Source organism: Streptomyces solicamelliae (genome assembly GCF_045348655.1).
In the GTDB taxonomy this organism is placed as follows: domain Bacteria; phylum Actinomycetota; class Actinomycetes; order Streptomycetales; family Streptomycetaceae; genus Streptomyces; species Streptomyces solicamelliae.
Genome location: NZ_CP160404.1, coordinates 2,161,496 through 2,217,223, shown reverse-complemented (window position 1 = coordinate 2,217,223; position 55,728 = coordinate 2,161,496). Strand labels below are relative to the sequence as shown.

Below are 55,728 nucleotides of genomic sequence, written 5' to 3'. Positions count from 1 at the left end.
CCACGATGGTGAAGGGGATATGGGGGTTTCGAAGGGGTCCTGTGGTGTCGTACCGTCCGTCTGTGACCGCTGTGATGACCGTGCTTCTCCTGGCCCTTGTCGTTTCCGTGGCCTTCTGTGGCTTCGGCCTGATGCTGATGAATGGAGAAGGGTCCGAGCTCAAGAAGATGACGGAGCTGTACGAAACCGGCGTCGAGGTGCGGGCGGAACTCGTGAGCCTGGTGCCCTTCGGCAAGGACGGCTACGCGAGCGCCACCTACGTGTGGCAGTCCCCGGACGGCTCCGGCCGGCTCAACAAGGGCGCGAACGTGGGCCCCGCCCACAAGGTGGGCGAGCGGTACCCGCTGGTCTTCGACCCGCAGAACACGAAGCGCGTGCACCTCGGGACGAAGGTGGCGGTCCGCCGCGAGCGCAAGCGCCGCCAGGGGTACGTGCGCGACGCGCAGCGGATGGCGCTCCTCGCCTTCGCGGCGGGCACGCTGGCGACGGTGGGGATGATCGTCAGCCCCTGACCCCGCACGCTCCCCGCACGTCAGCTCCCGAAGGCGGGGAGCGCGAGTTCGAACACCCCGTAGCCGAGGAGCGCGGCGACGGCGGCGATGACCAGGAACATGGTCAGATCGCTTCTCAGCATCTTCCACGGCACGCAGAGCACCGCCTTCTGCGGCTTCCCCGCGGGGTAGGAGACCCGGACGGGCGTCTGCGTGCTGCTGCCGCGGATGTGATGCGTCACCCCGTCGGTGTCCGTGTACGCGAGCTTGGTCGAGCCGTTCCGGTAGACGTTTCTCGCGTCCACGGTGACGCCGTACCGGGGCAGGTACCAGGACACCCAGGTCGCCGCGATGCCCGCCAGGGCGGGGTGCGCGACCACCGCGGTGGCCTGCCCGAGCAGCAGCGTCGCGATCCCGCGGCTCCAGCTCTGGTCGGCCACCCCGACGACGACGGCGAGGACCGCCGCCACGGCGCAGAGGATGTGGCGCACCCACGTCTGCGTGCCGAAGAGGGTGCGGTCCTCGTCGTCCTCGTCCTCCTCCTCGTCGATGTCGGCGGCGGACCGCAGGATGCGGGTGACGACGAGCGTGGAGCCGTCGATCGCCTCCTCGCCTTCGGCCCGCTCGGGCAGCGCGGCGTTGACCACCTCGGCGAAGAGGGTCGCCGCCGCCGCGCTCACGTCCTTGATCCGGTACGTGACCGGCTCGACGCCCGCCGGGGCCGTCAACTCGATCGTGACGTCCCGCCGTTCGGCGCGCACGCGCGCGATCGCGGCGAACGGGACACGCAGCTCGTCCTCCCGGCGGTGCAGCAACAGGTCGGCACCGTCGGCGCGGAGCTCGGTGCCCCGTTCGCCCTGAAGGACGGGTACGGGCGGAGTGATCGACATGGGCGAGATCGTAGGCGCGAAGTCCACGCAGGTGAAGGGGATATGGGGGTTTCGGGTGGGACCTGAGATGCCGTACGGTCCGCCTGTGATCCTGGTGACTCTGGTGCTCGTATGTTTCCTCTTCGCGTCCGTGGCCGGCGTGTTCTTCGGCCCGCTGATGATCAAGGGCGAGGGGGCCCTACTGGCGAAGGTGAAGGACCTGGCCGAATCCGGCATCGAGGTCGAGGCGCGCATGCTCAACCGGATGCGGGTCGGCAATCGGGGCTACGTGGAAGCCCTGTTCGAGTTCGACACCCCGAACGGCGCGGTCCGGCACCAGACGGGGGAGTCGGTCAGCCCCGCGATGGTGGTCGGCGACCTGTACCCCGTGGTCTACCACCCCGACGACGTGCGGTTCGTGAAGGTGGGGACGATGGCGACGGTCCGCAGGGAGGTCCGGTACCGCCGGCGCGGCGTGCGGGGCGCGAAGCGGCTGATACTCGTGTCGCTCTTGACGGGCGCGCTGGCGACGGCGGGCCTGATCCTCAGCCCCGCCTGACCCCCGCGACGAATGCCGCCCAGGCGGCGGGGGCGATGAGGAGGACGTCGCCGTGGGGGGTCTTGGAGTCCCGGACGGGGACGACGTGGTCGAGGCCGGCGGCGACTTCGATGCAGTTGCCGCCCTCGCCGTTGCTGTAGGAGCTCTTGAACCAGCGGGCGTTCGTCAGGTCGTACTCGCGCATCGTCTGTAGTCCTCAGCAGCCGATTCGATCAGGGCCAGGGAAGCCTCCGGCGTCAACGCGGCGACCCTGAGCAGATCGTAGGCGCGCTGGGCCCGCTTCACCATCGCCGGATCGTCGAGCAGGGTTCCCGAAAACGCCGTCTCTGTATAGGCGGTTGGCGGCGCGTCCTCGAACTCCATGAGCCTCAGCGAGCCCTCCATGGCGGCGTGGGCCCCCGCGGAGCGCGGGATCACCGTCACCAGCACCGCGCGCCGTCGCGCCAGCGCGGCCACGTGCTCCAGCTGCTCGGCCATGACGGCCTCGCCGCCCACTGCGACCCGCAGCACGTTCTCGTGCAGGGTCACCCAATACTCGGGCCTTGTAGCGTCCGCGAGGACCGCGGCTCGTTCCAGTCGCGACGAGACTTTCTCGTCCACGTACTCCTCGCTCACGAATGGGTTCGCGGCGATCGTCACCGCCTCTGCGTACGCCGCCGTCTGCAGCAGGCCCGGCACGACCGTCGGCGCGAACTCGCAGAGCTTCGTCGCCAGCCGCTCCAGCTCTGCCACAGGCGCGAAATACTCCGCGTACGGCGACTTCACGATCAGCTTTCGACACAACCGCTCGAAAAAACCGTCGGTTTGCAGCACCTCGTCGATCCGCTGCGCCACATCCAACTGCGGCTTTCTAATCGCCTGTTCGAACTGGCCGATGTAACCCCCCGAGACGAACACCCGTCTCCCCAGTTCCCCCTGCGTCAGTCCCGCGGCCTCTCGTCGCCGCTTCAGCTCCGCGCCGAAGAACTCCCAGGCGTCCTGACGTGTGCCTTTGGCCATGGATTAACTCCCCTGCCCTACGCATTACTTGTAGCGACCGTGAGTCTCCCGATTCTACGGAACCGGCCCCACGCTGAATGCGGAAAGCAGGAAATGGATTCGGAAAGGGACCCCCGGTGCAGGAACAGAGCAAGAAGCGATCGTCGGAGTCCGTCCTCGAGGCGAAGGAGGTGATCGAGGAATTGCGCACGGCGCTGGAACGCAATGGAATCGTGCTGCCCTCCCTCGGACCGGACGCACTGTTCCTCGCCGCCGCGTACTCGGGGTCGCTCGTCGAACTGGGGCGCTGCACGGTGGAGACCGCCCGGAGGCTGGCCGCCGTGCTGCCGGAGGAAGGAGGTCGGTGAGGATGAGCCTGCCCATCGGGGCGTACGTCGTCGAGATCCGTACCGGACGGGTCGGGACGGTCATGGGGCACGTGGGGCCGTACCTCCAGCTGCGGCCGCTGGGAGGCGGCCGGGAGTGGGACGTGGAGCCGGAGGGCGTCCGTGTCGCGACGGCGGCCGAGCGGCTGCGCGCCGCGACCGCGCATGCGAACGCGCGGAGCCGGGGCGAGGTGCCGTGAGCCGGGTCAGCCGTACCAGGTGATGTTGCAGATGTAGACGCATGTGTGGCGTGGCACGGCCAGGAAGCTGATGAAGCCGCGTCCGCCGAGGATGTCGAACTCGCGAAGTCAGCCCTCGCGACCGATCGGACGGCCGATCCGGGTCGCCTCGTCGCCGAGCGCGGCCAGTTCGGTGGCGAGGCGTTCCACTTCCGCGACGACGCCGACCGGCAGGCCGTCGGTGATGTACTCCTGGCTCGGGTTGTAGTCCCAGGACCAGTCGGTCACAGTCCGGCCTCGGCTTCCGCGGTCTCTCGGATCCGGCGGATCTCGTCGATCGCGTCCGTGGGGTCCACGTCACCCGCGTCCACGATCCGCTCCAGCTCCCGCAGGCGCGCTGCTCGCTGCGGGATCCGCTCGATCGCCACGAACACGGCCCACGAGTGCACGAAGGCGCGCAGTGGAGCGAGACTCTGCGTCTGCTGCGCGTTCGTCGTGGCCTCGAACAGATGCTGCGTGAGAGCGGGGACGCGGCTGGGTGCGATCCGGGCCACCGCGGCGCGCAGGGCGTCGGGGGTGAGCTCGGGGAAGGGGATCAACGGTCCGTAAGGGCCGTCGGGCTGCGCACTCACAGAGGCCTCCGGTGCGGATGGGGCTGGTCCTCGTACCGTACCGGGCGCCGCTCTCCAGAGGGGTCGAACCAGTGGGGCGGGGACGGTCCGGGTGGGCCCGGCCGTACGGAACAATGGGGCCATGAGTCTGTTCCGCGACGACGGCATCGTGCTGCGCACCCAGAAGCTGGGTGAAGCGGACCGCATCATCACCCTGCTCACGCGCGGTCACGGGCGCGTACGCGCCGTCGCGCGCGGGGTGCGGCGGACGAAGTCGAAGTTCGGGGCCCGGCTGGAGCCGTTCTCGCACGTGGACGTGCAGTTCTTCGCACGCGGCAGCGACCTGGTCGGCAGGGGGCTGCCGCTGTGCACGCAGAGCGAGACCATCGCCGCCTACGGCAGCGGGATCGTGACCGACTACGCGCGGTACACCGCCGGCACGGCCATGCTGGAGACGGCCGAGCGGTTCACCGAGAACGAGGGCGAGCCGGCGGTGCAGCAGTACCTGCTGCTCGTCGGCGGGCTGCGGACGCTCGCCAACGGCGAGCACGCGCCGCATCTGGTCCTCGACGCGTTCCTTCTGCGCTCCCTCGCCGTGAACGGCTACGCGCCCAGCTTCGGCGACTGCGCGAAGTGCGGCATCCACGGACCGAACCGGTTCTTCTCGGTCGCCGCGGGCGGTGTGGTCTGCGGCGACTGCAAGGCGCCCGGCAGCGTCGTACCCTCTGCGGAGGCCATCGGCCTGCTCGGCGCGCTGCTCACCGGCGACTGGGCGACGGCGGACGCGTGCGAGCCGCGTCACGTCAGGGAGGGCAGCGGACTCGTGTCCGCCTATCTGCACTGGCACCTGGAGCGCGGCCTGCGTTCCCTGCGGTACGTAGAGAAAAGCTAGCTAGGAGATCCAACGTCATGGCCATCGCACGACGCGGCATCCTCGGACGGCAGCGCCGGGAGTACAAGATCCCCGAGCCGCACCCGTCGGGCGCGCGCCCGCCGAAGCTCCCCGGCGAGCTGGTCCCGAACCACGTGGCCTGCGTGATGGACGGCAACGGGCGCTGGGCGAAGGAGCGCGGGCTGCCGCGCACCGAGGGGCACAAGGTCGGCGAGGGCGTCGTGCTCGACGTGCTCAAGGGCTGCCTGGAGATGGGCGTGAAGAACCTCTCCCTCTACGCCTTCTCCACCGAGAACTGGAAGCGCTCGCCCGAGGAGGTGCGCTTCCTGATGAACTTCAACCGGGACGTGATCCGTCGCCGCCGCGACGAGATGGACGAGCTCGGGATCCGGATCCGCTGGGTGGGGCGGATGCCGAAGATGTGGAAGTCGGTCGTCCAGGAGCTCCAGGTCGCGCAGGAGCAGACCAAGGACAACGACGCCATGACGCTGTACTTCTGCGTCAACTACGGCGGGCGGGCCGAGGTCGCGGACGCGGCCAAGAAGATCGCCGAGGACGTCGCGGCCGGGCGGCTCGACCCGTCGAAGGTCAACGAGAAGACCTTCCAGAAGTACCTGTACTACCCGGACATGCCGGACGTCGACCTGTTCCTGCGGCCCAGCGGCGAGCAGCGCACCTCGAACTACCTGATCTGGCAGAGCAGCTACGCCGAGATGATCTTCCAGGACGTGCTGTGGCCGGACTTCGACCGGCGCGACCTGTGGCGGGCCTGCGTCGAGTACGCCTCGCGCGACCGCCGCTTCGGCGGGGTGGACCCGGCGGACATGGCGGTCCTGGAGAAGGCGCCGCGGGCGTGACGGGGGTGGGGGGAACCGAGATACGGGACCGCGTGGAGCTGGCGTACGAGCCGGTGCTCGCGGACTCGGTGGGCGCGATCCGCGCCCGGGGCAAGGCCACGCCGGCCGCGCGACTGCAGAACGGCGTGCTGCTCGCCAGTGCCGCGCTCTGCGCCTACGGGATGGTCACGAGCTTCGACGGGCCGGGCGGTCGGCCCGCCTACGGGTCGATCTTCGTGTGCCTGCTCGCGCTGCTGTTCATCCTGAGCCTCACGGTGCTGGTGCCCAAGCTGCAGGGCCAGCAGGTGCACCGGCTGTACGCCTCCCAGGGCGAGTTCCGGGTCGTCGTGGACGACGCGACCGGGGTGACCCTGATGGCACGGGACATCGAGATGACGTACCGGTGGCCGCTGATGGGCCGGTACACGGAGACCGACGAGCTCTTCGTCGCGATGTCGCCCGACAAGTACGGGGTCGGCCTCGTCGTCCTCCCCAAGCGCGGCCTCGCCACCGCGGCGGACGTGGACCGGATGCGCGCGCTCCTGGACCGGCGTTCGCAGCGCGTCGGGCGCTGACCGTACGCGAAGGGGCCCGCACCGTCCGGTGCGGGCCCCTTCGCCGTGTGCCTACTTCGCCGCGCAGTCCGCGCAGGTGCCGAAGATCTCCACGGTGTGCGCCACGTTCACGTACCCGTGCTGGGACGCGATGGTCTCCGCCCACTGCTCCACCGCCGGGCCCTCCACCTCGACGGCCTTGCCGCAGACGCGGCAGACCAGGTGGTGGTGGTGCTCGTCGGACGAGCAGCGGCGGTAGACGGACTCGCCGTCGCTGGTGCGCAGCACGTCCACCTCGCCGGCCTCGGCCAGCGACTGGAGCGTGCGGTAGACCGTGGTGAGCCCGACCGAATCGCCGCGGTGCTTGAGCATGTCGTGCAGCTCCTGCGCGCTGCGGAACTCGTCCACCTCGTTCAGCGCCGCCGACACGGCGGCCCGCTGCCGGGTCGACCGGCCGCGGACGGGGGGTCCTGCCGTCGCCACAGGTGCCTCCTCACAAGTCGAATGCCGCTGCCATTCTGCCAGGCGGCTAGACCGTGACGTCGTCCGCGGACCTCCGCGTGCCCGGTACGGCCACGTCGCAGGCGGCGGCCGCGGTGGCGGCGGCCCGCCGGGCCCTGCGCCTGGCCAGCGGGGCGGCGAGCGCCGTGGTGACGACGAAGGCCCCGATCGCGTACAGCACGATCGTCGCGCCGGGGGAGACGTCCTGGTAGTACGTGGTGACGGTGCCGGCGAGGGTGACGCCGGTGCCGATCAGGACGGCGAGCACGAAGGTCGCGCGGAAGGACCGGGAGAGCTGCTGGGCGGCGGCGACCGGGACCACCATCAGGGCGCTGACCAGGAGCAGGCCGACGACCCGCATGGCGACGGTGACGGTGATCGCGGCGGTGACGGCGATCAGCAGGTTCAGGAAGCGCACCGGAAGGCCGGTGACCCGGGCGAACTCCTCGTCCTGGCTGACCGCGAACAGCTGCCGGCGCAGGCCCACGGTGACCAGGACGACGAAGGCGGCGAGCAGCGCGATCGCGGTGACGTCCTCCTCCGAGACCGTCGACAGCGAGCCGAAGAGGTACGACAGCAGGCTGGCGTTGGAGCCGTCGGCGAGGTCGATCAGGACCACACCGCCGGCCATGCCGCCGTAGAAGAGCAGGGACAGGGCGATGTCGCCGCGGGTGCGGCCGTACGCCCGGATCAGCTCCATGACGACCGCGCCGGCGATGGCGACGAGCGTGGCCGTCCACACGGGGCTGGTCGACATCAGGAAGCCGAGGCCGACACCGGTCATGGCGACGTGGCCGATGCCGTCGCCCATGAGCGCCTGGCGGCGCTGGACGAGGAAGATGCCGACGGCCGGGGCGGTGATGCCGACGAGGACGGCCGCGAGGAGCGCCCGTTGCATGAAGGCGGGCTCGAGGAATTCCATGATCAGCTCAGCAGTCCGGTGCGGAGCGGCTCGTCGGCCGCGTGGGGGTGGACGTGGTCGTGGCCGGGGAGCGCGTGCTGGCCGACGGCCTGCGGCGGCGGGCCGTCGTGCACGACGCAGCCGTCGCGCAGGACGACGGCGCGGTCGATCAGGGGCTCCAGGGGGCCGAGTTCGTGCAGGACGAGGAGGACGGACGAGCCGCGGGCGACCTGCTCGCGCAGGGTGTCGGCGAGGACCTCCTGGCTGGCCAGGTCGACGCCGGCCATCGGCTCGTCCATGATCAGCAACTCGGGCTCGGAGGCGAGGGCGCGGGCGATCAGCACGCGCTGGTGCTGGCCGCCGGAGAGGGCGGAGACGGAGTCCCTGGCGCGGTCGGCGAGGCCGACGAGGGCGATGGCCCGCTCGACGGCGGCCTTGTCGGCCCTGCCGAGGAAGCCGAACCTGCGGCGGGAGAGCCGGCCGGAGGCGACGACCTCGCGGATGGTGGCGGGGACTCCGCTGGCGGCGGTGGTCCGCTGGGGCACGTAGCCGACGCGGGCCCAGTCGCGGAACTTCCGCAGATCGGTGCCGAACAGCTCGACGGTGCCGCCGGTCAGCGGGACCTGGCCGATGACGGAGCGGACGGCGGTGGACTTGCCGGAGCCGTTGGCGCCGAGCAGGGCGACGACCTCGCCGCGGCCGACGGTGAGGTCGACGCCGCGCAGGACGGGGCGGGCGCCGAGGGCGGCGGTGGCGCCGCGGACGGATATGACGGGTGTCGGCGTCGCGCTCACGGGTGCCTCCTGCTGTGCTGTGCGTGGATCACTTCGCGCCGAGGGCCTTCTTCAGCGCGGTGAGGTTGGCCTGCATGACCTCGAAGTAGTCATCGCCCTTGGACCTGTCGGTGATTCCCTCCAGCGGGTCCAGGACGTCGGTCTTCAGACCGGTGTCCTTCGCGAGGGTCTTGGCGGTCTTGTCGCTGGCGAGGGTCTCGAAGAAGACGGTGGTGACCTTCTCCTGCTCTGCGGTGTCCTGGAGCTCCTTGATCCGGGCGGGGCTGGGCTCTGACTCGGGGTCGAGGCCCTGGATGCCCTCCTGGTCCAGGCCGTAGCGCTCGGCGAGGTAGCCGAAGGCGGAGTGGGTGGTGATGAACGTCTTGGTGGAGGTGGTCTTCAGCCCCTGCTCGAAGGCGGAGTCCAGTCCGCCGAGCTGCTTCACCAGGGCGTCGGTGTTCTTCTGGTAGTCGGCGGCATGGTCCGGGTCGGCCTTCTTCAGGGCCGCGCCGAAGCCCTTGGCGACCTCGGCGTACTTCACCGGGTCGAGCCAGACGTGGGGGTCGCCGCCGGCCTCGGAGCCGTGCTCGTCCGCGTGCCCGCCCTTGCCTTCTTCCGCGTGCTCCGCGTGCTCCTCGGCGGACTCGCCGCCGTGGTCGTGCTCCTCGGCGGTGCCGTGGTCCTCCAGCTCGGTGAGGGTGGCGGCGTCGACGGTGTGCTTCACCCCGGCCTGCTCGATGGCCTCGTCGACGGCGGGCTGGACACCCTTCAGGAAGAAGACGACGTCGGCTTCGGAGAGCTCGCCTATCTGGCTGGGCTTGAGCTCCAGGTCGTGCGGCTCGACGCCGGGCTTGGTGAGAGTCTGGACGGAGACGTGGTCCCCGCCGATCCTCTCGGCCAGGAACTGCATCGGGTAGAACGACGCCACCACGTCGAGCTTGCCGTCGCCGCCCTTGTCGGCGGCGTCGGAGGTGCCGCCGCAGGCGGAGAGGGAGACGAGGCCGAGCGCGACGGCTCCGGCGAGGGCGGTGGAGGGTATGAGGCGGCGTACGTTCATGACAGTCATTTTCAACAAAACTGGAAACGATTGTCAACAAAGCAGCTGAGCACACTCCGCGCCCCTCGGAACCCCCCTCCCGATTTGATCCGGGGGGTGCGCCCGCCGCTACCCTGAGGCATTCGCCCGCCCACCTTGTAGTGAAGAGAGCACCGTGGCCGCCGACAAGATCGACACCATCGTCAGCCTGAGCAAGCGCCGTGGCTTCGTCTACCCCTGCAGCGAGATCTACGGCGGCCAGCGCGCCGCCTGGGACTACGGACCGCTGGGTGTCGAGCTCAAGGAGAACATCAAGCGTCAGTGGTGGCGTTACATGGTCACCGCGCGCGAGGACGTCGTCGGCATCGACTCGTCCGTGATCCTGGCCACCGAGGTCTGGGAGGCCTCCGGTCACGTCGCCACCTTCACGGACCCGCTGACCGAGTGCACCTCCTGTCACAAGCGCTACCGCGCCGACCACCTGGAGGAGGCGTACGAGGAGAAGCACGGCCGCCTCCCCGCGAACGGCCTCGTCGACCTCAACTGCCCCAACTGCGGCAACAAGGGCACCTTCACCGAGCCGAAGCAGTTCTCCGGCCTGCTCTCCACCCACCTCGGCCCGACCCAGGACAGCGGCTCCGTCGCCTACCTGCGTCCCGAGACCGCCCAGGGCATCTTCACCAACTTCGCCCAGGTGCACACCACCTCGCGCAAGAAGGTCCCGTTCGGCATCGCGCAGATGGGCAAGTCCTTCCGGAACGAGATCACCCCGGGCAACTTCATCTTCCGCACCCGCGAGTTCGAGCAGATGGAGATGGAGTTCTTCGTCAAGCCGGGCGAGGACGAGACGTGGCACGAGTACTGGATGGAGCAGCGCTGGAACTGGTACACCGGCCTGGGTCTCCGTGAGGAGAACATGCGCTGGTTCGAGCACCCGCAGGAGAAGCTCTCCCACTACTCGAAGCGCACCGCCGACATCGAGTACCGCTTCCAGTTCGGCGGCAGCGAGTGGGGCGAGCTCGAGGGCGTCGCCAACCGCACCGACTACGACCTGAACGCGCACGCCAAGGCCTCCGGCGCCAACCTGACCTACCTGGACGCGGAGGGCGAGCGCTACACGCCGTACGTCATCGAGCCCGCCGCCGGCGTCGGCCGCACCATGCTGGCCTTCCTGCTCGACGCGTACAACGAGGACGAGGCCCCGAACGCCAAGGGCGTCATGGAGAAGCGCACCGTGCTGCGCCTCGACCACCGCCTGGCCCCGGTCAAGGTCGCCGTGCTCCCGCTGTCCCGCAACGCCCAGCTCTCCCCGAAGGCCAAGGGCCTCGCGGCGGACCTGCGGCAGAACTGGAACATCGAGTTCGACGACGCCGGCGCCATCGGCCGCCGTTACCGCCGCCAGGACGAGATCGGCACCCCGTTCTGCGTCACCGTCGACTTCGACACCCTCGACGACAACGCCGTGACCGTGCGCGAGCGCGACACCATGAAGCAGGAGCGCGTCTCCCTGGACCAGATCCAGGGCTACCTCGCCAGCCGCCTCCTCGGCTGCTGATTCCCGCCTGCAGAAACGAACGCCCCCGGTTCCGCACCTCGGAACCGGGGGCTTTCGCGTTGCCACTGCCGGGACTGCCGGGACTGCCGGGACTGCCGGGACTGCCGGGACTGCAGGGACTGCAGGGACTGCCAGGGTCGCCGGGAGTACCGGGCCTCAGGCGCGGAGCCCGCGCAGGAGCAGACCGACCACCGCGTCGAACTCGGCGTCCACCGTGGGCTTGCGCCACTCCGGCGCGTACGCAGGGTCGTGGAAGTGGGCGGTCGCGCTGAACAGCGCCCGGGCCGTGGCGTCCGGCTCGGGGGCGGTGAACTCGCCCTCCCGCACGCCCTCCTCGACCACCGTGCGGACCTGTCCGACCAGCACCTCCAGGTGCCGGTCGACCACGCCGCTGTTCTCGTCGATCAGCACGCTGTATGTGGCGAAGAGCTCCGGGTCGTCGCCGGCCTTGTGCCGCTTCGCCTCGAAGAGCGCCGCGAACCAGTCCTTCAGCTTCTCCGGCGCCGGCCGCCCCGCGGCGCCGGTCAGCTCCGCGAGCATGACCTCCGTACGCGACAGCCACCGCTCGGTCACCGCCTCGCGCAGCGCCGCCTTCGTACGGAAGTGGCGGTAGACGCTGCCGTGACTCACACCCAGCGCCCGGGCCACGTCCACCACGGTCGCCTTCGCTGGGCCGTAGCGGCGCAGCACCTCCTCGGTGGCTTCGAGGATGCGCTCTGCGGTGAGGGTTTCGGTGGCAGCCATGGAATGACGGTACCTGTCAGTGCTCCCCCTCAGTGCTCGCTGTCCAGGTGCGCCATCTGGGCCTGCGGGTAGCGGTCCCCGGCCGCCGCTCCCGCCGGCACGGCCTCCTCGATCGCCGCCAGGTCCGCCGCGTCCAGCGTCACGTCCAGCGCGCCCAGCGCCTCCCCCAGCCGGTCCCGGCGACGCGCGCCGACCAGCGGGACGATGTCCTCGCCGCGGCTCAGCACCCAGGCGATCGCGGTCTGCGCCACCGTGGCGCCCTTGCGCCCGGCAACCTCGCGCAGCCGCTCGACCAGGTCGAGGTTGTGCCGCAGGTTCTCCCCCTGGAAGCGCGGGCTCATGCCGCGGAAGTCGCCCGGGGCGAGCGCGCGGTCGCCGCTGAAGTGGCCGCTGATCAGTCCGCGCGACAGCACGCCGTACGCCGTGATGCCGATGCCCAGCTCGCGCGCGGTCGGCAGGATCTTCTCCTCGATACCGCGGGATATCAGCGAGTACTCGATCTGCAGGTCGGCGATCGGGGCGACCGCGGCCGCCCGGCGCAGGGTGTCCGCGCCGACCTCGGAGAGGCCGATGTGCCGCACATGGCCGGCCTCGACCAGCTCGGCGATCGCCCCGACCGTCTCCTCGATCGGCACGTCCGGGTCGACGCGGGCGATCCGGTACACGTCGATGTGGTCGGCGCCGAGGCGCTGCAGCGAGTACGCCGCGAAGTTCTTCACCGCGGCCGGACGGCCGTCGTACCCGGTGAAGCCGCCCTCGACGGTGCGCAGCGCGCCGAACTTCACGCTGGTCAGCGCCCGCTCCCGCGCCCCGGCGGGCGCGGTGCGCAGGGCCTCGTCGATCAGGAGCTCGTTGTGCCCCATCCCGTAGAAGTCGCCGGTGTCGAGCAGCGTCACGCCGGCGTCGAGCGCCGCGTGGATCGTCGCGATCGACTCGGCGCGGTCGGCCTCGCCGTACAGCGCGGACATGCCCATGCAGCCGAGACCGAGGACGGAGACCTCGGGGCCGGTGGCGCCGAGCCTGCGGGTGGGGAGGGTGCGTGCGGTCGTGTGCGCGTTCGTGGTGTCCATGGAATCGACTATGGCATGACGGATGACAGATTTCAATGTTTGTCACTCGTTCGGGAAAACCAGGTGCCCGGGTCGTCCCGGCGGGGTAGCGTCCTCGGCATGTCTTCGTTCTTCCAGATCTACGAGTGAGAGCGCGGCGGGCCACGAGCCCGCCCGACGCCGGACACGACCCCGATCCACGTCCCACCGATGGGAGAACCCATGTCCAAGGGCCGGAACAACCTCCTCGGCGTCGGCGGACAGCGAAAGAAGCTGTCCCGCGCCGACCAGCACGGCGCCGGTCAGGGCCGCGGAGCCGACCGCAAGGCGGCCGCGGACCAGAAGGCGGAGCTGCTGAAGAAGATGCGCGAGCGTGCGCAGGGCGGCGACGCCTCCTAGTCCCGCCTCTTCCCCACGTCAGAGCCCCGGGTCACCGAGTGACCCGGGGCTCCCGTGTGTCCGGGGGCACGTGCGGCCCGGGGCCCACGTGCGTCCCGGCGCCCCCGTGTGTCCCGGCCCTCCCCTGCGGAGCCCCCGGAGCGTGCTGCGGATGGGTGACAATGGCTGGATGACCGCGTTCTCTCCCCTCGCCATCGGGCCGCACATCGTGCAGCCCCCGGTGGTGCTCGCCCCGATGGCGGGCATCACCAATGCCCCCTTCCGCACGCTCTGCCGCGAGTTCTCCGGCGGCAAGGGGCTCTTCGTGAGCGAGATGATCACGACGCGGGCGCTGGTCGAGCGCAACGAGAAGACCATGCAGCTGATCCACTTCGACGAGACGGAGAAGCCGCGGTCCATCCAGCTGTACGGCGTCGACCCGGTCACGGTCGGCAAGGCCGTGCGGATGATCGTCGACGAGGACCTCGCCGACCACATCGACCTGAACTTCGGCTGCCCCGTCCCCAAGGTGACCCGCAAGGGCGGCGGCTCCGCGCTGCCGTTCAAGCGGCCGCTGCTGCGCGCGATCCTCAACGAGGCCGTGGGCAACGCGGGCGACCTGCCGGTCACCATGAAGATGCGCAAGGGCATCGACGACGACCACCTCACGTACCTGGACGCGGGCCGGATCGCCGTCGAGGAGGGCGTCACCGCCATCGCGCTGCACGGCCGCACGGCGGCGCAGCACTACGGCGGCACCGCGGACTGGGACGCCATCGCCCGGCTCAAGGAGCACGTCCCGGAGATCCCGGTGCTCGGCAACGGCGACATCTGGTCCGCCGACGACGCCCTGCGCATGATGCGCGAGACCGGCTGCGACGGCGTCGTGGTGGGCCGCGGCTGCCTGGGCCGGCCGTGGCTCTTCGGCGACCTGGTGGCCGGCTTCGAGGGCGCGGGAGAGTATGCGACCCCGGGGCTGCGGCAGGTCGCCGACGTGATGGTGCGGCACGCGACGCTGCTCGGCGAGTGGATCGGCGACGAGACACGGGGTGTCATCGACTTCCGCAAGCACGTCGCCTGGTACCTCAAGGGCTTCGCGGTCGGATCCGAGATGCGCAAGCGGCTCGCGATCACCTCGTCCCTGGACGAACTGCGCGCTCAATTGAGCGAGCTCGACCTGGACCAGTCCTGGCCGGCCGGAGCCGACGGCCCGCGCGGCCGGACCTCGGGCAACAATCGCGTGGTTCTGCCGGACGGCTGGTTGAAGGACCCGTACGACTGCTCCGCGGTGGTGTCGGCGGACGCCGAGCTGGACACCTCCGGAGGCTGAGAATTCCGGTCCGGATGGCGAGAATCCGGTCGTTCCGGCGGCGTGATTCTCGCCACCCCTGATCGGGGTTACGCTCAGATGAGCGGTTTCGGATGACTGCACCTTTCAAAAGGGGTGGCACTCAGTGCCACCCCTTTGCGTTCAAGAGTTGAACACAACTGCTCCGAATGCCGCTCATGTGAGCGTCTATTCTCTCTATCGGGTCAAGCGGCCTTCGACGGTTGAAGCATTCGGCTACTCGCCGGAAACATTGGATCTGGTGGCGGACGGGTGGTTAAGGCCTCATGACGGGCAGGCGTACGTACCCAGACGCCTTCGATCTGGGTATGTTCCTCGCCGTCAGGGCAGCCACCGAGTCCTCGAGGAGTCGAGACCCGTGTCGGAAAACAAAGATCAGAAGTTCGTGTACGACTTCACCGAGGGCAACAGGGACCTGAAGGACCTGCTCGGCGGCAAGGGCGCGAACCTGGCCGAGATGACCAACCTCGGCCTGCCGGTTCCTCCCGGCTTCACGATCACCACCGAGGCCTGCAAGGTCTACCTCGAGTCCGGCGCCGAGCCGGCCGAGCTCCGCGACGAGGTCAGCGCGCACCTCGACGCCCTCGAGCAGCAGATGGGCAAGAAGCTCGGCCAGGCCGACAACCCGCTCCTCGTCTCGGTGCGTTCCGGCGCCAAGTTCTCCATGCCCGGCATGATGGACACGGTCCTCAACATCGGCCTGTCCGACGACTCCGTCGCAGGTCTGGCCGCCCAGGCCGACAACGAGCGGTTCGCCTGGGACTCGTACCGCCGGCTGATCCAGATGTTCGGCAAGACCGTCCTCGACGTCGACGGCGAGCTCTTCGAGGAGGCCCTCGACGAGGCCAAGGAGGCCAAGAAGGTCTCCAGCGACACCGACCTGGACGCCGCCGACCTGAAGAAGGTCGTCGAGCGGTTCAAGGCGATCGTGAAGGACGCGACCGGCCGCGACTTCCCGCAGGACCCGCGCGAGCAGATGGATCTCGCCATCGAGGCGGTCTTCAACTCCTGGAACACCGACCGCGCGAAGCTGTACCGCCGACAGGAGCGCATCCCGGGCGACCTGGGCACCGCGGTCAACGTCTGCTCCATGGTCTTCGGCAACCTCGGCCCGGACTCCGGCACCGGCGTCGCCTTCACCCGCGACCCCGCCTCCGGCCACCAGGGCGTCTACGGCGACTACCTGCAGAACGCGCAGGGCGAGGACGTCGTCGCCGGTATCCGCAACACCGTGCCGCTCGCGGAGCTCGAGTCGATCGACAAGAAGTCGTACGACCAGCTGATGCAGATCATGGAGACCCTCGAGACGCACTACAAGGACCTGTGCGACATCGAGTTCACCATCGAGCGCGGCCAGCTGTGGATGCTGCAGACCCGGGTCGGCAAGCGCACCGCCGGCGCCGCCTTCCGCATCGCCACCCAGCTCGTGGACCAGGGCCTGATCGACGACGCCGAGGCGCTGCAGCGCGTCACCGGCGCGCAGCTCGCCCAGCTGATGTTCCCGAAGTTCGACGAGGACGCGAAGGTCGAGCAGATCGGCCGCGGCATCGCCGCCTCCCCGGGCGCGGCGGTCGGCAAGGCCGTCTTCGACTCGTACACGGCCGTCAAGTGGTCGCGCTCCGGCGAGAAGGTCATCCTGATCCGCCGTGAGACCAACCCGGACGACCTGGACGGCATGATCGCCGCCGAGGGCATCCTGACCTCGCGCGGCGGCAAGACCTCGCACGCCGCCGTCGTCGCCCGCGGCATGGGCAAGACCTGTGTCTGCGGCGCCGAGGAGCTCGAGGTCGACACCAAGCGCCGCCGGATGACCACCGCCTCCGGCGTGGTGATCGAGGAGGGCGACGTCGTCTCCATCGACGGCTCCACCGGCAAGGTGTACGTCGGCGAGGTGCCCGTCGTGCCGTCGCCGGTCGTCGAGTACTTCGAGGGCCGCATGCACGCCGGCGCCGACGACGCCGACGAGCTGGTCCAGGCCGTGCACCGGATCATGTCGTACGCGGACCGAGTACGCCGCCTGCGCGTGCGCGCCAACGCCGACAACGCCGAGGACGCCGCCCGCGCCCGCCGCTTCGGCGCCCAGGGCATCGGCCTGTGCCGCACGGAGCACATGTTCCTCGGCGAGCGCCGCGAGATGGTCGAGAAGCTGATCCTCGCCGACACCGACGAGGAGCGCGCCGAGGCGCTGAAGGCCCTGCTCCCGCTGCAGAAGAAGGACTTCGTCGAGCTCTTCGAGGCCATGGACGGCCTGCCCGTCACGGTCCGCCTGCTAGACCCGCCGCTGCACGAGTTCCTGCCCGACATCACCGAGCTGTCGGTGCGCGTCGCGCTCGCCGAGGCCCGCAAGGAGCCGCACGAGAACGACCTGCGCCTGCTCCAGGCCGTGCACCGGCTGCACGAGCAGAACCCGATGCTGGGTCTGCGCGGCGTCCGTCTCGGCCTGGTCATCCCCGGTCTGTTCACCATGCAGGTCCGGGCGATCGCCGAGGCCGCCGCCCAGCGCATGGACGCCAAGGGCGACCCGCGCGCCGAGATCATGATCCCGCTGGTCGGCACGGTGCAGGAGCTGGAGATCGTCCGCGAGGACGCCGAGCAGGTCATCGCCGAGGTCTCGGCGCAGACCGGCGTCGAGCTGAAGCTCGCGCTCGGCACCATGATCGAGCTGCCGCGCGCCGCGGTGACCGCCGGTCAGATCGCCGAGGCCGCGGAGTTCTTCTCCTTCGGCACCAACGACCTGACCCAGACGGTGTGGGGCTTCTCCCGTGACGACGTGGAGGCCAGCTTCTTCACCGCGTACCTGGAGAAGGGCATCTTCGGCGTCAGCCCGTTCGAGACCATCGACAAGGACGGCGTGGGCGCCCTGGTCCGCTCCGCGGTCGAGGCCGGCCGGGCCACCCGCCCGGACATCAAGCTCGGAGTCTGCGGCGAGCACGGCGGTGACCCGGAGTCGGTGCACTTCTTCCACGAGGTCGGTCTCGACTACGTCTCCTGCTCGCCGTTCCGGATCCCGGTGGCGCGCCTGGAGGCGGGCCGTGCGGCGGCCGGCTCGGCCGGCTCCGACAGCCGCTGATCGGCCATTCAGTAACAGAAGACCCCGGAGCCGTCGCTCGTCCCCGACCCTCAAACCGATGGGCGGCGGCTCCGGACAGCAGGAGAGACGGGGCGGACACCTTGTGCGGAGGTGTCCGCCCCGTCGTTTTTATCCCGTTGCGAAATGTCGGCTCGTGTTCGTTCGCGGCCGGTTGAATTCTGGCCTGTTGAACTCCGGAGTAATTTCCGGTGCGGTCTCGCATCAGAAGCTTTTGATGGGTTTCCGCCATTCGTCCCGCAAACGGGAGGGCGGGGCGCGGCCCCTGGATCCCCACCCGGGGGCCGCGCCCATTACCCGTGCCGGGCAAGTGAGCCGCAACCTTCACCGACCGCCGCCGGACGCGCGAAGCCCCCCACGGTCCTCGCCGCGCCACCTCGGTCCTGAAGGTTTCCTGCCCGACACCGCACAGCCTTTCGTTTCCGGCCGCTCCGCCGCGATGCGTTTCAACTGTGGCTTAAAGGCCCTGGTAACGTCCTGTGATGGCATGCATACTCGTCGCGGGGGGCGATTGCGAGTGCACAGGGGTGGGTTCCATGCTGCGTATTCATTTCACCGGGGACGATCTCGCCGGGGTGCGGATGGCCGCCCGGCCGGACGTTCTGTGGGAAACGATTCTCAGCTTTCATCGATTGAGAGACCGACGCGGCTCCACGGTCTACCGGGAATGGCGGACGACCACCCGGAAGCGGTTGAACAGTGAAACACGACTGCTGGCGGCACTGGTCCCCGGACGCGGGTATTTCCCCGACTTCCTGACGCCCACGGAGGGCGTCCACGGCCTCGACGAGGGTCTCCAGGCGCTGCGCGCCACCCCCGCCGCGCGGATCCGCGGCGAACTGGGGCTGCTCGCCACCACGCGCGCCGGCCGCACCGACGGCTCCCTGCCCGGCGCCCTCGCCGGACTCGCCGAGGGCCGCCCCGAGTCGCTGGGCCGCCTCGTCGACGCGCTGCGCGGGTACCACCGCGCGGCCATCGCGCCCTACTGGCCCCGGGTGCAGGCCCGGGTCGACGCCGACCGCGCCGTCCGCGGCCGGGCCGTGCTCGACGGCGGCGCCGACGAACTCCTCGCCACCCTCCCGCCGATGCTGCGCTGGCACGCCCCCGTCCTGGAGGCCGACTACCCGGCCGACCGCGACATCCACCTGGACGGCCGCGGGCTGCTGCTCCAGCCCTCGTACTTCTGCCGCGGGACCGCGGTCGTGCTGCGCGACCCGCTGCTGCCGCCGGTCCTGGTCTACCCGGTCACCCACAGCGAGTCGCCGGCGGTGAGCCAGCCGGGCGGGCCGTCCCTGGCCAAGCTGGTCGGCCAGACCCGCTCCGAGGTGCTGCGCGCGGTCGGCGACGGCAGCACCACGAGCGAGCTGGCCCGCCGGGCGGGGGTGTCCCTCGCCTCGGCGAGCCAGCATGCCGGGGTGCTCCGCGAGGCCGGCCTGGTCTCCACCCTCCGGCACGGCAACGCGGTGCTGCACACCCTGACCCCGTTGGGCGCCGCCCTGCTGGGCGACGCCGTCCGGGGCGCGGTGTGTTACGCGCGGAACGGGCCGGTCACCTCGTAGGTGATGCCGCCGGAGGAGCTGCCGGTGGTGCCGCGCTGGCTGGAGAAGTACAGCCGGCTGCCGTTCGGCGAGAAGGCCGGTCCGCAGATCTCGGAGCTGGACTGGCCGTTGATCCGCAGGAACGGCGCGACCACGTCGTCCGGCGTGATGATGCAGATCTCCATGTTGCCGCCGTCCTCGGCGATGAACAGGTCGCCGGAGGACGAGCCGGTGACGTTGTCCACGCCGGTGAGCGGGGCGCCGCCGCCGACCACGAGCGAGTCGTCGTAGGCGAGTTCGTACGTGCTGTTGGCGAGGTTGATCTGCCACACGCGGTTGTCGCCCTTGGTGGTGAACCAGACGGTGTCGTTGGCGTAGTGACAGCCCTCACCGCCGTTGAAGAGCTTGGCACCGGAGACCTGGTCGCGGGTGGGGGTGGGGGAGCCGTCCGGGTCGGGGACGTTCGCCCAGGTGAAGGAGCCCGAGGTACCGGTGCCGCCCTTCAGTACCTGGAGCGTGCCGGCGGAGAGGTTGCCCCAGGAGGAGGGGATGAACCGGTAGAAGCAGCCGTCCGACTTGTCCTCGGTCAGGTAGATCACCTGCCGGACCGGGTCGGCAGCGGCGGCCTCGTGGTTGAAGCGCCCCATGGCGGCGCGGCGGACGGCGGCGTTCACACCCCACGGGTCGGTCTCGTAGACGTACCCGGTGTCCACCTCCTCGCAGGACAGCCAGGTGTTCCACGGGGTGGCGCCGCCCGCGCAGTTGCGGTTGGTGTTGGACAGGATGCGGTAGGCGGAGGTGACCGTCCCCGACGAGTTGAACTTGACGGCGCTCGCGCCACCGGTCGAGGAGATCTCCGAGTTGGACACGTAGATCCAGCCGGTGCCGTCCGCGAAACAGGCGCCGCCGTCGGGCGCGTTGTGCCAGGTGTAGGAGGTGCCGCTGACCGTCTGGCCGGACCGGGCGATGACCCGGCTGGTGAATCCGCTGGGCAGCTGGATGCCGTTGGCGTCCGCCGCGCCGAGGGCCCCGTAGGGGCCGGAGCCGGGCTGGGCCGGGGCCGCGTAGGCCGCGCCGCGCATCAGCGTGCCGCCGAAGGCCGCCGCCGAGGTGCCGATGACCGCTCCGCGCAGGAAACTGCGTCGCTCCACGTCTTCACTCCAGTTGGGGTGTGACCGCCCCCGCCGTCCGGTCGGGCGACAGGGGTCGCGCGACTGAGGAACCTAGAAGTGCGGAATTGACGGGGCAGCAACGAGCGGTGAAGGGGAAGCGTCGGTTCCCCGTCGAGGGGCGTCGCCGGTCGTCAGGGCCGCTGGTCGCCGGTCGCCGAGCCCGCTCGTCGCCGGCCGCTAGGGCCGCTCCGACTCGAGCAGAGCCTTGAGTTCGGTGAGGTGCTCGCGCCAGAAGTCCTTGTACGTGATGACCGCCTCCGCGTCCGGGAGACCCGTGTGGCCGAGGCCGATCCGGGTCTTCGCCTCGCCCATCGGGGTGAAGTGGACGGCGAGGCGGCCGGCGCCGCCGTCCCAGTCCGCGGTCAGGGACTTTCCCGGGCGGTGCGTCCGTACCGCCAGCTCGCCGACCGGGAGCCAGCGCAGCCGCAGCTCCTCGTCGGCGAAGGCGGCGGAGCAGCGCTCGGCCGGGGCGGCCACGGTCCTGCTGACGCTCGCCTGCCAGTCGCCGCCCGACGACTGGCCGACCTGGCGCAGCCCGCGCTCCTGCTCGTAGCCCACGGTGATCGACTGGGCGTACCAGCCGCCGACGCCGTGTCCGTCCACCAGATGGCGGGCGATCGCCGTGTGGCCCTGCCCGGCCGCGCCCCAGGCGTCGAGCAGGGCGAACCATTCGGCCCAGCCCTTCCCGGTGGCGGCGGTCAGGGCGTCGTCCGACAATTTCTCGGTGATCTTCCTGCCTGCGGGGCTCATGGATCCGAAGCTAGCCAACTTCCCGGAAGTTTTCTCCGGGAGACCGATGAGTTCGCCGCGGCCCCTCCGTCTACCCCTTCGACAGCGCGACACGAGCGAGACATCCCGGAAGAGAGAGACCACGCCATGCCTCAGATGATCTTCGTGAACCTGCCGGTCAAGGACCTCGACGCGTCGAAGGCCTTCTGGAACAAGGTCGGCTACACCTTCAACCCGCAGTTCACCGACGAGACCGCCGCCTGCATGGTCATCAGCGACACGATCTTCGCGATGCTGCTGACCGAGGAGAAGTTCAAGGAGTTCACCAAGCCCGGGAAGGAGATCGCCGACGCGTCGAGGTCGACCGAGGTCCTGGTCGGGCTGAGCGCGGAGAGCCGGGCGAAGGTCGACGAGCTGGTGGACGGGGCGCTGGCCGCCGGCGCCACGGACGCGAAGGAGCCCATGGACTACGGCACCATGTACGGCCGTTCCTTCACCGACCCCGACGGCCACCACTGGGAGTTCATGTGGATGGACCCGGCCGTCGTCGAGGGCTGAGCCCGCCGCGTCAGGCGGAGACGCCGCCGTCGATCACCAGGTCCGTGCCGACGACCGAGCCGGCGTCGTCCGAGGCCAGGTACAGCACGGCCGCCGCGACCTCCGCACCCGACGAGATCCGGCCCAGCGGGGACTCGGACGTCATCCGGACCTCCCGCTCGGCCTCGGTCTCGCCCGGCCTCAGCGACATGGCGGACTCCGCCGCGCCGGGGCTGACCGCGTTGATCCGGATGCCGTCGCCGATGTGGTCGAGCGCGGCGGCACGGGTCAGGGCGGACACGGCGGCCTTCGACACCTGGTAGCCGACCAGCCCGGGGAACCGGACATGGGCGCCCAGGTTCGAGGAGACGTTGACGATCGCCCCGCCGCCGTTGGCCCGCATGTGGGCGATCTCGGCCTGGAGCGAGTTCAGGACGCCGGTGACGTTGGTGTCGAGCAGGGCCTGCCAGTCACCGAGGGCGAAGTCCGCGGTCGAGGCGCCGCCGCGGAAGATCCCGGCGTTGTTGACGGCGACGTCCAGGCCGCCGAAGGTCTCCACGGTCCGGCGGACCAGCTCCTTCGTGTCCTCGGCGCGGGACACGTCGGCGGGGACGGCGGCGGCCGTGCCGCCGGCCTTCTCGATCAGCGCGACTGTCTCCTCCAGGGGTGCGGCGGTGCGCCCGGAGACCACGACGCGGGCGCCCTCGGCGGCGAGGGCGAGCGCGGTGGAGCGGCCGAGGCCGCTGCCGGCGCCGGTGACGAGGGCGGTGCGTCCGGTGAAGCGTGTGGACATGCGAATCTCCCGTTTTCTTGACCGTACGTTCCAGAATGAAGGCCGAAGAAAAGGCGCCGCGAAGCGCCTCGTCCTCTTGTCGTGCAGCAGGTGCGATCAGTCGAGCAGGGCCAGTGCCTGTTCCGCCGCGTCGCGGACCCGAGCGGGATCGCTCGACGCCTTGCCGACCAGCCGGATGCCCTGCAGCATCACGCCCAGCATCCGGGCCAGCGCCTGCGGGTCCCGGTCGGCGGGCAGTTCGCCCCGGGCGCGGGCCCGTACCAGGGCCGCGTGGAGCAGGGTCTCGAGCTGCTCCCAGCTCCGCTCCACCCGCCGGGCCAGCACCTCGTCGTGCGCGCCCAGTTCGGCCGCCGTGTTGGTGACGAAACAGCCGGCGAACCGGACCTCGTCCGACCCCGCCTCGGCGGCGAACCGCCGCACCACGTGCCGTACGGCCTCCAGACCGCTCTCCGGCTCGGCGAGCTCGGCGGTCAGGACGGGGCCGGTGGCCCGGGTGTACCGGTCGAGCGCCTTCAGGTACAGGTCCTGCTTGTTGCCGAAGGTCGCGTAGATGCTGGCGCGGCCGATCCCGAGGTGCTCGACGAGGTCCGACATCGTCGTCGCCTCGTAGCCGCGTCTCCAGAACAGTTCGAGCGCTGCCTGGAGCGCGGCGTCCGGATCGAATTCCTTGGTCCTGGCCACGCGTTCAAACCTACGGCCATCTGGAACGCACGGTCAAGTAAAAGCCGTCCGTGCGGACTCCGTTCAGACCGTGCGCACCGGGAAGACCGCCACCGACACCTCGTCGTCGTCCAGGCACTTCCCGGTCTCCAGGTCGAAGCGCTGCTTCAGCAGCGGGGAGGCCACGAACGGCCGCCCGCCCGCCGAGCCGAGCAGGCCCCGGGACAGCACCTGCGCCCCGGTGAACGGGTCACGGTTCTCGATCGCGTACGTCCGTCCGGCGCGGTCCGTGAACAGGGCCGCCTGCCGGCCGTCCGGCAGCAGTGCCGCCACGCCCCGTCCCGGCGTCAGCCGCGAGGTCTCGCAGACCGGCATCCAGGTGTCGGCGGTCGTGTCGTGGGAGAGTTCGATCCTCATCAGGCCGAGGCTCCTTCCAGGCGGGTGGATCCGAGGGTGAGAACGGTCAGGTCGGGCTTGATCTGGTCGCGCTCCGGCACGAACCGGACCGACGGGTCCGGCGCGTCCGGGGCGTTCACGAAGGACACGAACCGGCGCAGCCGCTCCGGGTCGTCCAGGGTCTGCGCCCACTCGTCCTGGTAGTCCGCGACGTGCGCGGCCATCAGGGCCTCCAGCTCGTCGCAGAGCCCCAGCGAGTCGTGCACCACCACGTCCCGGAGGTGGTCGAGCCCGCCCTCCAGGCGCTCCAGCCAGGTCGAGGTGCGCTCCAGGCGGTCCGCGGTACGGATGTAGAACATCAGGAACCGGTCGATCAGCCGCACCAGTTCGGCGTCCGACAGGTCCTGCGCGAGCAGGTCCGCGTGGCGCGGGATCGCGCCGCCGTTGCCGCCGACGTACAGGTTCCAGCCGTTGGCCGTGGCGATCACGCCGAAGTCCTTCGACTGCGCCTCCGCGCACTCGCGGGTACAGCCGGAGACCGCCGACTTGAGCTTGTGGGGCGAGCGCAGGCCGCGGTAGCGCAGCTCCAGCTGGATCGCCATCTTCACCGAGTCCTGCACGCCGTAGCGGCACCAGGTCTGCCCCACGCAGGACTTCACCGTGCGCAGCGACTTGCCGTACGCGTGCCCCGACTCGAAGCCCGCGTCGACGAGGCGGGTCCAGATCGCCGGCAGCTGGTCCACCCGGGCGCCGAACATGTCGATCCGCTGACCGCCGGTGATCTTCGTGTAGAGCCCGAAGTCGCGGGCCACCTCGCCGATCACGATCAGCTTCTCCGGGGTGATCTCACCGCCGGGGATGCGCGGCACGACCGAGTACGAGCCGTTGCGCTGGAGGTTGGCCAGGTGGTGGTCGTTGGTGTCCTGCAGGGACGCCTGCTCGCCGTCCAGGATGTAGCCGTTGTTGAGGCTCGAGAGGATCGAGGCGACGGTCGGCTTGCAGATCTCGCAGCCGTCGCCGCCGCGGGCCTCCTCCCGGCCGTGCGAGTCGAGCAGCGCGGCGAAGGAGGTCAGCCGCAGAGTGCGAGCGATCTCGTAGAGCTCGCTGCGGGTGTAGGAGAAGCAGCCGCAGAGCCCTTTGTCGGTCTTCTCCGGGAGCAGCTTCTCGATCACCTTCACGCAGCCGCCGCAGCCGGTGCCGGCCTTGGTGCACTTCTTCACCTCGGGCAGCGAGGTGCACTGGGTGATCGCGTGCTTGGTGACGTTGTGGCAGGAGCAGATCACCGCGTCGTCCGGCAGCGCCGACGGGCCCAGCGCGACCGGCGCGCCCGCGCCGGCCGGCAGCACCAGCTGCTCGGGGGAGACCGGCGGCACCGAGCCGGTCAGCGGGCGCAGCAGCCCGTACTGCTCGGCGTCGCCGACCAGCACGCCGCCGAGCAGCACGCCCTCGGTGTCGACCACGAGCTTCTTGTAGATGCCGGAGCGGGAGTCGGAGTACACGACGTCCAGGCAGCCCTCGGCCGTGCCGTGCGCGTCGCCGAAGGAGGCGACGTCCACGCCGAGCAGCTTGAGCTTGGTGGACAGGTCCGCGCCGGTGAATCCGTCCCCGTCCAGGGCCTCGTCCGCGATGACCGTCGCCGCGGTCTGCGCCATCTCGTAGCCGGGCGCGACCAGACCGTACACCCGGCCGTCGGTGGCCAGCGCGCACTCGCCGATCGCGAACACGGCGGGGTCGGAGGTACGGCAGTGCGCGTCGACGGCGATGCCGCCGCGCTCGCCCACGTCCAGGCCGCAGTCCCGGGCGAGCTGGTCGCGGGGGCGCACACCGGCCGAGAACACGACCATCTCGGTGGCGAGTTCGGAGCCGTCCGAGAGCTTCATCGCGGTGACGCGACCGTCCTCGGTCACGACCTCCTGGGTCCCGGTGCCGGTGTGGACGGTCAGGCCCATCTGCTCGATGGTGCGCAGCAGCGCCGCGCCGCCGCCCTCGTCGACCTGCACCGGCATCAGGCGCGGGGCGAACTCGACGATGTGGGTGTCCAGGCCGAGGCCCTTGAGCGCGCCCGCCGCCTCCAGGCCGAGCAGGCCGCCGCCGACGACCGCGCCGGTCGTGACGGTCTGCGCGTACTCCTCGATGGCGAGCAGGTCCTCGATCGTCCGGTAGACGAAGCAGCCGCGCGCGTCCTTTCCGGGCACCGGCGGCACGAAGGGGAAGGAGCCGGTGGCGAGGACCAGCGTGTCGTACGCGAACACCTGCCCGGAGCGGGCGGTGACCGTGCGGGCGGCGCGGTCGATCGTCTCCGCCGGGTCACCGACGTACAGCTCGATGCCGTACTTCTCCATGAAGCCGGCCTCGACCATGGACAGGTCCTCGGGCGTCTTCCCGGAGAAGTACGAGGTCAGCTGGACGCGGTCGTAGGCCGGCCGGGGCTCCTCGCAGAGCACCACGACCCGCGCCCGCTCGGTGACGCCCCGGTCCGCGAGCGCCTCCAGGAACCGCTGGCCGACCATTCCGTGGCCGACCAGGACGATGGTGGGGGTGTGCGTCATCAGGAGCCTCCGTCATGGGTGAGCAGGTGGAGCAGGGGGGCGTCGGGCAGGGCCTCGTCGCCCTCCCAGGCCCGGGCGAGCGTGCCGACCGAGGCGAGATCGCCGAGGAGCAGGCCGCCGACGAGACGGTCACCGCGGACGACGACCTTGCGGTAGACCCGCCGGGTGGCGTCGGTGAGCTGGACGACGTCGTCGCCGGGCAGGGCGGTGGTCTCGCCGAACGCGGCGAGGTCGAGCGAGTCGACGCCGGAGAGGGTGAGCCGGGTGAGGGCGCGGGTGCCGGTGTAGCGGGGCGCCGCAGGCGCCTCCGCGAGGAGGACGTCCGCCAGGACGTCCGCCTGGTCCAGGGCCGGGCCTGCCAGGCCGTAGACCCGGCCGTCGTGTTCCGCGCAGTCGCCGATGGCGTGGATGTGCGGGTCCGAGGTGCGCAGTTCGTCGTCGACGACGACGCCCGTGCGGACCTCCAGGCCCGCCTCGCGCGCCAGGGCCACCCGGGGGCGGACCCCGCAGGCCAGGACGACGACCTGGGCGTCCAGCACGAAGCCGTTCGCCAGCTCGACCGCGGTGACCGCGCCGTCCCGCTGCCGCAGGCCGCTGACCCGGCACTCGGTGTGCACCTCGACGCCGAGGGACTCCACGTGCTCCTGGAGCAGCGCCGACGCCTGCGCGTCGAGCTGGCGCTCCATGAGCCGCTCGCCCTGCTGCGCCAGCATCACCTCGGCACCCCGTGCCGCGAGCGCGCGGGCCGCGGAGACGCCGAGCAGCCCGCCGCCGATGACCACCGCCCGGATCCCGGGCCGTACCAGGTCCCGCAGCTCCAGGCAGTCGTCGAGGGTCCGGAAGGAGTGGACGCCGGACGGCAGCGCCGAGCCGCGCAGACCGCGCAGCGGCGGCAGCACCGGGTTGGAGCCGGTGGCCAGGACCAGCCGGTCGTACGGGACGGTGGAGCCGTCCGCGCACTCCACGAACCGTGCCGCCCGGTCGATCCGCACGGCCCGCACACCGCGCCGCACCGGCTCCCGGGCGTCCGGCAGCGCGATGACCTCGGGCGCGTACCGGCCGGCCAGGACGTCGGCGAGCAGCACCCTGTTGTACGGTGCGTGCGGCTCTTCGCCGAGCAGGGTGACGGGCAGGCGCTGGGCGAGCCGGGCGCCCGCCGTTCCGCCCCCGACCACCACGATCCGTGTACTCATACCCGGAAGAGTGCGGGCCCGGTGTTACCCGACGGCATCCCGACTGTTTCCCGTACGGAACGCTGACCTCAGTGTGCGGGCCACCCGGGTGTGAGGTTCTGGCACGGAGTGCCGCCGGGGCGGTGGGGTCAGCAGTTAAAGTCTTGATCGTGCCTGACATATCGCTGACCACGCTGCTTCTGCTCTGCGCCGCCGCTCTCGTGGCCGGCTGGATCGACGCGGTGGTCGGCGGGGGAGGGCTGGTGATGCTCCCCGCGCTGCTGCTCGGACTGCCCAACCTGCACCACACCTACGCCCTCGGCACCAACAAGGCGCTGGCGATCGTCGGCACGTCCGGGGCCGCGGTCACGTACGTGCGCAAGGCCCCGGTGAGCGTCGGGACGGCCGTGAAGGTCGGGCTCGCGGCGCTCGGCGGCTCCACCGCCGGGGCGTTCTTCGCGGCCGGGATCGACGAGGCCGTGCTGCGGCCGCTGATCATGGTGGTCCTGGTCGGCGTCGCCGCGTTCGTGATGTTCAAGCCGTCGTTCGGCACGCAGGCGGCGGACAAGCGGCGCGAGCTGACCCGGGCCCGGGTGGTCACGGCGATCCTGCTGGTCGGCGGCGGGATCGGTTTCTACGACGGCATGTTCGGGCCGGGCACCGGGACGTTCCTGGTGCTGGGCCTGACCGCGGTGCTCCACCTGGACCTGGTGACGGCGTCGGCCACCGCGAAGATCGTGAACGTCTGCACCAACGCGGGCGCGCTGGTGATGTTCGCCTACCAGGGCACGGTGCTGTGGCAGCTCGCGGCGATCCTGGCCGTGTTCAACCTGGCGGGGGCGATGATCGGGGCGCGGATGGCGCTGAGCAAGGGGGCGGAGTTCGTCCGCGGGGTGCTGCTGTTCGTGGTCTTCTCGCTGGTCGCGAAGCTCGCCTTCGACCAGTGGGCGTGACGGGCCCGGCCCGCCGGTTCAGCGCACCCCGATGAGGTGGGCGAAGGCGACCACGTTGCCCTGGTAGCCGCCGGACTTCTTGTCGAATCCGCCGCCGCAGGTGATGACGCGGAGCTCGGCGCGGCCGCGGTCGCCGTATACCTTCCGGTCCGGGAAGGCGTCGTTGTCGTACACCTCGACCGCGTCCACGGTGAACACCGCGGTACGGCCGTCCTTCCGCAGCACCTCGATGCGGTGACCCTTCTGGAGCGCGCCGAGCGCGTAGAACACCGCCGGGCCCTGTGCGTTGTCGACGTGCCCGGCGACGAGCGCGGTGCCCTTCGCGCCGGGCGGGGTGCCGTCCTGGTACCAGCCGGCCAGGTTCGGGTCGTCGGCCGGCGGCACGTCCAGCGAGCCCTGCGCGCCGAGCCCGAGCCGGGACACCGGGGCGTCCACCTCGATCTTCGGGATCCGCAGCCGGACCGGCTCGGACGGCGGCAGCGGGTCCGCGGCCGCGTCGGTGTGGAAGTCGCCGCCCGCGGCGAAGGCCTGCGCCGCGGTGGGAATCGGCGGGGTGACGTCCTCGGAGCCGTTCTGGACCAGCCACAGGCCGACCAGCGCGGCGACCGCTATGCCCCAGCCCTTGCTTCTGTTGCTGCTCACGCTGTCGTCCTCGAGGGTCATGGACGGGGTCGTCGGCGGGATACGGCCCCGCCCCCGACGGGCCGTTGCGGGCGCGCGGCGGGGGCGGGGCGGGCGGTGTGCGGGACGGCCGTTGCCGCCGGTCCCGGCTACCCGTCCTGCGTGCCGCTCGCCCGGCGACGCAGGAGCCAGGTACCGCCCACGACGGCCGCGGCCAGCACCGCCACGCCCGCCGTGACCTGGGCGGTGTCGGGGCCGACGCTGCCCCCGACACCGGTCTTCACGTGACCGCTCGGCTGCCCGCCCTGGTGCTTGACCACCAGGTCGCCGGAGGCGGTCTTGCCGTTGTCGCAGGCCACCGAGATGCCGTAGGTGCCCGGCTTGGTGTGCTGCGGGACGGTGAACTGGCCGACCACGACTTCCTTGTGCGTGCTCGGATGCAGCTGGAACTCGCCGGCGCCGAGCGAGTTGGCGTCGCCGACGCCGCGCCCGTTGTGGCCGCAGGCGAGCGTGTTGACGGTGACCGTCGTGCCCGGCTGGGCCGTGGCCGGGTTGATCTCCAGCGTCTGGACGTCCCCGGCGAGCGCCACGGGTGCGCCGAGAGCGCCGATCGCGACGACCGACAGCGCGGTTGTGGTGAGCAGGCGGGCAGTGGTGCGCATGGGTTCCTCCGGGGCGCGCGACGGTCGGGTGTCCTTGATCCGAGGTAAGGCGCAGCCCGGCGCGCACGCCTGCTGATGGAGGGTCAGATTACGCCGATCGTGTCGGCGTGTCGGCTTGTCGACCTGGAATCGTCGCAGGTCAGAGCGGATGTGTCGGAGTTCGTGGCGGCCCTGTCCCGAACGGGTGACGGGAACCGGCGGCGTGTCGCCGAACGGGCCGCGGGGGAGGGAGGCGGCGGTCGGCTAGTCGAACGGGTCCCAGGGGACCTGCTCGTACGCGCCCTGCGCCCGGGCCATCAGCTCCTCGTTCACCGGGTACGTGACCCGGTCGATCCGGCTCACCGGGGCGATGCCGCGCGAGTTCGTCACCAGGCAGGCGCGGAACGACGGCAGGTCCGCCAGTGTCACCGGGCGCAGCGCGGACGGCAGCCGGCGCATCAGCAGGGCCATCGTGACGCCGGTGAGGTGCGGCGCCGACGGCCAGATCAGCTGCTCGCCGTTCCAGAACGCCACGTTCGTGATCGCGCCCTCCGCGACCGCTCCGTCCGGCCCGGTCAGCAGCGCCTCGTCGAAGCCCGCGCGGGCCGCCGCCCGCCGGTGGTACGCCTGCCCGAAGCCGCCCAGGTGCTTGAGGTGCGCCGCGGGACGCACGTACGGCACCGACATCAGCAGCTGCGGCGAGGAGTCGTGCACGTACGGCTCGGCCACCGTCACGGCGACCGCGTTCTCGAACCCGTACACCCGCAGCGACGCGTCCCGCAGTCCGGAGCCGCGCAGCGCCCGCCCGATCAGCGGGCGCAGACGGGCCGCCTCCAGGCCCGCGCCGAACAGCTCCCGGTGCGCGCCGTCGAGCCGCGCCAGGTGCAGCGCCAGGCCGCGCGTCCGGCCCCCGCGCACCTGTAGTGCGGTGAAGTGGCCGTACCCGCTCATCAGCGAGGCGGTCAGCGCCGGATCGGCGACGGGCCGACCGTCGATTTCGACGTGTACGGGGGTGATTGTCATGTTTCCACGGTAGGCGGTGCGGGTGATGTCCCGACAGTGTCGGGCGGGGCTTGACCTCAAGCAAGGTTGAGGTCGCAAGCTCTCCGGCATGGACATCATGACGCCTTCCGCCACCGCTGCCGAACCCCTCAAGCTCGCCCTCGTCATCGGCTCCAACCGGGCCGGACGCTTCGGCTCCGTCATCGCCGACTGGTTCCTCTCCCGCGTCGGCGAGCGCCCCGACTTCACCGTCGACGTCGTCGACGTGGCCGCGCACGACCTGCCGACCGCCCACTCCTGGAACCCGGACGAGGCCACCCGCGCCGCACTCGCCGGGGTCTCGCCCCGGCTCGCCGCCGCCGACGCGTACGTCGTCCTCACGCCCGAGTACAACCACTCCTACCCGGCCGGCCTGAAGAACCTCATCGACTGGCACTACGGCGAATGGCAGGCCAAGCCGGTCGCCTTCGTCTCCTACGGCGGGATCTCCGGCGGTCTGCGCGCCGTCGAGCACCTCCGCCAGGTCTTCGCCGAACTGCACGCCGTGACCGTCCGCGACGCCGTCTCCTTCCCGAACGCCGGCGCCCAGTTCGGCGACGACGGCGCGCACAAGGACCCGGCCGCCGCCGAGGCCGCCGCCAAGTCCCTGCTCGACCAGCTCGCCTGGTGGGCGCGCGCCCTGAAGGACGCCAAGTCCCGGGTCCCGTACACCGGGTGAGGGTGAGGGTGAGGGTGAGGGCGAGGGGGAGGGCCGCCGCGCGTACGGTGAGGGCGAAGCACCTCTGAAGGGAGAGCCCGTGCGGGAACTGCCGTTCTTCGTGTACGGGACGCTGCGCCCCGGCGAGCCCAACCACGACCGCTTCCTCCTCGGCCGCACCGCCGCCGAGGAGCCCGCCAGGCTCGCCGGCGCGCTCCTGTACGACGGCCCCGGCTACCCGTACGCGACCCCCGGCGACGGCCGGATCGCCGGGGAGCTGGTGACCGCGGCGCCCGGCGCGTACGGCGAGCTGCTGGCCGTACTGGACCGGCTCGAGGACTACTTCGGGCCCGGCCACCCGCGGAACCTGTACGAGCGGGAGCGCCGCGACGTGCTGCGGCTGCGGGACGGCGCGGCCGTCCCCGCCTGGGTGTACTTCGCGGCCCCGGGAGCCCGGCCGGGGCCGCTGATCGAGGGCGGGGACTGGTTCAGGCGGCCGGGGCGTCCGGGACCGCCGCCGCGTCGGCGCGCTCCAGACGGACCGCGCACACCTTGAACTCCGGCATCCGCGAGACGGGGTCGAGGGCCGGGTTGGTGAGCGTGTTCGCCCGGCCCTCGCCCGGCCAGTGGAACGGCATGAAGACCGTGTCCGGCCTGATGGCCGCGGTGATCCGCGCGGGGGCCACCGACCGGCCGCGCCGCGAGACCACCGCGACCCGCTCGCCCTCGGCCACCCCCAGCCGTTCGGCGAGCCGCGGGTGCAGTTCCACGAAGGAGCCCGGGGCGGCCGCGTTGAGCTCGTCCACCCGGCGGGTCTGCGCCCCGGACTGGTACTGGGAGACCACCCGGCCGGTCGTCAGGACCACCGGGTACTCGGCGTCCGTCTCCTCGGCGGCGGCGCGGTGCACCACGGGCACGAACCGGGCCCGGCCGTCGGCGGTCGCGAACCGGTCGAGGAACAGGCGCGGCGTGCCGGGGTGTTCGGGCGCGGTCTCCTCCGGTCCCGCCGGGCAGGGCCAGAAGACGCCGTCCTCCTCCCGGATCCGGCGGTAGCTGATGCCGGAGTAGTCCGCGGGGCCGCCGGCCGACGCGCGGCGCAGCTCCTCGAAGACCTCCTCGGGGTCGGCGGGGAAGCCCTTCTCCCAGCCGAGCAGCGCGGCCAGCCCGTTCATCACCTGCAGATCGCTGCGGACGCCCGCGGGCGGGGTGAGCGCCTGCCGGCGCAGCAGCACCCTGCCCTCCAGGTTGGTGGTGGTGCCGGTCTCCTCGGCCCACTGCGTCACCGGTAGGACGACGTCGGCGAGTGCGGCGGTCTCGGAGAGGACGACGTCGGCGACGGCGAGGAAGTCCAGCGAGCGCAGCCGCTCCTCGATGTGCGCGGCGCGCGGCGCGGAGACCACCGGGTTGGAGCCCATCAGGAGCAGCGACTTCACCTCGCCGCCGAGCGCGTCGAGGAGCTCGTACGCGCTCCGGCCCGGCCCGGGCAGCGACTCCGGGGCGACCCCCCACACCCCGGCGACGTGCGCGCGGGCGGCCGGGTCGTCGAGCTTGCGGTAGCCGGGCAGCTGGTCGGCCTTCTGGCCGTGCTCGCGGCCGCCCTGGCCGTTGCCCTGGCCGGTGAGGCAGCCGTAGCCGGAGTGCGGACGGCCCGCCTTTCCGGTCGCCAGGCAGAGGTTGATCCACGCGCCGACGGTGTCCGTGCCCTTGGACTGCTGCTCGGGGCCGCGGGCGGTCAGGACCATGCCGGAGGGCGCGTCGCAGAACAGCTCGACGGCCGCGCGCAGCTGGGGGACCGGGACGCCGGTGATCCGCTCCACGTGCTCGGGCCAGTGCGCCATCGCGCCGGCCCGGGCGGCCTCCCAGCCGTCGGTGCGGGCCGCGACGAACTCCTCGTCCACCCGTCCCTCGGCGACGACCAGGTGCAGCAGGCCGAGGGCGAGCGCCAGGTCGGTGCCGGGGCGGGGCGCGAGGTGGAGATCGGCCTGCTCGGCGGTACGGGTGCGGCGCGGGTCGACGACGATCAGCCGGCCGCCGTTCTCCTTCAGCTCGGTGAGGTAGCGCAGCGCCGGCGGCATGGTCTCGGCCAGGTTGGAGCCGACGAGGATCACACAGCCGGACTTCGGGATGTCGGCGAGCGGGAACGGCAGGCCGCGGTCGAGGCCGAAGGCCCGGTGGTGCGCGGCCGCCGCGGAGGACATGCAGAAGCGGCCGTTGTAGTCGATCTGCGAGGTGCCGAGCACCAGCCGGGCGAACTTGCCCAGCAGGTACGCCTTCTCGTTGGTGAGTCCGCCGCCGCCGAAGACCCCCACGGCATCCGGACCGTGGTCGGCGCGGGTCCGGCGCAGCCCGTCGGCGACGGCGGAGAGAGCCTCCTCCCAGGTGGCGGGTTCGAGCCGGCCTGTGTCAGGGCATCGGACCAGGGGCTCGGTGAGCCGGACCCGGGAGGAGAGCACGGCCGGGGCGGTGCGGCCCTTGCCGCACAGCGCGCCCCGGTTGACCGGGAAGTCCGACCGCTCGACCACCTCGACAGGCAGCTCCGGCGCGCCGGTGGGACGGAGCGACATGCCGCACTGCAGGGCGCAGTAGGGGCAGTGGGTGGGGGCGGCGGTGACATCGGACATGCCTGTCAGGGTGCGACGGCCGTGTTACGGGCGACGACGCGGCGCATTACGAGCGGGGTGCGAGCTGCTCTGTTCGCGGGGGCGGGGCAGGTGAGGGGGCTCAGTCGGCGGTGGTGGCGGCAGTGGCGGAGGCCAGGGCGTTCGTCACGCCCGTTTCGCGGTCGCCGAGGAAGTGCGGGTCGGGCTTGACGGCCGCGTCGAGGGCCGCCTTCCCGGCGGCGGCCAGCTCGCGGGTGCCGCCGTAGTACCAGGTCGCGTCGAGCGGCTCGGCTACGCCGACCCCGTACGCCTCGACGCCCGCGGCGTCGCAGAGGGCGACCGCGCGGCGGATGTGGAAGCCCTGGGTGACGAGGACGGCGCGGTCGACGCCGAAGATCTTCTTGGCGCGGACACAGGAGTCCCAGGTGTCGAATCCGGCGTAGTCGCTGACGATCCGGCCGTCGGGGACGCCGCGCTCGGTCAGGTAGGCACGCATGGCGTCGGGCTCGTCGTATTCGATCCGGCTGTTGTCGCCGGTGACCAGGACGACCTTGACCTTGCCGGAGCGGTACAGCTCGGCGGCGGTGTCGAGGCGGTGCGCGAGGTACGGGGTCGGCCGGCCCTTCCACAGGCCGGCGCCGAAGACGACGGCCACGTCCTGGGCGGGCACGTCGGCGGCGGTGCGGAGCCGGCCGTCGGCGGTCAGGTGCATCCAGGTCGCGGGGGCGAGCGCGAGGGCGGTGCCGAGCATGACGGCCTGCACGGCGCGGCGCCGGGTGCGGCGGGGGATGCGGCCGGTGCGGGCCCGCTCCAGGGCGGTGCGGAGCCGGTCCCGTATGCCTGTCATGCGGAGTCCTCCCGAAGGTTCGTGTTCGTCCACATGGTCCGACGTCGATTCCGGCCGCGCGGTTCACTGCGGGGTGGCCGCCGCCCGGTCCTGGGGTCCGTCGTGGGGTCCGTACAGGACGGTGGCGAGGGCGATGCCGAGGAGGCCGCCCGTGAGCTGGGCGCCGACGAAGCCGGGGAGCGAGCCGGGGGCGATGCCGGTGAAGGAGTCCGAGAACGAACGGGCGACGGTGGCGGCGGGGTTCACGAAGGATCCGGAGGAGGTGAACCAGATCGCCGCCGCGAGGTAGCCGCCCACGGCCACCGGGACGAGCGCGGCGCGGTCGATCCGCTGCAGGCCGCGGATGAGCAGGACGAGCCCGGCGGTGGCGACGATCTCGCCGAGCAGCAGGTGGTTGCCGGTGCGGACCTGGGTGGACCAGGTGCCGGGGGTCCGGCCGTACATCGCCTCGGCGAGCAGCGCGCCGGTGACGGCGCCGGCGAGCTGGGCGGCGATGTAGGCGGCGGCGTCGCGGGGGCGGGTGGTGCGGCGGTTCGACCACCACTCGGAGAGGGTGACCACGGGGTTGAGATGGCCGCCCGAGACGGGTCCGAACAGGGCGACGAGCAGGGCGAGTCCGATGGCCGAGGCGAGCGAGTTGGCCAGCAGCCGGACGCCCGTGTCGGGGCTGAGCGCGCCGGCCTGGAGGCCGGAGCCGATGACGACGGCCACCAGGGCGGCGGTGCCGACGAACTCGGCGGTGGCCCGGCGGGCCAGCGCGCGGGGTGTGGTCATGGAGGGTCCTTTCAGGAGGGGGTTCTGCCGGAAGTTGTCGCGATGCGGAAAATGTATTCCATGAAATGAAAGAGGGGGAGGGGAGGTGGAGACCGGAAGGCGAAGATCTGCCATGATCACGGCCGTGAAACCGACGAGTGACGATGTGGAAAGCGCCGTGCGGAACAACGCGGTCTGGTGCGAGGCGATGTGCCGGGCGCACGGCCGGCCGGGGGTCTTCGGCGCCCGGGCGTGGACCAACGCCCGCCGGACCCCGCTGTACTACCCGGACGCGATCACGCTGACGGCGGACGCGACGGCCGGCGAGGTACTGGCCGGGATCGACCGCGGCACCCCGTACGCCTCGGTGAAGGACAGCTACGCGACGCTGGACCTGACGGGCGAGGGCTTCGTGCCGCTCTTCGAGGCCGAGTGGATCCACCGCCCGGCCGGCGCGCCCGCGCCCGTGCCGACGGCGACGGTGTGGACGGAGGTCCGTACGGCCGAGGGGCTCGCGGCCTGGGAGGCCGCCTGGCGCGGCGACGACGAGGACGCGGCGGGGCTGTTCCGCGCCGAGCTGCTCGCCGACCCCACGACGACGGTCCTCGCGGGCCACGACGCGTCCTCCGGCCGGGTGCTCGCGGGCGCCGTCCTGACCGAGGGCGCGGGCGTCGTGGGCGTCTCGAACCTGTTCGCGACCGACGAGGTGTCCCCGGCCGAGGCGTGGGCAGGCACGCTCACGGCGGCCGCCGCGCTCCGGCCCGCGCTGCCCGTGGTCGGCTACGAGCACGGGGACGCGCTGGCGGCCGCCGTCGCCGCGGGGTTCACGGCGACGGCGCCGCTGCGGGTCTGGCTCGCGCCGGCCTGACGTCAGCCGGCCCAGGCGGCGGCCAGGCAGGACCTGGTCGCCGCCGCCACGTACACGGCGGCCGTCAGCCAGGCGCGGGCGTACGCGGCGGGGTCCGCCGGGACCATGCGGCCGAGGGCGTCCCGGCGGTGGTCGGCGGCCGTGTCGCGCAGCGTCCGGGCGCACTCCGCCCCGGTGCCGAGGCCCACGGCGCGCAGCCGCCGCGGCAGGTCCGCGTCCCCGGCCGCGCCGACGACCCGACCGCCGGCCACCGCCCGCTCCACCGTCCGCCGCAACAGCTCCAGTTCCAGGGGGAGGGCGGGGGCGGGACCGGACGCCGTGACCGGGGCGCCGACCGGACCGTCGGTCGGATCGCCGGCCGCACCCGCCGCCGGATCGGGCAGGTCGGCGCGGTGGATCCGGCGCAGGCCGAGGTCGGCGCGGAACGGGTCGCCGGCGCGGTCGGTCCACTGCGCCGCGAGGGCGTGCACACCGCCGGGCCGGCCGGGCACGACGCGGGCGATCAGGCGTATGCGCAGGCCCGGGTGCGCGGCGAGGAGCCGGAGGTTCTCCGCGTACGGGAGCTCGGGCCGCTCGTCCGGGGCGTACAGGGCCACCGTCGGGCCGCCCGTCACCGCCAGGCCGTACGGGGTGAGGGTCCCGTCCAGGAACAGCAGCCCCTCGCCCGGGCCTTCGCCGTCCGCTGCGGCGAACTGCTCGGCGGGCGACCGCCGCCAGAGCGCGGCGGCGGGCTCCTGCGACCATCCGGTCCCCGTCACGGACACGGACCGCACGCCGGTGCCGCCGCCGACGCGGCCGTCGTGCGACAGGTTCGGCGAGGTCATGAGCACCCCGCCGCCGTCGCCCAACTCCCGCAGCGCCAGGGCGCATCCGCCCGGCACCGGCGCGGCCGCCGCCTGCGCGACGCGGTCCGGCCCGCCGGGCCGGACGTCCGCCAGCGTGTGCAGGGTTCCGTCCGGGGCGAGCGCGTACGTGGTGACGCCCGCGTAGCCGGATGCGGTGACCACCGGCTCGGTGAACAGACCGGTCAGGCGCAGGGGTTGGGCCGGGCGGTACGTACGCCGCGCCGTCCCGACCGCGTCGGCCGGGCGCAGGGCCAGCGCGAACAGCTCGGCCAGGTCCCCGGCCAGAGCGTCCAGCCGGAACCCGGGGTCGTCCCCGCGCGCCTCGCCCACGCGCTGCGCGATCCGCAGCCCGACGGCGGCCGCGCGATGCAGGCCGGCCACCCGCGCCCCGTGCGCCGCCCGCACCAACTCGGCCCGCACGACGGCCCCGGTCCCCCCGACCCCGGCCGCCAACACCCGCTCCCCGACCCGCTGCAGGGCGTCGAGGGCCTGGAGCTGGGCGGCGGAGGGGGCGTCCGACGGTGCTCCGGCGGCCTTTGTCTTGTCGGCCCGCGCGGTGGCGCCGGGCTCGGAGGCGGCCGGGCCGGGGTCCGGCAGCGCCTGGGACTCGGGGATGCCCGGGCCTGCGGTCCCGTCGGGCGGGGCGTGGCTCTCCGGCTCCGCCCCGGGAGCGTTTCCGTGGGTCGGCGGCTCGTGGGTCGGGTCCGCCAGGGGGGCCATGGTCAGGACCGCCGCGCGGTGGAGGCAGGCGGGGGAGAGAAGGCAGCTGCAGACGGCCGCGTCCGCCGTGGCCACCACGCCGTCCGTCGTCGTCAGCGTCACCGTCGTGTCCTCGGCCACGCGCACCCGTACGCCCGCACCGTCGTCCGCCGGTTCCACCGGCCACGCCGCCGCCTTCGTCACCGTCGCGTCGACGCGCTTGCGCAGCCGCGCGGGCAGCAGGTCGAGCGCGTCCGCTGCGACCTCCGGGGCCACCGGGGGAAGAGCCGTCGTCATCGCCGTTCACCTCCGATCCGCTCGCCGACCCAGCGGGCCAACTCCAAGGGGCTGAGCGCCGCCACCGGCATGCCCGCCGCCACCAACTGCCCGGCGACGCCCGCCGAGTACCGGGGCCGGCCCGCGTCGTCCAGCGAGGCGCAGCCGAGCACGTGGCAGCCCGCCTCGACCAGGGCCCGGACCTCGCCGAGCAGCGGGGCCGTCGGCCCGCCCTCCTCGAAGTCGCTGATCAGCACGACCAGCGTCCGGGACGGCACCGTCACCAGGCTCCGCGCGTGCCGCAGGCCCCGCGCGATGTTGGTGCCGCCGCCGACCCGCACCTCGAGCAGCAGGCCCAGCGGGTCCTCCACCTGGTCCGTGAGGTCCAGGACCTGGGTCGAGAACGCCACGAAGTGCGTGCTCAACGTGGGCACTCCGGCCAGGACGGAGGCCGTCAGCGCCGACCAGACCGTCGACGCCTCCATCGACCCGGACACGTCCACGACCAGGACCAGCCGCCAGTCCGACTCCCGCCGGGCCCGGGTCCGGAACACCGGCCGCTCCGGCACGACCGTCACCGCGCCGGTCTCCGCGTCGCGCCGCGCCGTCGCCAGGTTGGCCCGCAGCGTGCGGGGCAGGTCCAGCGGGCCGCCGGGGCGGCGGGTCGGGCGCGGGTGCGCGAGCCCGGTCAGCGCGGGGCGCAGCCGGCGGGCGAGTACGTCCGTCAACTCCCGTACGAGACGGGCGACGAGCGGCCGCAGCCGGGCCAGCCGGTCCTCGGAGAGGCCGCCCGCGTACGACAGCACGGTGCGCAGCAGCTCGACGGAGGGACGGGCGGCCCCGGGGTCGAGCTCCAGGGCCGCGTCGAGGCGGCCGGTCTGCGCGGCCGAGGCGAGCACCTCCTCGCGGACGCCCGGTCCGAACAGCGCGGCCAGCTCCTCGGACCAGGCCCGCACGTCCGGGAACGGCGCCTCGTCACCGCCGCCGGAGCCGTACTCCTCGCCCCGCGCGCCCTCGCCGCGGCCGCCGCCGTACAGCTCGTCGAGCGCGGTTGCCACTCTTCCGGCCCGCCCGCTCAGCCCGCGCCCCCGGCCGAGCAGCAGCCGCCACCGCTCGCCGGGAGGCAGCTCCGCGCCGGTGGGCGCCGCGGGCGGTGCCGTCGTGTGCGCCGGATCCGGCAGGGCTGGTGACGGCGTCGTACTCGTCCCGGCCGCATCCTCCGTCGGGAGGCCGAGTCCGATTCCGAGCCCCAGTGCGCCCAGCGCCTCCCGGCCCGCCAGGTCGGCGGTCGCCAGGCGGGCCAGAGCCTCCGGATCGCCCTGCAGGGTGCCGGCGGCGACGCCCGTGCGGTCCTCCACGACCGCGAGGAGACGGGTGCGGGCGGCCGGGGGGAGGGTGTCGAAGCCGGCGCGCAGGGCCGGGAGACGGGTCAGGAAGTCACGGTCGGAGAGGAACTCGACCCGCTCCAGCAGCGGGTCCAGCGGGCCGGACGTCTCCAGCAGCGGGCCCGCCGCCGGCAGGACGCCGCCCAGGAACCCGGCCAGGTCCGTGCGGAGTTCCGGCGTCGTCGCGCCGTCCACGCGGGACGCGAGCCGGGTGCCGAACGCCGCCGCGTCCAGCTGCCCGAGCAGGACCCGCGCCGCGCCGGCGGCACCCTGGATCAGCGGGGTGCCGTCCGCGTCCAGGCGGGCCAGCGCGTCGGCCAGCCGCAGTCCGCCGCGGTCCGCGTCGGTGCGGCAGGCGAGCGCCACTAGCGCCCGCGCGTCCTCCGGGGCCGTGGAACCCGCCAGGCCGTCCAGCGCCCGGACGCCCGCCGCGCCCAGCGCCTCGTACGCCGCGTCCAGCTCAGCCTTCGCCCAGCCGGACGGGACGCCCGGCACATGGCCGGCGCGCAGGCCGTCCACCACGGCGAGGCCGTCGAGGAGTTCGGGCAGGGTGCCCGTCGCGGGCAGCACCGCCGCCACCAGCGCCAGCCACTCGGCCGCCGCGTCCGTGAGCCCGCAGCCCGCCGCGTCCCGCAGGGCCTCCAGGGCCTGTGCGGCGGTCGTGCCGCCCGCTCGTTCCTGCGTCGCCCGGCGGCGGCGCAGCACGCCCTCCGCGGCCTGTTCCAGGGTGACCCCGTGCAGCCCCGCGAGATCCAGCGACGCCGCCGTCGACGGCGACCAGGCCGCCGTCCACCGTGTCGTCAGCGCCTCCGCGCCGCCCACGCCCGCGACCTCGCCCGGCTCCGCGTACGTCACCCGGCACACCGCGAGCCGCCGCAGGGCGAGTTCACGGCGCAGGTCCGGCGCGTCCCGGTGCGGGTCGAGCCGCAGCTCACGGCGGTCCGGGGCCCCGGGGCGGGGCAGCGACAGCTCGGCCAGCAGCGCCTCGACGGCCGGGCCGAGCCCGGACCGCGGGGTGCCGGGCGCGAGCACGCCCTGCCGGTCGCCGACCAGCGTCCGCTCCATGGCGGCCGCCACGACCCGGCCGCGGCCCATCAGCCGGCCCTGGGTGAGCACCGACTGCGCGGCCTCCGTCAGCTCGGCGCGCCCGGCCGCCGGGCGCCCCCGCAGCGCCGCCAGGTCACGCGCCATCCGCACGACCTCGCGGGCGTCGGCGGGCCCCGCGGGGTGACCGGCCTCCCGTACGGCCGCGCAGATCCGCACGGCCATGCCGACCAACAGCTCGTCCAGCGCCGCGGGTTCGCCCCCGGCGAGATACACCCCGTGCTGCCACTCCGGGTCCCGGATCCCTGCCGGATACCCGGAGCGCTCGTCCAGCAACCCGTACCGGTACGGCACGAGGGACGTCACGACCTGCGTCGCGTCCGTCGCGCCGTGCGGCTCCCCGCCGGCGTCCTCCGCCCCCGCCTCCAGGGCCGGTGCGTGGAACGCGCCCACCACCGCCGCCGTGCGGCGGCCGGCGTACTCCGCCAGGCGGGCGCGCATGTGGGACTCGCGGCGCAGGTCGTACGGGGACACGGTCGCCGAGTCCGTGCGCAGGGCCCAGCCGACCGCCAGCGCCGCGCGGCGCAGGGTCTCCGGGGGTGCGCCGGGCGCGGCGGACTCCACCAGGTGGTCCCAGAGGTCCTCGCGGTCGCCGGCCCGGGCCCGCAGGGCCTCGGCCAGGCCCAGGCGGGGGGCGTCCGTGTCGCGGTCACCCGTCCGCGCGGACAGCGGGAGGTCGAAGGGGACCACCTCCACGCCCGCCTCCCGCGCCCAGCGGATCGCCGCCAGTTCCGGGGAGAACTCCGCGAACGGCAGGAACACCAGGCCGTCGTCCGCCCCGTGCCCGGCCAGGGCTACCGGCGGCACCGTCCCGGGTGCCGCCACGTACGGGAGCCAGGGCGCGAACTCCTCGGGGAGCTCCACCAGCAGGACCTCCGGCGCGGCCGCCGCCAGCAGCGCCGGCATCGCCGCGGCCAGCGCGGGGGAGTGGTGCCGTACACCGATCAGGTACGGCTCGCGGCACCCCGCCAGCAGGTCCAGGGCCTTCCCGGGGAGCTCAGCCGAGCTCATCGCGCAGGTCCCACAGCGTGCGCCACAGCGCCGCGCCGCTCTCGGCGCGGCGGCGGACCGGGCCGTCCCAGTAGCCGAGCAGACGGGCGTGGTCCGCCGGGTCGTCCTTGCGGACCGTGCCGAGCAGATGGCCCGGCAGCGTGCGCAGCACGTCCCGGCCGTCGCCCAGGTACGCCGCGTTCAGGCCCATCGACGCGGCCACCTGCACCGCCTCCGCCGTCGACATCACCGTCGACGGCCGCTCGACCTCCCAGCCCTCCGCGCTGCGTCCCGTGCGCAGGTCCCGGAACGCGGTCACCAGGGCCTCCAGCACCGCCTCGTCCACCGCGAACCCCGCCCCGCCCCGGGCCAGCGCCGCCGTCGCCTGCCGGCGCACCAGCGCGGTCTCCTCCGCCAGGTCCCCGATCGGGCCGACCGTCTCGAAGTTGAAGCGCCGCTTCAGGGCGGCCGACATCTCCGAGACGCCCCGGTCACGCAGGTTCGCCGTGGCGATCAGGGTGAAACCGGGGGCCGCGTGGACGGTGCCGTCCCCCGCCCCGTCGCCGTCCGCCAGCTCCGGGACCGCCATGCGGCGTTCCGAGAGCAGGGAGACCAGGGAGTCCTGGACCTCGGGCAGACAGCGGGTGATCTCCTCCACCCGGGCCACCGCGCCCCGCGTCATCGCCGTCAGCACCGGCGACGGCACCAGTGCCTCCCGGCTCGGGCCCTTGGCCAGCAGCATCGCGTAGTTCCAGCCGTAGCGGAGCTGGTCCTCCGTCGTCCCGGCCGTGCCCTGCACGGTCAGTGTGCTGCTGCCGCAGACCGCCGCCGCCAGCAGCTCCGACAGCATCGACTTGGCCGTGCCCGGCTCGCCCACGAGCAGCAGCCCGCGCTCACCGGCCAGCGTCACCACACAGCGCTCCACCAGCGCCCGGTCGCCGACGAACTTGCGCGTCACCGCCATCCGCCGCCCGTCGGGCGCGGCCAGCTCCTCGTCGCCCGAGCCGCAGACGAACAGCACCACCGCGCGCGGTGTCAGCCGCCACGCCGGCGGCCGCGGCCCGTCGTCGTACGCGGCGAGGAACTCCAGCTCCGCCGCGTACCGGTCCTCGACCAGCGCCACCTGCCGCGCCTGCGGCGCACCCTCGGCGTACCCGCTCATCGCCTGCCTCCCCGGCCCTCGAACTCCACATAACCCGGCACGTCGCCGTCCACGACCCGCTGCCACGCCGCCGCGAACAGCGCCGCCACCGGCCGGTCCGGCACGATGAACGCGTACGCGTCGCCCGGCAGCAGCGACAGCTTCCAGGTCTCCATGGGCAGCTGCGGCGCCTTCGCCTCCTGCCAGCCGCCGGGCAGGAACAGCGACCGGCCCGCACGGGCCCGCTTCGCCTCCACCACCAGCTCGGTCGCGGCCAGTTCGGCGCGCGCCTTCTTCAGCCGGGCCGGCTTCCAGCCCGTCCACTCGGCCTGCCTGCGGTCCGTCGGGTCGGGCAGCGCGAGCACCATCAGATACAGCGCCGCCGCGTCCTCCGACAGACCGAACCGGCCCGCCGCCTCCGCGACCAGCTCCGGCACGCTGTGCACCGGATGCTGGGCCGCGCCCGCCGGTCCGTCGGCCGTCACCAGGGTCTCGAACTCCGTGCCGAACACGGACTTCAGCGCCTCCAGCCGACCCGAGGAGCGGCAGACGGCCTCCAGGAGCTTCATCGTCGGATGGAGGGCCGGGTCGCCGCCGGCGAATACCGCCGGGCGCACCCAGACCCGCTCCGACGCCCCGTGGTACTCCATCGGGCTCAGCACCAGTCCCTCGGCGATCTCGATCACGCCGTTCGCGTCCGTGCCGCCCTGCGCGGGCAGCCCGCGGTGCTCCCGCAGCCTGGCCGCGGCGGACCTGCCGCCGTCCGCCCAGTTCAGCTGGAGGTCGAGCAGCAGCGTGGGGTCGGACAGCCGCTCGCGCAGCATCCGCAGCGTCACCGGCAGCACCGCACGCAGCGGGTCGCCGAACGGCAGCCGGTACGCCAGCCAGGTCAGCGCCTTCACGTACGTGTACAGCTGCATGCCGTTGAGCAGCTTCTCCGGCTCGGCCGGCTGCATCGCCTGCTCGACCATGCGCTGCGTCGTCCGGCCGGTCAGCTCCGGCTGCGCCTCCGGGTTGACCGCCGCCTCGGCCATCTTGCTCGGGGCCAGCTCCGCGTTCGCCCGGGCCATCAGCTCCGGCGGCGGCACCCGCCGCACGCCGCGCACCGCGACCCAGCGCGCCACGGCCGCCGTCACGTCGTAGCCGTGCTCCCACACGGCCTCCGCGTCCTCGGCCGCGAGCGGCAGCAACAGGCCGGTGTACTCGCGTCGTTGGGCCACCGGCAGCTCCTTGACGAGCTCCCGCGCGGCCTCCGCCTCGGCGACCTTCGCGCCCATCGTCGCGAGGATGCCGGTGGGCAGCAGCCCCTCGCGGCCCCAGCCGACCAGCCCCGGCAGCCCGAGCAGCACCAGCGCCGCGCCCGGCTGCGACACGCCCGCCGCCTCGGCGAACTCCACGGTCCGCTCCGGCCGGTACGGCGCCGGCCCGCGTTCGTGCAGCAGCCGCAGCGTCTCGCGCAGCGCCGGGGCGCGCAGCGGGTCGTCGGCCGCGCCGAGCACCCGCGACTCCGTCTCGACGAAGCCCTCCCAAGCGCCGAAACGGCGCTCCGGGTCGTACTCGACGCCGGTCCACCACGCGAAGCCGTCCGCGAGACGGCGGCGTTCGATGAGCAGCACCGTGCGCCGGCCGTCCCGGTGGACCTCGCCCAGGTGCTCCTGGTCGCCGGTGAAGTTCTGCGGGTCCCACGGCGAGCGCAGTTCGACGATCCGCAGCCGCCCGCGCGGGTCGGCCAGGACCGCGTCGCCGTCCGCCGTCACCTCCAGCAGGGTGGCCGCGAACTCGGCCAGCGCCTCCCGGTCCTGCTCCCCGGTCAGCGGCGACAGCGCCCGCACCAGCAGGCTCGCGACCCCGACGCCGAGGAAGGAGTGCCAGGGCACGCGGGTCTCGCGGACCACGCCGCCGGATGCCGAAGCGAACGTCCCGTCGGACGCCGAGGACGTAGCCGCCTCCGTCTCCGCCTCCGTGTGCAGCACCTCCGCGAGCCGGAGCACGTTCGCCACCGTGGCGTCCGCGTCCTGGCCGTGCGGCAGCCAGGCGTTCGTGTGCAGGCCCTCGTCCAGGCCGGTCAGTGCCGACATCAGCCGCCCGTCCAGGGCGTGCCGCGTCCGGGCGCGGACCTTCTGCTTCTCCCGCGCCGGGCCGCGGCCCCCGGCCGCCTTCTCGGCCAGCTTCGCCAGCCGCTCCACGCACTTGGCGGCGAACTCCACGATCCCGGCCACGCCCGCGACCAGCCCGGGGTGCGTCAGCTCCGGCAGGACCCGCGCCACCGCGTCGCCCGGAGCGGCGCCCTCGGCGACCGCGTCCAGCAGCGCCCGCGCGTCCGCCGCGGTGACCGCCCGCAGCCGCGCCGAGCCGGCCTCGTCCCGGGGCCGCAGCGCGTGCCAGTACGCCAGCGGCGGCACCAGTGCCGTACCCGCCGCGTAGCGTCCGCCCCGGTCGCCCAGGTCGTGCTTGGACAGCAGCACGCCGTCGGCGTCGTACAGCTCGACGAACCGGTCGAACCGCACCGACTCGCGCGGGTGCAGCACCGCGCCCCCGGGCAGCCGCAGCGGCGGCAGCGGGACCCCGTGCGTCACGTACCGCAGGTCCGCCCCGTCCACGACCGGCACCGCAGGTCCCGTCGTGCCGTCCACCGAACAGGCCGCCATCGTCCCGGACTTCGGGTCCTGGCGGACCCACCAGCCGACCAGGCCGTCCTTGCTGCCGAACGGCGAGGACTCCATGCCCGGCGCCGCCGGCAGCAGCCGGCAGGCCCGCGCCATCAGCTGCCGCCCGGCCGCGCCCTCCAGGGCCGCGTCGAAGAAGCCGGGCGCCGCCGCCCGGCCGCGGCGCGCGGCGGCCGGGTCGTACTCCCACCACGCGTTCTCGTGCAGCACCCAGACGGAGATGCCGTCCGAGGCCACCGCGCGGTGCTCGCCCGCGAACGAGGTGTCCCCGGTGCGGACCGGCCGGCCGCCGTAGCAGCGGCTGCCGTCCGGCAGTTCCAGCGACGGCAGGTGCCCGTGGTCCCAGCCGTCGCGCAGCTCCCCGGCCGGCTTGAACAGGTCCGCGGGCCGGCCCGACCACACCGCGCGCCGGGCGTCGCCGTGACCGCTCGCCACCAGCCACTGGCCGGCGACATGACGGATCGTCGGCTCGTCCCACCGGTTCTGCGGCGGCACCGGAAGGGACAGCGTGCGCCGCTCCAGGACCTCCTCCGGGCCGACGAGCACGGCCTCCATGCCGAGCCGGACCACCAGCGCCGGGTAGGAGTCCGCGAGCCGGTACCAGCGCTCGCCGTGACTGCGCCGCCCGCCGGGGGCCTTGGGGTCGACGTCACCCAGCGAGGCCAGCCCCTCCTCCAGAGCCGGCCAGCCCAGCTCGTCGAGGACGCCCGCGCGCAGTGTGCGCTCCAGGGCGGTCGCCGGCGAGTACGCCGTGATCCGGTCCACCGCCTCCGGGGCCGCGGCCAGCACCTCCGGCGAGGAGAACCGCGACAGGCGGGTCAACTGCTCGTTCACCTGCGGCAGTCCGATCGGCCGCTCCAGATCGTCCGCCCGGTCGGCCACCCAGCCCGCGAGCACCCCGCGCAGCGCCGGGTGCTCCACGACCTCCAGGAGCCGGGCCGAACCGCCGCTCGTCCCCGCGACGCTCTCGACCGCGGCCCGCAGCTGCGGCCCGAACCGCTCGTCGGCCGTGAGCGCCACCATGTCCCGGCGGCCCGGCCGCTCGTCGCGCATCCAGGAGTCCAGGCCGAACCGCCCGGTGTCACCCTCCGGCGGCGCCACCGGCACGCCCAGCGCCAGACACAGGTCGAGCAGGTCGAGGTCGACCCCGCCCCGCCGGCCGCGCCCGCTGATCAGCCGCACCGGCGTCCCGTCCGCGACCAGTCGCGGCGCCAGCCGCTCCACCAGCGTCAGCTCGCCCTCGATCCGGCCGCAGCGGCCGCCCCAGCCGCGCCGCCGGTGCTCCGTCCAGGCACCCAGCCACTCCGCGGCCGGAACCGTGCCGTCCATGAGCAGCTCCGTCGCCCCGCAGGCGTCGAGCAGCTCCAGCCAGGAGGCGTCGAAGCCCTCCGTGTCGTCCCCGGTCACCGCCGGCAGCAGCGACACCAGCCGGCGCCGTACCGCCGGATCCCCGGCCGCGAGGTCCCGCAGCGCGGGCAGTGCCGACTTCCAGAAGCCGGGCGCCGCCCGGTTCATCGCCCCGGTGGGCAGGACCTCGGCGAGCAGCGCGCACTCCTCGGCGCGGGCGTCCAGCTTCGCCGCCTTCGCCAGCCGCCGCAGGTCCTCCAGCATCCCCGCGTACGGGGCGAGGCCCGCCGCGCAGCGCTCCAGCGACAGCGCGCGGAAGTTCGCGTACGCCTCGGGCGCCGGGAGCCGGGACGCCAGGGTCTTGGCGTGGTCCCGCAGCGACTTCGCCGTCAGCGCGCCCGCCCCGGCGAACTCCAGGAACACCTCCCGCACCCGCTCCTCGTCCACCGGGAGGGCGTGCCGCTGCTCGGCGGCGCGGGCCTTGCCGAAGAACACCGCGGCCTGCTGCTTGGCGTCGGCCGCCAGGTACAGCCGGGCGACCTGCTCGTAGTACGTGGGCAGGAACTGCGGCACCGAGCGGTCCAGACGGACGCCGATCTCCTCGAAGCCCTCCTTCGCGAGCCCCGGCTTGGTCGCGACCAGCCGGGTCAGCCGCTCCATCTCCTTCACCACGGCCAGCGCGTGGTGGCCGTTCGCCGGGTCGTGGACCAGCGCCCACGCGGGGAAGCCCAGCGACTGCCGGCGCACCCGGCCGACCCGCTCCGCCGCGTGCGCGGCCGTGAAGCCCAGATACTCCAGCGCCAGGTCCTCGGCCGCCGCGATCGTCTCCGGCACCAGCCGCACCACCGGCCGGTCCGCCAGCACGGGATGCGCGTACGACCGCGCCGTCAGCACGTCCGTGCCGTCGCCGCCGGCCTCCACCGGCAGCACCGCCCCCGCCCGGAGCAGCCCTTCGTCCTTCACGCTCATCGCGCGTCCCCCTCCTCGTCCACGACACGGCCCGCGTACACCAGCGCCGCCATCCGCTCGCCCTCCGACCAGGCGACCGGCCCCACCTCGGCCGGCGACAGCCGCCGCCCCGCCCGGTCCCGCCACTCCAGCGAGCCCGTCCAGGTCTCCGCGTCCGGGTACTCCTCGCCGAGCCAGTACGCCGCCTCCAGCGCCCGGCCGTCCTCCACCAGCGGACACACCGCGTGACCGCCGCGGACCCGGTAGCCGTACGAGGTCGCCCGCGCCGTGGCGTGCCGCAGCTGCTCGAACCTGCCGCCCGCGTACGCCTCCACGGCGTCCCCCGAGCCGGCCTCCCCGTCCCGGGTCTCCGGCCGCCGCCACACCTCCCGGAACAGCTGCTCCGCACCCTGCTCCACGCCCAGCTCGGCCGCGAACTCCCGCAGCTCGTCCAGCTCGTCGAGCAGCACCGGATGCGGTATCAGCACCGACTCCACACCCTGCGCGGACCCCAGCCGAACCGAGTCGCCGTCCAGGTCCACCACACCGAGCCCGCGCTCCGGGTCCGCGTCCCGCAGGAACCCGGCCCGTGCCACGTCCGCCGCCCCGTCCGGGCCCACCGGCGCGACCACCAGGTCCGTCAGCGCGGCCCGCCACGCCGGGTCCGGCCACACCCGGGCCAGCAGGGCCACCGGAACCGGCAGCGACCGCACCAGCCACGCGTCGACCTGCTCGCGGCACTCCTGTTCGTGCCGCTCCAGCCACTGGGCGAGCTGCCGCAGCCGCACGACCTCCGGGTCGTCCTTCAGTTTCGCCGGCACCTGCTTGAGCGTGCGCCCCTGCGCGTTCCGGCAGAGCACCCGCGTGCCCTCCAGCGTGACGGCGTAGCCGCCGCTCCCCGTCTCGATCCAGCCCATGGCGAGACCGCCTCCCCGACCTTCCGGTTCCGATGGCGATCACCCTAGGTGACCGGACTGACAGCGCTCCTCCCCGTCCCGTGAGCCTGTGGAAAACACTCGTGACTCCCACGCAACGGGCAGGCAACGTGGCGCGGTCAGGATCGGTCCATGACGGATCCGGACATCACCCTCGCCGCCACGGCCCAGCTCCTCGGCCGGATCACGGACGAGCTGGGCACCCGGCTCGGCCAGGTCCGCCCCGACGGCGCACGGCGCGGCACGCGCCCGCCCACCCTCATAGCCGTCGCCCACGGCAGCCGCGACCCCCGCGCGCTCCCCACCGTCCAGGCCCTGCTCGAACGGGTCCGCGACCTCCGCCCCGGACTCGACGTCCGCCTCGGCCACGTCGAGCTGAACGCCCCGCTGCTCTCCGACACCCTCGCGGACCTCGCCCCGGGCGGCGAGGCGGTCCTCGTGCCGCTGCTCTTCGGCCGCGGGTACCACGTCACCCACGACCTGCCCGCCGCCGCGGCCGCCGCGCCCGCGGTCCGCACCCGCGTCGCCGACCCGCTCGGCGCCCACCCACTGCTCATCGAGGCCCTGTACGAACGCCTCGTCGACGCCGGCTGGACCGAGGCGCACGGCGCCGCCCGCGACACCGCCGTCGTCCTCGCCTCCGCCGGCTCCCGCGCCCCCGAGTCCGCCGCGGACACCCGCCGCACCGCCGCCCTGCTCCGCGAGCGCCTCGGCGTGCCCGTCGTCGCCGCGTACGCCTCCGCCGCCGCGCCCACCGTCCCCGACGCGGTCCGCGCCCTGGCCGCCCGCGGCCGGCACCGGATCGCCGTCGCCTCCCTGTTCACCGCGCCCGGCCTCTTCGCGACCCGCAGCGCCGCCCAGGCCCCCTGGATCGCCGCCGCCCCGCTCGGCCCGCACCCCGCCCTGGCCCGCCTGGTCCTCCACCGCTACGACCGTGCCGTGGGCACCCCCCGAAACCTGATCCCCGGGCGAGAACTCGCCACCGCCTAGCCCCGCCTGTCGGTCCCGCCGGTTACCTTCGGGACATGGACGGCAACACGGACACCCCCGGCTACGACGAGGCGGCCATCGAACGCTGGGACGCCGAACCCGACAAACGCCCCGGGCGGACGGCCTTCCAGCGCGACCGGGCACGGGTGCTGCACTCCGCCGCGCTGCGCCGGCTCGCCGGCAAGACCCAGGTCGTCACCCCCGGCACGAGAAGTCATGCCTGGGACGCCAGCCCGCGCACCCGGCTCACCCACTCCCTCGAATGCGCCCAGGTCGGCCGCGAACTCGGCGCCGCGCTCGGCTGCGACCCCGACCTCGTCGAGGCCGCCTGCCTCTCCCACGACATGGGCCACCCGCCCTTCGGGCACAACGGCGAACAGGCGCTCAACGACTTCGCCAAGGACTGCGGCGGCTTCGAGGGCAACGCCCAGTCCCTGCGCCTGCTCACCCGCATCGAACCCAAGCGCTTCCTCGCCGACCCCGCCACCGGCGAACCGGTCAGCGTCGGCCTCAACCTCACCCGCGCCTCGCTCGACGCCGCCACCAAGTACCCCTGGCCGCGCGGCGGACACCCCACCGACCCGGGCTCGCCCAAGTTCGGCGTCTACGAGGACGACCTGCCGGTCTTCGCATGGGTCCGCCGGGGCGCCCCCGAGCACCGCAAGTGCTTCGAGGCCCAGGTCATGGACTGGTCCGACGACGTCGCGTACTCCGTGCACGACTTCGAGGACGGGCTGCACGCCGGGCACATCGACCCCAACCTGCTCTACTCCGAGCCCGAACGCGCCGACATCTGGCGGGTCGCCATCGGCCGGTACGTCCCCGAGGACACCGACCCGCAGGAGCTCGCCGACGCCCTCGACCGCCTCGTCGAACAGGACTGGTGGCCGCACGGCTACGACGGCTCCGCCGTCGCCCAGGCCCGGCTCAAGGACGCCACCAGCCAGCTCATCGGCCGGTTCTGCCTCGCCGCCGAGGGCGCCACCCGCGCCGCGTACGGCTCCGGCCGGCTCACCCGGTACGCGGCCGAACTCGTCGTCCCCCGCCGGACCCGCAACGAGTGCGCCGTCCTCAAGGCGGTGGCCGACCGCTACGTCATGCAGCGCGCCGAGCAGGAGGCGCTCCGCGCGGACCAGCGGATCGTGCTCGCCGAACTGGCCGAGGCGCTCACCGGCCGCGCCCCGCACGGCCTCGAACCGCAGTTCCGCGCCCAGTACCTGGCCGCCCCCGACGACCGCTCCCGCAAACGGGTGATCGTCGATCAGATCGCCTCGCTCACCGACGCGTCCGCCCGCACCCTGCACGAACGGCTCACCGCCCGTCCCGCCTGACCGAACGGCCGTCGCGGAGCGGCCTGCTCCGGTCCGGGCGCCCGTTCCCGGCCCTCTTCCGCCCCCACGCTCCGTGCGGGACGCTCCCTGGAAGCGCCGGGGCGGTAGAGCCCGTCCCCACGCCGGGAGGCGTAGCGTGGAAGCGGTCGCAACGAGGAGGCATCAAGTGGTCGACGCAGATCTCAGCTTCGTCATCGTCGGCGGGGGCCTGGCCGGGGCGAAGGCGGCGGAGACGCTCCGGGCCGAGGGCTTCAACGGCAGGGTCATCCTGATCGGGGACGAGCGCGACCACCCCTACGAACGCCCCCCGCTCTCCAAGGGCTATCTCCTCGGCAAGGAGGACCGGGACAGCGTCTTCGTCCACGAACCCGCCTGGTACGCGCAGAACGACGTCGAGCTGCACCTCGGCCAGTCAGTCACCACGATCGACCGCGCCGCCCGCACCGTCCGCCTCGGGGACGGCACCGTCATCCGCTACGACAAGCTGCTGCTCGCCACCGGCGCCGAGCCGCGCCGGCTCGACATCCCCGGCATCGGTCTGGCGGGCGTGCACCATCTGCGCCGGCTCGCCCACTCCGACCGGCTCAAGCAGGTCCTCACCGGCCTCGGCCGGGACAACGGCCACCTGGTGATCGCCGGCGCCGGCTGGATCGGCCTGGAGGTCGCCGCGGCCGCCCGCACGTACGGCGCCGAGGTCACCGTCGTCGAGTTCGAGCCCACCCCGCTGAACCGGGTGCTCGGCCCGGAGCTCGGCCAGGTCTTCGCCGACCTGCACACCGAGCACGGCGTCCGGTTCCACTTCGGCGCCCGGCTCACCGAGGTCGTCGGCCAGGACGGCATGGTCCTCGCCGTCCGCACCGACGACGGCGAGGAGCACCCCGCGCACGCGGTGCTCGCCGCGATCGGCGCCGCCCCGCGCACCGCGCTCGCCGAGAACGCCGGGCTCGCGCTGGTCGACCGCGCCGACGGCGGCGGCATCGCCGTGGACGCGAGTCTGCGCACCTCCGACCCGGACATCTTCGCCGCGGGCGACGTGGCCGCCGCCCAGAACCCGCTGCTGCACACCCGCATCCGCGTCGAGCACTGGGCCAACGCGCTCAACGGCGGCCCGGCCGCCGCCCGCGCCATGCTCGGCAGGGACGTCTCCTACGACCGGGTGCCGTACTTCTTCACCGACCAGTACGACCTCGGCATGGAGTACTCGGGCTGGGCGCCGCCCGGCTCGTACGACCAGGTCGTGGCGCGCGGCGACGTCGGCAAGCGGGAGTTCATCGCCTTCTGGCTGAACGAGGGCCGGGTCGTCGCGGGCATGAACGTGAATGTGTGGGACGTCACAGAGGACATCCAGAAGCTCATCCGCTCCGGCGCGACCGTGGACCCGGACGCCCTGGCGAACCCTTCGGTGCCGCTGGAGAGCCTCATCCCCTGAGCCGGAGCGCCCTAGTCCGCCGGTGCGCCCCAGTAGAATCCATGCGTGGCAGGCAGGATCAACGATGACGACGTGAAGGCGGTACGGGACGCGGTCCCGATCGACGCCGTCGTGTCCGAGTACCTCCAGCTCCGCAATGCCGGCGGCGGCAATCTGAAGGGCCTGTGCCCCTTCCACGACGAGAAGTCCCCGTCCTTCCAGGTCAGCCCGAGCAAGGGTCTCTTCCACTGCTTCGGCTGCCAGGAGGGCGGCGACACGATCGCCTTCGTGATGAAGATCGACCACCTCTCCTTCTCGGAGACGGTCGAGCGGCTCGCCGCGAAGGCGGGCATCACCCTGCGCTATGAGGAGGGCGGTTACAACCCCGGCCACCAGCGCGGCGAGCGGATCCGGCTGATCGAGGCGCACAAGGCCGCCGCCCAGTACTACGTGGACCAACTCGGCTCGCCCGAGGCCGAGATCGGCCGCCGTTTCCTCGCCGAGCGCGGCTTCGACCAGGCCGCCGCCGCGCACTTCGGCGTCGGCTACAGCCCGGCCGGCTGGGACCACCTCACCCGCTTCCTGCGCGGCAAGGGGTTCTCCGACAAGGAACTGATCCTCTCCGGCCTCTCCCAGGACGGCCGCCGCGGCCCCATCGACCGCTTCCGCGGCCGCCTGATGTGGCCGATCAAGGACGTCGGCGGCGAGGTCGTCGGCTTCGGCGCGCGCAAGCTGCGCGACGACGACAACGGGCCCAAGTACCTCAACACGCCCGAGACGCCGGTCTACAAGAAGTCCCAGGTCCTGTACGGCATCGACCTGGCGAAGAAGGAGATCGCGAAGAGCAGCCGGGCCGTCGTCGTCGAGGGCTACACCGACGTCATGGCCTGCCACCTGGCCGGCGTGACCACCGCCATCGCCACCTGCGGCACCGCCTTCGGCGGCGACCACATCAAGATCCTGCGCCGGCTCCTGATGGACAACGGCTCGGCCCGCGTGATCTTCACCTTCGACGGGGACGCCGCCGGCCAGAAGGCCGCCCTGCGCGCCTTCGAGGACGACCAGAAGTTCGCCGCCGAGACCTACATCGCCATCGCCCCGGACGGCATGGACCCCTGCGAACTACGCCTCGCCAAGGGCGACGAGGCGGTCTCCGACCTGGTCGAGCCGCGTACCCCGCTGTTCGAGTTCGCGCTGCGGCAGATCGTGAACCGGTACGACCTGGAGACCCCGGCCGGCCGCGCCGCCGCGCTCGACGAGGCCGCCCCGGTCGTCGCGAAGATCAAGAACATCGCCGTGCAGCACGCGGTCGCCGTCCAGCTCGCCGGCCTGGTCGGCATCCTCGACGAGAAGTTCGTCGTCCACCGCGTCGGCCAGCTCGCCCGCTGGCAGCGCGACCGCGGCGGCAAGGGCCCGGCGCCCGCGCAGAACCGTCGGCAGGCCCCGCAGATCCAGGCCCCCGTCGCCCCCGCCGGCCCCGCGCTCAACCTGCGCAGCCCCGCCCACCGCACCGAGCGCGAGCTGCTCAAACTGGCCCTGCAGCGGCCCGAGCTCGTCTCGCCGGCGTTCGACGCGTACGGGATCGACGAGTTCACCGCGCCGCCGTACGCGGCCGTGCGCCAGTGCATCCAGGACGCCGGCGGCGCGACCGACGCCCCCGCCGACTACCTCGACGTCGTCCTGCAGTCGGCCCCCGACGACACGGTCCGGGCGCTGGTCCGCGAGCTGGCCGTCGAGACCGTCTTCGCGAAGAGCGTCGACGAGGTGTACGCCGGGGACCAGCTGGTGACCGTCCGGCTGCGTGCCGTGGACCGCCGGATCCGCGACGTCCAGGGCCAGCTCGCCCGGCTCGGCGCGCACGGCGCGCCCGAACAGGTCGCCGCGGTGCAGAACGAACTGTGGGTGCTCACCCAGTACGCCCAGTCCCTCCGCACCCACGGAGCGGCGGCGCTCTGACGCGCGGTAGCGCGCCCGTCACGTACCGGATTCAAAAAGTCCCCGCACGCCCCTCGTGGCGGCCGTGTGTCGTACCCCACACTGGATCCGGTGCCTGAGCCCTCGGAGCCCTGGAGGTCGCCCCCGTGCAGACCCGGACCCTCACCCCGGCGGACGCCGTGCCCGAGCAGCGCAGAGCGCCGCAGCAGGAGCAGCAGCCGGAGCGGCCCGCGCCTCCCGAGGGGCCGGCGCCCGAAGAACTGGCCGAGGAGGCCCCGGAGCCCGAGCCGGTGCCGCGGCGTCCCGAGCTCGCCGGGAGCGGGCCGACCGGCGACCTGTTCCGGCAGTACCTGCGCGAGATCGGCCGGATCCCGCTGCTCACCGCGGAGGAGGAGGTCGAGCTGGCCCGCCGGGTCGAGGCCGGTCTGTTCGCCGAGGAGAAGCTCGCTCGCACCCCGGACCTGGACTCGCGCCTGGCGCACGACCTGGACCGGCTGGTCGTCATGGGCCGGATGGCGAAACGCCGGCTGATCGAGGCGAACCTGCGGCTCGTGGTCTCCGTCGCCAAGCGGTACGTGGGCCGCGGCCTGACCATGCTCGACCTGGTGCAGGAGGGCAATCTCGGCCTGATCCGGGCGGTGGAGAAGTTCGACTACGCCCGCGGCTACAAGTTCTCCACGTACGCGACCTGGTGGATCCGGCAGGCGATGTCCCGGGCGCTGGCCGACCAGGCCCGCACCATCCGCGTCCCGGTGCATGTGGTGGAGCTGATCAACCGGGTGATCCGGGTGCAGCGCCGGATGCTGCAGGAGCGGGGGTACGAGCCCACGCCCGAAGAGGTCGCCGCCCAGCTCGACCTGGTGCCCGAGCGGGTGAGCGAGGTGCTGCGGCTGGCGCAGGAGCCGGTGTCGCTGCACGCGCCGGTCGGCGAGGAGGAGGACGTCGCCCTCGGCGACCTGATCGAGGACGGCGACGCCGCGTCCCCGGTGGAGTCCGCCGCCTTCCTGCTGCTGCGGGAGCATCTGGACGCGGTGCTCTCCACGCTCGGCGAGCGGGAGCGCAAGGTCGTCCAGCTGCGCTACGGGCTGGACGACGGGCGGCCCCGCACCCTGGAGGAGATCGGACGGCTCTTCGGCGTGACGCGCGAACGCATCCGCCAGATCGAGTCCAAGACCCTCAACAAGCTGCGGGACCACGCCTTCGCCGACCAGCTCCGCGGCTACCTCGACTGAGGCGTCCGCCGAAGCCGGCCGGCCGTCCGTCAGGCGTCCGGCTCGGACGCCCCCTCGCGCCGCTTCCTGTTCGCCGCCTCGAAGGCGGCGCCGATCGCGACGCCGACCCCCATGCCCAGGCCGATGCCCATGCCCGGGTTGCCGGCGAGCAGGCCGAGGCTGATGCCCAGCGCGAGGCCGATCGGCATCCACAGCGCGATGCCCAGGCCGGGCTGCGGCGCCGCGCTCAGCCCCGGTTCG

The 55,728-nt window shown here is 73.0% G+C and carries 52 protein-coding genes (1 of these 52 running past the window's edge); 22 read left to right on the top strand and 30 right to left on the bottom strand.

The window, feature by feature from the left end:
* Positions 1-62 precede the first annotated feature (62 nt).
* On the top strand, positions 63-512 hold the full coding sequence (locus ABZO31_RS10290) for a DUF3592 domain-containing protein (RefSeq protein WP_406860823.1): 450 nt from the start codon (positions 63-65) through the stop codon (positions 510-512).
* 20 nt (positions 513-532) lie between these two features.
* Here the strand turns inward: ABZO31_RS10290 and ABZO31_RS10285 are convergent, their stop codons facing one another.
* The gene (locus tag ABZO31_RS10285; RefSeq protein ID WP_406860822.1) at positions 533-1,381 is read right to left on the bottom strand and encodes a hypothetical protein; all 849 of its coding nucleotides are present in this window, start codon (positions 1,379-1,381) and stop codon (positions 533-535) included.
* 85 nt (positions 1,382-1,466) lie between these two features.
* Between ABZO31_RS10285 and ABZO31_RS10280 the strand changes: the two genes are divergently transcribed.
* Entirely contained in the window at positions 1,467-1,919 is a 453-nt protein-coding gene (locus ABZO31_RS10280) for a hypothetical protein (RefSeq protein ID WP_406860821.1), read from the top strand.
* Here the strand turns inward: ABZO31_RS10280 and ABZO31_RS10275 are convergent.
* The gene (locus ABZO31_RS10275; RefSeq protein WP_406860820.1) at positions 1,906-2,103 is read right to left on the bottom strand and encodes a DUF397 domain-containing protein; all 198 of its coding nucleotides are present in this window, start codon (positions 2,101-2,103) and stop codon (positions 1,906-1,908) included. The two genes, ABZO31_RS10280 and ABZO31_RS10275, sit on opposite strands and share 14 nt — an antisense overlap.
* Positions 2,085-2,918 carry a helix-turn-helix domain-containing protein gene (locus tag ABZO31_RS10270; protein ID WP_406860819.1) on the bottom strand — a complete coding sequence of 278 codons (834 nt, stop codon included), beginning with the start codon at positions 2,916-2,918 and terminating at the stop codon, positions 2,085-2,087. The genes ABZO31_RS10275 and ABZO31_RS10270 overlap by 19 nt, the downstream gene beginning before the upstream one ends.
* 116 nt (positions 2,919-3,034) lie before the next feature.
* On the opposite strand from ABZO31_RS10270, the gene ABZO31_RS10265 reads away from it, so the two are divergent.
* Positions 3,035-3,265, top strand: a complete 231-nt coding sequence (locus ABZO31_RS10265) for a hypothetical protein (RefSeq protein WP_406860818.1) — start codon at positions 3,035-3,037, stop codon at positions 3,263-3,265.
* A 2-nt stretch (positions 3,266-3,267) separates the two neighbouring features.
* Positions 3,268-3,483 carry a hypothetical protein gene (locus tag ABZO31_RS10260; protein ID WP_406860817.1) on the top strand — a complete coding sequence of 72 codons (216 nt, stop codon included), beginning with the start codon at positions 3,268-3,270 and terminating at the stop codon, positions 3,481-3,483.
* Between the two features lie 108 nt (positions 3,484-3,591).
* Here the strand turns inward: ABZO31_RS10260 and ABZO31_RS10255 are convergent, their stop codons facing one another.
* The gene (locus tag ABZO31_RS10255; RefSeq protein WP_406860816.1) at positions 3,592-3,750 is read right to left on the bottom strand and encodes a hypothetical protein; all 159 of its coding nucleotides are present in this window, start codon (positions 3,748-3,750) and stop codon (positions 3,592-3,594) included.
* On the bottom strand, positions 3,747-4,094 hold the full coding sequence (locus ABZO31_RS10250; protein ID WP_406860815.1) for a DUF6247 family protein: 348 nt from the start codon (positions 4,092-4,094) through the stop codon (positions 3,747-3,749). Before ABZO31_RS10250 ends, ABZO31_RS10255 begins: the two co-directional genes overlap by 4 nt.
* Positions 4,095-4,215: 121 nt before the next feature.
* On the opposite strand from ABZO31_RS10250, the gene recO reads away from it, so the two are divergent.
* The 3 genes from recO to ABZO31_RS10235 are packed head-to-tail and all read left to right on the top strand — an operon-like array spanning position 4,216 to position 6,376.
* On the top strand, positions 4,216-4,965 hold the full coding sequence (gene recO / locus ABZO31_RS10245) for a DNA repair protein RecO (RefSeq protein WP_406860814.1): 750 nt from the start codon (positions 4,216-4,218) through the stop codon (positions 4,963-4,965).
* Positions 4,966-4,988: 23 nt separating this feature from the next.
* Positions 4,989-5,822, top strand: coding sequence for an isoprenyl transferase (locus ABZO31_RS10240; RefSeq protein WP_406865308.1), 834 nt, complete (start codon positions 4,989-4,991; stop codon positions 5,820-5,822).
* Entirely contained in the window at positions 5,819-6,376 is a 558-nt protein-coding gene (locus ABZO31_RS10235) for a YcxB family protein (RefSeq protein ID WP_406860812.1), read from the top strand. The genes ABZO31_RS10240 and ABZO31_RS10235 overlap by 4 nt, the downstream gene beginning before the upstream one ends.
* A gap of 51 nt (positions 6,377-6,427) precedes the next feature.
* Here the strand turns inward: ABZO31_RS10235 and ABZO31_RS10230 are convergent, their stop codons facing one another.
* Genes ABZO31_RS10230 through ABZO31_RS10215 form a run of 4 tightly spaced genes read right to left on the bottom strand, consistent with a single transcriptional unit; the run spans position 6,428 to position 9,587 of the window.
* The gene (locus ABZO31_RS10230) at positions 6,428-6,838 is read right to left on the bottom strand and encodes a Fur family transcriptional regulator (protein WP_406860811.1); all 411 of its coding nucleotides are present in this window, start codon (positions 6,836-6,838) and stop codon (positions 6,428-6,430) included.
* A gap of 46 nt (positions 6,839-6,884) precedes the next feature.
* Positions 6,885-7,778, bottom strand: coding sequence for a metal ABC transporter permease (locus ABZO31_RS10225; protein ID WP_406860810.1), 894 nt, complete (start codon positions 7,776-7,778; stop codon positions 6,885-6,887).
* A 2-nt stretch (positions 7,779-7,780) separates the two neighbouring features.
* On the bottom strand, positions 7,781-8,551 hold the full coding sequence (locus ABZO31_RS10220) for a metal ABC transporter ATP-binding protein (RefSeq protein WP_406860809.1): 771 nt from the start codon (positions 8,549-8,551) through the stop codon (positions 7,781-7,783).
* A 28-nt stretch (positions 8,552-8,579) separates the two neighbouring features.
* Positions 8,580-9,587 carry a metal ABC transporter substrate-binding protein gene (locus tag ABZO31_RS10215; protein ID WP_406860808.1) on the bottom strand — a complete coding sequence of 336 codons (1,008 nt, stop codon included), beginning with the start codon at positions 9,585-9,587 and terminating at the stop codon, positions 8,580-8,582.
* A 154-nt stretch (positions 9,588-9,741) separates the two neighbouring features.
* On the opposite strand from ABZO31_RS10215, the gene ABZO31_RS10210 reads away from it, so the two are divergent.
* Positions 9,742-11,121 carry a glycine--tRNA ligase gene (locus tag ABZO31_RS10210; RefSeq protein ID WP_406860807.1) on the top strand — a complete coding sequence of 460 codons (1,380 nt, stop codon included), beginning with the start codon at positions 9,742-9,744 and terminating at the stop codon, positions 11,119-11,121.
* A gap of 156 nt (positions 11,122-11,277) precedes the next feature.
* Here ABZO31_RS10210 and ABZO31_RS10205 read toward each other — a convergent pair whose 3' ends face one another.
* Both ABZO31_RS10205 and ABZO31_RS10200 read right to left on the bottom strand, forming a co-directional pair.
* A complete protein-coding gene (locus tag ABZO31_RS10205; RefSeq protein ID WP_406860806.1) occupies positions 11,278-11,865 on the bottom strand; it encodes a TetR family transcriptional regulator in 588 nt (195 codons plus the stop codon).
* A gap of 29 nt (positions 11,866-11,894) precedes the next feature.
* On the bottom strand, positions 11,895-12,935 hold the full coding sequence (locus ABZO31_RS10200; RefSeq protein WP_406860805.1) for an aldo/keto reductase: 1,041 nt from the start codon (positions 12,933-12,935) through the stop codon (positions 11,895-11,897).
* Positions 12,936-13,136: 201 nt separating this feature from the next.
* Here ABZO31_RS10200 and ABZO31_RS10195 point away from each other — a divergent pair, with 201 nt between their 5' ends.
* From ABZO31_RS10195 to ABZO31_RS10180, 4 genes are all read left to right on the top strand, one after another.
* Positions 13,137-13,313, top strand: a complete 177-nt coding sequence (locus tag ABZO31_RS10195; protein WP_406860804.1) for a DUF6243 family protein — start codon at positions 13,137-13,139, stop codon at positions 13,311-13,313.
* 169 nt (positions 13,314-13,482) lie between these two features.
* Positions 13,483-14,622 (top strand): tRNA dihydrouridine synthase DusB, encoded by a 1,140-nt coding sequence (dusB, locus tag ABZO31_RS10190; protein ID WP_406860803.1) that lies wholly within the window; start codon positions 13,483-13,485, stop codon positions 14,620-14,622.
* Between the two features lie 376 nt (positions 14,623-14,998).
* The gene (gene ppdK, locus ABZO31_RS10185; RefSeq protein WP_406860802.1) at positions 14,999-17,710 is read left to right on the top strand and encodes a pyruvate, phosphate dikinase; all 2,712 of its coding nucleotides are present in this window, start codon (positions 14,999-15,001) and stop codon (positions 17,708-17,710) included.
* A gap of 554 nt (positions 17,711-18,264) precedes the next feature.
* Positions 18,265-19,287, top strand: coding sequence for an ArsR/SmtB family transcription factor (locus ABZO31_RS10180; protein ID WP_406860801.1), 1,023 nt, complete (start codon positions 18,265-18,267; stop codon positions 19,285-19,287).
* Here the strand turns inward: ABZO31_RS10180 and ABZO31_RS10175 are convergent.
* Entirely contained in the window at positions 19,257-20,417 is a 1,161-nt protein-coding gene (locus ABZO31_RS10175) for an alkaline phosphatase PhoX (protein WP_406860800.1), read from the bottom strand. The two genes, ABZO31_RS10180 and ABZO31_RS10175, sit on opposite strands and share 31 nt — an antisense overlap.
* Before the next feature lie 198 nt (positions 20,418-20,615).
* A complete protein-coding gene (locus ABZO31_RS10170) occupies positions 20,616-21,188 on the bottom strand; it encodes a hypothetical protein (protein WP_406860799.1) in 573 nt (190 codons plus the stop codon).
* Between the two features lie 126 nt (positions 21,189-21,314).
* On the opposite strand from ABZO31_RS10170, the gene ABZO31_RS10165 reads away from it, so the two are divergent.
* Positions 21,315-21,725 carry a VOC family protein gene (locus ABZO31_RS10165; protein ID WP_406860798.1) on the top strand — a complete coding sequence of 137 codons (411 nt, stop codon included), beginning with the start codon at positions 21,315-21,317 and terminating at the stop codon, positions 21,723-21,725.
* A gap of 10 nt (positions 21,726-21,735) precedes the next feature.
* Here the strand turns inward: ABZO31_RS10165 and ABZO31_RS10160 are convergent, their stop codons facing one another.
* The 5 genes from ABZO31_RS10160 to ABZO31_RS10140 form a co-directional block, all read right to left on the bottom strand.
* Positions 21,736-22,497 (bottom strand): SDR family NAD(P)-dependent oxidoreductase, encoded by a 762-nt coding sequence (locus ABZO31_RS10160; protein WP_406860797.1) that lies wholly within the window; start codon positions 22,495-22,497, stop codon positions 21,736-21,738.
* Between the two features lie 96 nt (positions 22,498-22,593).
* Entirely contained in the window at positions 22,594-23,178 is a 585-nt protein-coding gene (locus tag ABZO31_RS10155; RefSeq protein ID WP_406860796.1) for a TetR/AcrR family transcriptional regulator, read from the bottom strand.
* A 63-nt stretch (positions 23,179-23,241) separates the two neighbouring features.
* A complete protein-coding gene (gene nirD / locus ABZO31_RS10150) occupies positions 23,242-23,574 on the bottom strand; it encodes a nitrite reductase small subunit NirD (RefSeq protein WP_406860795.1) in 333 nt (110 codons plus the stop codon).
* A complete protein-coding gene (gene nirB, locus ABZO31_RS10145) occupies positions 23,574-26,102 on the bottom strand; it encodes a nitrite reductase large subunit NirB (protein ID WP_406860794.1) in 2,529 nt (842 codons plus the stop codon). Before nirB ends, nirD begins: the two co-directional genes overlap by 1 nt.
* On the bottom strand, positions 26,102-27,295 hold the full coding sequence (locus ABZO31_RS10140) for an NAD(P)/FAD-dependent oxidoreductase (protein WP_406860793.1): 1,194 nt from the start codon (positions 27,293-27,295) through the stop codon (positions 26,102-26,104). The genes nirB and ABZO31_RS10140 overlap by 1 nt, the downstream gene beginning before the upstream one ends.
* Before the next feature lie 149 nt (positions 27,296-27,444).
* Here ABZO31_RS10140 and ABZO31_RS10135 point away from each other — a divergent pair, with 149 nt between their 5' ends.
* A complete protein-coding gene (locus ABZO31_RS10135; protein WP_406860792.1) occupies positions 27,445-28,227 on the top strand; it encodes a TSUP family transporter in 783 nt (260 codons plus the stop codon).
* 18 nt (positions 28,228-28,245) lie between these two features.
* Here the strand turns inward: ABZO31_RS10135 and ABZO31_RS10130 are convergent, their stop codons facing one another.
* The 3 genes from ABZO31_RS10130 to ABZO31_RS10120 all read right to left on the bottom strand — a co-directional run bounded on the left by ABZO31_RS10130 (position 28,246) and on the right by ABZO31_RS10120 (position 30,512).
* Complete coding sequence (locus ABZO31_RS10130) at positions 28,246-28,890, bottom strand: class F sortase (protein ID WP_406860791.1); 645 nt, start codon at positions 28,888-28,890, stop codon at positions 28,246-28,248.
* Between the two features lie 107 nt (positions 28,891-28,997).
* Positions 28,998-29,510: a hypothetical protein gene (locus ABZO31_RS10125; protein ID WP_406860790.1), complete on the bottom strand. Its 513-nt coding sequence runs from the start codon at positions 29,508-29,510 to the stop codon at positions 28,998-29,000.
* A gap of 243 nt (positions 29,511-29,753) precedes the next feature.
* Complete coding sequence (locus ABZO31_RS10120) at positions 29,754-30,512, bottom strand: aminotransferase class IV (RefSeq protein ID WP_406860789.1); 759 nt, start codon at positions 30,510-30,512, stop codon at positions 29,754-29,756.
* A gap of 88 nt (positions 30,513-30,600) precedes the next feature.
* Here ABZO31_RS10120 and ABZO31_RS10115 point away from each other — a divergent pair, with 88 nt between their 5' ends.
* Together ABZO31_RS10115 and ABZO31_RS10110 are read left to right on the top strand one after the other, a co-directional pair.
* Positions 30,601-31,209: an NADPH-dependent FMN reductase gene (locus ABZO31_RS10115; protein WP_406860788.1), complete on the top strand. Its 609-nt coding sequence runs from the start codon at positions 30,601-30,603 to the stop codon at positions 31,207-31,209.
* A gap of 79 nt (positions 31,210-31,288) precedes the next feature.
* A complete protein-coding gene (locus ABZO31_RS10110) occupies positions 31,289-31,744 on the top strand; it encodes a gamma-glutamylcyclotransferase family protein (protein WP_406860787.1) in 456 nt (151 codons plus the stop codon).
* Here the strand turns inward: ABZO31_RS10110 and ABZO31_RS10105 are convergent.
* The 3 genes from ABZO31_RS10105 to ABZO31_RS10095 all read right to left on the bottom strand — a co-directional run bounded on the left by ABZO31_RS10105 (position 31,677) and on the right by ABZO31_RS10095 (position 35,409).
* Positions 31,677-33,809, bottom strand: coding sequence for a molybdopterin oxidoreductase family protein (locus ABZO31_RS10105; protein WP_406860786.1), 2,133 nt, complete (start codon positions 33,807-33,809; stop codon positions 31,677-31,679). The genes ABZO31_RS10110 and ABZO31_RS10105 overlap by 68 nt on opposite strands.
* 100 nt (positions 33,810-33,909) lie before the next feature.
* Entirely contained in the window at positions 33,910-34,635 is a 726-nt protein-coding gene (locus ABZO31_RS10100) for a SanA/YdcF family protein (protein ID WP_406860785.1), read from the bottom strand.
* 63 nt (positions 34,636-34,698) lie between these two features.
* The gene (locus tag ABZO31_RS10095; RefSeq protein ID WP_406860784.1) at positions 34,699-35,409 is read right to left on the bottom strand and encodes an aquaporin; all 711 of its coding nucleotides are present in this window, start codon (positions 35,407-35,409) and stop codon (positions 34,699-34,701) included.
* Between the two features lie 124 nt (positions 35,410-35,533).
* On the opposite strand from ABZO31_RS10095, the gene ABZO31_RS10090 reads away from it, so the two are divergent.
* Complete coding sequence (locus ABZO31_RS10090; protein ID WP_406860783.1) at positions 35,534-36,256, top strand: hypothetical protein; 723 nt, start codon at positions 35,534-35,536, stop codon at positions 36,254-36,256.
* 2 nt (positions 36,257-36,258) lie between these two features.
* On the opposite strand, the gene ABZO31_RS10085 is transcribed toward ABZO31_RS10090, so the two are convergent.
* Genes ABZO31_RS10085 through ABZO31_RS10065 form a run of 5 tightly spaced genes read right to left on the bottom strand, consistent with a single transcriptional unit; the run spans position 36,259 to position 48,574 of the window.
* Positions 36,259-38,097, bottom strand: coding sequence for a hypothetical protein (locus ABZO31_RS10085; protein ID WP_406860782.1), 1,839 nt, complete (start codon positions 38,095-38,097; stop codon positions 36,259-36,261).
* Positions 38,094-41,576 (bottom strand): DUF5682 family protein, encoded by a 3,483-nt coding sequence (locus ABZO31_RS10080; RefSeq protein WP_406860781.1) that lies wholly within the window; start codon positions 41,574-41,576, stop codon positions 38,094-38,096. The genes ABZO31_RS10085 and ABZO31_RS10080 overlap by 4 nt, the downstream gene beginning before the upstream one ends.
* Positions 41,563-42,717: an ATP-binding protein gene (locus tag ABZO31_RS10075; RefSeq protein ID WP_406860780.1), complete on the bottom strand. Its 1,155-nt coding sequence runs from the start codon at positions 42,715-42,717 to the stop codon at positions 41,563-41,565. Before ABZO31_RS10075 ends, ABZO31_RS10080 begins: the two co-directional genes overlap by 14 nt.
* On the bottom strand, positions 42,714-47,678 hold the full coding sequence (locus ABZO31_RS10070; protein ID WP_406860779.1) for a hypothetical protein: 4,965 nt from the start codon (positions 47,676-47,678) through the stop codon (positions 42,714-42,716). Before ABZO31_RS10070 ends, ABZO31_RS10075 begins: the two co-directional genes overlap by 4 nt.
* The gene (locus ABZO31_RS10065) at positions 47,675-48,574 is read right to left on the bottom strand and encodes a DUF4132 domain-containing protein (RefSeq protein ID WP_406860778.1); all 900 of its coding nucleotides are present in this window, start codon (positions 48,572-48,574) and stop codon (positions 47,675-47,677) included. Before ABZO31_RS10065 ends, ABZO31_RS10070 begins: the two co-directional genes overlap by 4 nt.
* A 150-nt stretch (positions 48,575-48,724) precedes the next feature.
* Here ABZO31_RS10065 and ABZO31_RS10060 point away from each other — a divergent pair, with 150 nt between their 5' ends.
* From ABZO31_RS10060 to ABZO31_RS10040, 5 genes are all read left to right on the top strand, one after another.
* Positions 48,725-49,582, top strand: coding sequence for a sirohydrochlorin chelatase (locus ABZO31_RS10060; protein ID WP_406860777.1), 858 nt, complete (start codon positions 48,725-48,727; stop codon positions 49,580-49,582).
* A 35-nt stretch (positions 49,583-49,617) separates the two neighbouring features.
* Complete coding sequence (locus tag ABZO31_RS10055; RefSeq protein WP_406860776.1) at positions 49,618-50,913, top strand: deoxyguanosinetriphosphate triphosphohydrolase; 1,296 nt, start codon at positions 49,618-49,620, stop codon at positions 50,911-50,913.
* Positions 50,914-51,079: 166 nt separating this feature from the next.
* Positions 51,080-52,342: an NAD(P)/FAD-dependent oxidoreductase gene (locus ABZO31_RS10050; protein ID WP_406860775.1), complete on the top strand. Its 1,263-nt coding sequence runs from the start codon at positions 51,080-51,082 to the stop codon at positions 52,340-52,342.
* A gap of 45 nt (positions 52,343-52,387) precedes the next feature.
* Positions 52,388-54,277: a DNA primase gene (gene dnaG / locus ABZO31_RS10045; RefSeq protein ID WP_406860774.1), complete on the top strand. Its 1,890-nt coding sequence runs from the start codon at positions 52,388-52,390 to the stop codon at positions 54,275-54,277.
* Positions 54,278-54,387: 110 nt separating this feature from the next.
* A complete protein-coding gene (locus ABZO31_RS10040) occupies positions 54,388-55,488 on the top strand; it encodes an RNA polymerase sigma factor (RefSeq protein ID WP_406865307.1) in 1,101 nt (366 codons plus the stop codon).
* A 29-nt stretch (positions 55,489-55,517) separates the two neighbouring features.
* On the opposite strand, the gene ABZO31_RS10035 is transcribed toward ABZO31_RS10040, so the two are convergent.
* Positions 55,518-55,728 carry the 3' portion of a hypothetical protein gene (locus ABZO31_RS10035; RefSeq protein WP_406860773.1) on the bottom strand. The gene runs 26 nt beyond the window's last position, so 211 of the gene's 237 nt are visible here — the last part of the coding sequence; the start codon falls outside the window, past its right edge — the gene reads right to left on this strand; the stop codon is at positions 55,518-55,520.

Coding starts and splice junctions, on each gene's coding strand:
- ABZO31_RS10285 (WP_406860822.1), bottom strand. CDS start 1,381: ATGTCGATCACTCCGCCCGTACCCGTCCTTCAGGGCGAACGGGGCACC.
- ABZO31_RS10275 (WP_406860820.1), bottom strand. CDS start 2,103: ATGCGCGAGTACGACCTGACGAACGCCCGCTGGTTCAAGAGCTCCTAC.
- ABZO31_RS10270 (WP_406860819.1), bottom strand. CDS start 2,918: ATGGCCAAAGGCACACGTCAGGACGCCTGGGAGTTCTTCGGCGCGGAG.
- ABZO31_RS10260 (WP_406860817.1), top strand. CDS start 3,268: ATGAGCCTGCCCATCGGGGCGTACGTCGTCGAGATCCGTACCGGACGG.
- recO (WP_406860814.1), top strand. CDS start 4,216: ATGAGTCTGTTCCGCGACGACGGCATCGTGCTGCGCACCCAGAAGCTG.
- ABZO31_RS10225 (WP_406860810.1), bottom strand. CDS start 7,778: ATGGAATTCCTCGAGCCCGCCTTCATGCAACGGGCGCTCCTCGCGGCC.
- ABZO31_RS10215 (WP_406860808.1), bottom strand. CDS start 9,587: ATGAACGTACGCCGCCTCATACCCTCCACCGCCCTCGCCGGAGCCGTC.
- ABZO31_RS10205 (WP_406860806.1), bottom strand. CDS start 11,865: ATGGCTGCCACCGAAACCCTCACCGCAGAGCGCATCCTCGAAGCCACC.
- ABZO31_RS10200 (WP_406860805.1), bottom strand. CDS start 12,935: ATGGACACCACGAACGCGCACACGACCGCACGCACCCTCCCCACCCGC.
- ABZO31_RS10195 (WP_406860804.1), top strand. CDS start 13,137: ATGTCCAAGGGCCGGAACAACCTCCTCGGCGTCGGCGGACAGCGAAAG.
- dusB (WP_406860803.1), top strand. CDS start 13,483: ATGACCGCGTTCTCTCCCCTCGCCATCGGGCCGCACATCGTGCAGCCC.
- ABZO31_RS10180 (WP_406860801.1), top strand. CDS start 18,265: ATGCTGCGTATTCATTTCACCGGGGACGATCTCGCCGGGGTGCGGATG.
- ABZO31_RS10170 (WP_406860799.1), bottom strand. CDS start 21,188: ATGAGCCCCGCAGGCAGGAAGATCACCGAGAAATTGTCGGACGACGCC.
- ABZO31_RS10165 (WP_406860798.1), top strand. CDS start 21,315: ATGCCTCAGATGATCTTCGTGAACCTGCCGGTCAAGGACCTCGACGCG.
- ABZO31_RS10160 (WP_406860797.1), bottom strand. CDS start 22,497: ATGTCCACACGCTTCACCGGACGCACCGCCCTCGTCACCGGCGCCGGC.
- nirD (WP_406860795.1), bottom strand. CDS start 23,574: ATGAGGATCGAACTCTCCCACGACACGACCGCCGACACCTGGATGCCG.
- nirB (WP_406860794.1), bottom strand. CDS start 26,102: ATGACGCACACCCCCACCATCGTCCTGGTCGGCCACGGAATGGTCGGC.
- ABZO31_RS10140 (WP_406860793.1), bottom strand. CDS start 27,295: ATGAGTACACGGATCGTGGTGGTCGGGGGCGGAACGGCGGGCGCCCGG.
- ABZO31_RS10130 (WP_406860791.1), bottom strand. CDS start 28,890: ATGACCCTCGAGGACGACAGCGTGAGCAGCAACAGAAGCAAGGGCTGG.
- ABZO31_RS10125 (WP_406860790.1), bottom strand. CDS start 29,510: ATGCGCACCACTGCCCGCCTGCTCACCACAACCGCGCTGTCGGTCGTC.
- ABZO31_RS10120 (WP_406860789.1), bottom strand. CDS start 30,512: ATGACAATCACCCCCGTACACGTCGAAATCGACGGTCGGCCCGTCGCC.
- ABZO31_RS10115 (WP_406860788.1), top strand. CDS start 30,601: ATGGACATCATGACGCCTTCCGCCACCGCTGCCGAACCCCTCAAGCTC.
- ABZO31_RS10105 (WP_406860786.1), bottom strand. CDS start 33,809: ATGTCCGATGTCACCGCCGCCCCCACCCACTGCCCCTACTGCGCCCTG.
- ABZO31_RS10100 (WP_406860785.1), bottom strand. CDS start 34,635: ATGACAGGCATACGGGACCGGCTCCGCACCGCCCTGGAGCGGGCCCGC.
- ABZO31_RS10095 (WP_406860784.1), bottom strand. CDS start 35,409: ATGACCACACCCCGCGCGCTGGCCCGCCGGGCCACCGCCGAGTTCGTC.
- ABZO31_RS10085 (WP_406860782.1), bottom strand. CDS start 38,097: ATGACGACGGCTCTTCCCCCGGTGGCCCCGGAGGTCGCAGCGGACGCG.
- ABZO31_RS10080 (WP_406860781.1), bottom strand. CDS start 41,576: ATGAGCTCGGCTGAGCTCCCCGGGAAGGCCCTGGACCTGCTGGCGGGG.
- ABZO31_RS10075 (WP_406860780.1), bottom strand. CDS start 42,717: ATGAGCGGGTACGCCGAGGGTGCGCCGCAGGCGCGGCAGGTGGCGCTG.
- ABZO31_RS10070 (WP_406860779.1), bottom strand. CDS start 47,678: ATGAGCGTGAAGGACGAAGGGCTGCTCCGGGCGGGGGCGGTGCTGCCG.
- ABZO31_RS10065 (WP_406860778.1), bottom strand. CDS start 48,574: ATGGGCTGGATCGAGACGGGGAGCGGCGGCTACGCCGTCACGCTGGAG.
- ABZO31_RS10060 (WP_406860777.1), top strand. CDS start 48,725: ATGACGGATCCGGACATCACCCTCGCCGCCACGGCCCAGCTCCTCGGC.
- ABZO31_RS10055 (WP_406860776.1), top strand. CDS start 49,618: ATGGACGGCAACACGGACACCCCCGGCTACGACGAGGCGGCCATCGAA.